At 62.9% G+C, this 57,145-nt stretch carries 50 protein-coding genes, 5 tRNA genes and 2 pseudogenes (2 of these 57 only partly in view); 20 read left to right on the top strand and 37 right to left on the bottom strand.

Features of this window, described 5'->3' with window-relative positions; all coding sequences use genetic code 11:
* From AAGW05_RS01835 to leuC, 6 genes are all read right to left on the bottom strand, one after another.
* Positions 1-420: the 5' portion of a lysophospholipid acyltransferase family protein gene (locus tag AAGW05_RS01835; RefSeq protein WP_411802851.1), read on the bottom strand. Its footprint begins 414 nt before the window's first position; 420 of the gene's 834 nt are visible here — the first part of the coding sequence; it begins with the start codon at positions 418-420; its stop codon lies beyond the left edge, outside the window.
* A gap of 29 nt (positions 421-449) precedes the next feature.
* On the bottom strand, positions 450-1,787 hold the full coding sequence (gene murA / locus AAGW05_RS01830; RefSeq protein WP_411802748.1) for a UDP-N-acetylglucosamine 1-carboxyvinyltransferase: 1,338 nt from the start codon (positions 1,785-1,787) through the stop codon (positions 450-452).
* A gap of 131 nt (positions 1,788-1,918) precedes the next feature.
* The gene (locus tag AAGW05_RS01825; protein WP_411802747.1) at positions 1,919-5,929 is read right to left on the bottom strand and encodes an ABC transporter ATP-binding protein; all 4,011 of its coding nucleotides are present in this window, start codon (positions 5,927-5,929) and stop codon (positions 1,919-1,921) included.
* Positions 5,926-6,435: a MarR family transcriptional regulator gene (locus AAGW05_RS01820; RefSeq protein ID WP_411802746.1), complete on the bottom strand. Its 510-nt coding sequence runs from the start codon at positions 6,433-6,435 to the stop codon at positions 5,926-5,928. The genes AAGW05_RS01825 and AAGW05_RS01820 overlap by 4 nt, the downstream gene beginning before the upstream one ends.
* A gap of 527 nt (positions 6,436-6,962) precedes the next feature.
* Entirely contained in the window at positions 6,963-7,562 is a 600-nt protein-coding gene (gene leuD, locus AAGW05_RS01815) for a 3-isopropylmalate dehydratase small subunit (RefSeq protein WP_411802745.1), read from the bottom strand.
* Positions 7,563-7,574: 12 nt separating this feature from the next.
* Positions 7,575-9,032 carry a 3-isopropylmalate dehydratase large subunit gene (leuC, locus tag AAGW05_RS01810; protein WP_411802850.1) on the bottom strand — a complete coding sequence of 486 codons (1,458 nt, stop codon included), beginning with the start codon at positions 9,030-9,032 and terminating at the stop codon, positions 7,575-7,577.
* A 233-nt stretch (positions 9,033-9,265) separates the two neighbouring features.
* Here leuC and AAGW05_RS01805 point away from each other — a divergent pair, with 233 nt between their 5' ends.
* Positions 9,266-9,985, top strand: a complete 720-nt coding sequence (locus AAGW05_RS01805; RefSeq protein ID WP_103464446.1) for an IclR family transcriptional regulator — start codon at positions 9,266-9,268, stop codon at positions 9,983-9,985.
* 68 nt (positions 9,986-10,053) lie between these two features.
* Positions 10,054-10,584: a DUF1697 domain-containing protein gene (locus AAGW05_RS01800; protein WP_411802744.1), complete on the top strand. Its 531-nt coding sequence runs from the start codon at positions 10,054-10,056 to the stop codon at positions 10,582-10,584.
* Positions 10,585-10,681: 97 nt separating this feature from the next.
* On the opposite strand, the gene AAGW05_RS01795 is transcribed toward AAGW05_RS01800, so the two are convergent.
* From AAGW05_RS01795 to gltX, 6 genes are all read right to left on the bottom strand, one after another.
* On the bottom strand, positions 10,682-12,292 hold the full coding sequence (locus AAGW05_RS01795) for a GTPase (protein ID WP_411802743.1): 1,611 nt from the start codon (positions 12,290-12,292) through the stop codon (positions 10,682-10,684).
* The gene (locus tag AAGW05_RS01790; RefSeq protein WP_411802742.1) at positions 12,289-14,118 is read right to left on the bottom strand and encodes a dynamin family protein; all 1,830 of its coding nucleotides are present in this window, start codon (positions 14,116-14,118) and stop codon (positions 12,289-12,291) included. Before AAGW05_RS01790 ends, AAGW05_RS01795 begins: the two co-directional genes overlap by 4 nt.
* 198 nt (positions 14,119-14,316) lie before the next feature.
* Positions 14,317-14,389, bottom strand: a tRNA-Glu gene (locus AAGW05_RS01785).
* 89 nt (positions 14,390-14,478) lie between these two features.
* Positions 14,479-14,550, bottom strand: a tRNA-Gln gene (locus tag AAGW05_RS01780).
* Between the two features lie 129 nt (positions 14,551-14,679).
* The gene (locus tag AAGW05_RS01775; protein ID WP_411802741.1) at positions 14,680-15,477 is read right to left on the bottom strand and encodes an HAD family hydrolase; all 798 of its coding nucleotides are present in this window, start codon (positions 15,475-15,477) and stop codon (positions 14,680-14,682) included.
* 5 nt (positions 15,478-15,482) lie between these two features.
* A complete protein-coding gene (gene gltX / locus AAGW05_RS01770; RefSeq protein ID WP_411802740.1) occupies positions 15,483-16,982 on the bottom strand; it encodes a glutamate--tRNA ligase in 1,500 nt (499 codons plus the stop codon).
* A gap of 154 nt (positions 16,983-17,136) precedes the next feature.
* On the opposite strand from gltX, the gene AAGW05_RS01765 reads away from it, so the two are divergent.
* The 5 genes and pseudogenes from AAGW05_RS01765 (at position 17,137) to AAGW05_RS01745 (ending at position 19,169) form a co-directional block, all read left to right on the top strand.
* A complete protein-coding gene (locus AAGW05_RS01765; RefSeq protein WP_411802739.1) occupies positions 17,137-17,499 on the top strand; it encodes an ArsR/SmtB family transcription factor in 363 nt (120 codons plus the stop codon).
* The gene (locus tag AAGW05_RS01760; protein ID WP_411802738.1) at positions 17,496-17,993 is read left to right on the top strand and encodes an SRPBCC family protein; all 498 of its coding nucleotides are present in this window, start codon (positions 17,496-17,498) and stop codon (positions 17,991-17,993) included. The genes AAGW05_RS01765 and AAGW05_RS01760 overlap by 4 nt, the downstream gene beginning before the upstream one ends.
* Positions 17,994-18,120: 127 nt before the next feature.
* Positions 18,121-18,345, top strand: a pseudogene (locus AAGW05_RS01755) (serine hydrolase); the annotation flags it as partial.
* A gap of 26 nt (positions 18,346-18,371) precedes the next feature.
* Positions 18,372-18,641: a hypothetical protein gene (locus AAGW05_RS01750; RefSeq protein ID WP_411802737.1), complete on the top strand. Its 270-nt coding sequence runs from the start codon at positions 18,372-18,374 to the stop codon at positions 18,639-18,641.
* Between the two features lie 246 nt (positions 18,642-18,887).
* Positions 18,888-19,169, top strand: a complete 282-nt coding sequence (locus AAGW05_RS01745; protein ID WP_411802736.1) for a hypothetical protein — start codon at positions 18,888-18,890, stop codon at positions 19,167-19,169.
* A 100-nt stretch (positions 19,170-19,269) separates the two neighbouring features.
* Here AAGW05_RS01745 and AAGW05_RS01740 read toward each other — a convergent pair whose 3' ends face one another.
* The 3 genes from AAGW05_RS01740 to AAGW05_RS01730 form a co-directional block, all read right to left on the bottom strand.
* Positions 19,270-20,682, bottom strand: coding sequence for an amino acid permease (locus AAGW05_RS01740; protein ID WP_411802849.1), 1,413 nt, complete (start codon positions 20,680-20,682; stop codon positions 19,270-19,272).
* Positions 20,683-20,928: 246 nt separating this feature from the next.
* A complete protein-coding gene (locus AAGW05_RS01735; protein WP_411802735.1) occupies positions 20,929-21,705 on the bottom strand; it encodes a fumarylacetoacetate hydrolase family protein in 777 nt (258 codons plus the stop codon).
* A 22-nt stretch (positions 21,706-21,727) separates the two neighbouring features.
* Positions 21,728-22,576 carry a formate/nitrite transporter family protein gene (locus tag AAGW05_RS01730; protein ID WP_411802734.1) on the bottom strand — a complete coding sequence of 283 codons (849 nt, stop codon included), beginning with the start codon at positions 22,574-22,576 and terminating at the stop codon, positions 21,728-21,730.
* A 230-nt stretch (positions 22,577-22,806) separates the two neighbouring features.
* Here AAGW05_RS01730 and AAGW05_RS01725 point away from each other — a divergent pair, with 230 nt between their 5' ends.
* Positions 22,807-23,907, top strand: coding sequence for a mechanosensitive ion channel family protein (locus AAGW05_RS01725; protein WP_411802733.1), 1,101 nt, complete (start codon positions 22,807-22,809; stop codon positions 23,905-23,907).
* 104 nt (positions 23,908-24,011) lie between these two features.
* Here the strand turns inward: AAGW05_RS01725 and AAGW05_RS01720 are convergent, their stop codons facing one another.
* The 10 genes from AAGW05_RS01720 to AAGW05_RS01675 all read right to left on the bottom strand — a co-directional run bounded on the left by AAGW05_RS01720 (position 24,012) and on the right by AAGW05_RS01675 (position 33,867).
* Positions 24,012-25,124: a branched-chain amino acid aminotransferase gene (locus tag AAGW05_RS01720; RefSeq protein ID WP_411802732.1), complete on the bottom strand. Its 1,113-nt coding sequence runs from the start codon at positions 25,122-25,124 to the stop codon at positions 24,012-24,014.
* Between the two features lie 157 nt (positions 25,125-25,281).
* Positions 25,282-26,334 (bottom strand): 3-isopropylmalate dehydrogenase, encoded by a 1,053-nt coding sequence (locus tag AAGW05_RS01715; RefSeq protein ID WP_411802731.1) that lies wholly within the window; start codon positions 26,332-26,334, stop codon positions 25,282-25,284.
* A 58-nt stretch (positions 26,335-26,392) separates the two neighbouring features.
* Positions 26,393-27,760, bottom strand: coding sequence for a cryptochrome/photolyase family protein (locus AAGW05_RS01710; RefSeq protein ID WP_411802730.1), 1,368 nt, complete (start codon positions 27,758-27,760; stop codon positions 26,393-26,395).
* 50 nt (positions 27,761-27,810) lie between these two features.
* Entirely contained in the window at positions 27,811-28,665 is an 855-nt protein-coding gene (locus AAGW05_RS01705) for a prenyltransferase (protein ID WP_411802729.1), read from the bottom strand.
* Entirely contained in the window at positions 28,662-28,982 is a 321-nt protein-coding gene (locus AAGW05_RS01700) for a lycopene cyclase domain-containing protein (protein ID WP_411802728.1), read from the bottom strand. The genes AAGW05_RS01705 and AAGW05_RS01700 overlap by 4 nt, the downstream gene beginning before the upstream one ends.
* Positions 28,979-29,329: a lycopene cyclase domain-containing protein gene (locus tag AAGW05_RS01695; RefSeq protein ID WP_411802727.1), complete on the bottom strand. Its 351-nt coding sequence runs from the start codon at positions 29,327-29,329 to the stop codon at positions 28,979-28,981. The genes AAGW05_RS01700 and AAGW05_RS01695 overlap by 4 nt, the downstream gene beginning before the upstream one ends.
* Positions 29,326-31,125 carry a phytoene desaturase family protein gene (gene crtI, locus AAGW05_RS01690; RefSeq protein WP_411802726.1) on the bottom strand — a complete coding sequence of 600 codons (1,800 nt, stop codon included), beginning with the start codon at positions 31,123-31,125 and terminating at the stop codon, positions 29,326-29,328. Before crtI ends, AAGW05_RS01695 begins: the two co-directional genes overlap by 4 nt.
* Positions 31,122-32,138: a phytoene/squalene synthase family protein gene (locus tag AAGW05_RS01685; protein ID WP_411802725.1), complete on the bottom strand. Its 1,017-nt coding sequence runs from the start codon at positions 32,136-32,138 to the stop codon at positions 31,122-31,124. Before AAGW05_RS01685 ends, crtI begins: the two co-directional genes overlap by 4 nt.
* Before the next feature lie 2 nt (positions 32,139-32,140).
* Positions 32,141-33,271 carry a polyprenyl synthetase family protein gene (locus tag AAGW05_RS01680; protein ID WP_411802724.1) on the bottom strand — a complete coding sequence of 377 codons (1,131 nt, stop codon included), beginning with the start codon at positions 33,269-33,271 and terminating at the stop codon, positions 32,141-32,143.
* Between the two features lie 32 nt (positions 33,272-33,303).
* Complete coding sequence (locus AAGW05_RS01675) at positions 33,304-33,867, bottom strand: MarR family winged helix-turn-helix transcriptional regulator (RefSeq protein WP_411802723.1); 564 nt, start codon at positions 33,865-33,867, stop codon at positions 33,304-33,306.
* 32 nt (positions 33,868-33,899) lie between these two features.
* Here AAGW05_RS01675 and AAGW05_RS01670 point away from each other — a divergent pair, with 32 nt between their 5' ends.
* Entirely contained in the window at positions 33,900-35,381 is a 1,482-nt protein-coding gene (locus tag AAGW05_RS01670) for an SDR family oxidoreductase (protein ID WP_411802722.1), read from the top strand.
* Between the two features lie 268 nt (positions 35,382-35,649).
* Complete coding sequence (locus AAGW05_RS01665) at positions 35,650-36,327, top strand: response regulator transcription factor (protein WP_411802721.1); 678 nt, start codon at positions 35,650-35,652, stop codon at positions 36,325-36,327.
* Here the strand turns inward: AAGW05_RS01665 and AAGW05_RS01660 are convergent.
* From AAGW05_RS01660 to AAGW05_RS01645, 4 genes are all read right to left on the bottom strand, one after another.
* Positions 36,220-37,056 carry a carbohydrate ABC transporter permease gene (locus AAGW05_RS01660; protein WP_411802720.1) on the bottom strand — a complete coding sequence of 279 codons (837 nt, stop codon included), beginning with the start codon at positions 37,054-37,056 and terminating at the stop codon, positions 36,220-36,222. The two genes, AAGW05_RS01665 and AAGW05_RS01660, sit on opposite strands and share 108 nt — an antisense overlap.
* Positions 37,053-37,895 carry a carbohydrate ABC transporter permease gene (locus tag AAGW05_RS01655; RefSeq protein ID WP_411802719.1) on the bottom strand — a complete coding sequence of 281 codons (843 nt, stop codon included), beginning with the start codon at positions 37,893-37,895 and terminating at the stop codon, positions 37,053-37,055. The genes AAGW05_RS01660 and AAGW05_RS01655 overlap by 4 nt, the downstream gene beginning before the upstream one ends.
* A gap of 135 nt (positions 37,896-38,030) precedes the next feature.
* A complete protein-coding gene (locus tag AAGW05_RS01650; RefSeq protein WP_411802718.1) occupies positions 38,031-39,332 on the bottom strand; it encodes an ABC transporter substrate-binding protein in 1,302 nt (433 codons plus the stop codon).
* 68 nt (positions 39,333-39,400) lie between these two features.
* Positions 39,401-40,615 carry an aminotransferase class V-fold PLP-dependent enzyme gene (locus AAGW05_RS01645; protein WP_411802717.1) on the bottom strand — a complete coding sequence of 405 codons (1,215 nt, stop codon included), beginning with the start codon at positions 40,613-40,615 and terminating at the stop codon, positions 39,401-39,403.
* 226 nt (positions 40,616-40,841) lie between these two features.
* Here AAGW05_RS01645 and AAGW05_RS01640 point away from each other — a divergent pair, with 226 nt between their 5' ends.
* Positions 40,842-41,573: a FadR/GntR family transcriptional regulator gene (locus AAGW05_RS01640; protein ID WP_411802716.1), complete on the top strand. Its 732-nt coding sequence runs from the start codon at positions 40,842-40,844 to the stop codon at positions 41,571-41,573.
* On the opposite strand, the gene AAGW05_RS01635 is transcribed toward AAGW05_RS01640, so the two are convergent.
* Positions 41,570-41,851: a GNAT family N-acetyltransferase gene (locus AAGW05_RS01635; RefSeq protein ID WP_411802715.1), complete on the bottom strand. Its 282-nt coding sequence runs from the start codon at positions 41,849-41,851 to the stop codon at positions 41,570-41,572. The two genes, AAGW05_RS01640 and AAGW05_RS01635, sit on opposite strands and share 4 nt — an antisense overlap.
* A 223-nt stretch (positions 41,852-42,074) precedes the next feature.
* Here AAGW05_RS01635 and AAGW05_RS01630 point away from each other — a divergent pair.
* The 4 genes and pseudogenes from AAGW05_RS01630 to AAGW05_RS01615 all read left to right on the top strand — a co-directional run.
* Positions 42,075-42,287 (top strand): annotated as a pseudogene (locus tag AAGW05_RS01630) (ABC transporter ATP-binding protein); the annotation flags it as partial.
* A 103-nt stretch (positions 42,288-42,390) separates the two neighbouring features.
* Positions 42,391-42,570 carry a hypothetical protein gene (locus AAGW05_RS01625; protein WP_411802714.1) on the top strand — a complete coding sequence of 60 codons (180 nt, stop codon included), beginning with the start codon at positions 42,391-42,393 and terminating at the stop codon, positions 42,568-42,570.
* A complete protein-coding gene (locus AAGW05_RS01620) occupies positions 42,567-42,737 on the top strand; it encodes a hypothetical protein (protein ID WP_411802713.1) in 171 nt (56 codons plus the stop codon). Before AAGW05_RS01625 ends, AAGW05_RS01620 begins: the two co-directional genes overlap by 4 nt.
* Before the next feature lie 179 nt (positions 42,738-42,916).
* Positions 42,917-43,921, top strand: coding sequence for a type IV toxin-antitoxin system AbiEi family antitoxin domain-containing protein (locus AAGW05_RS01615; RefSeq protein ID WP_411802712.1), 1,005 nt, complete (start codon positions 42,917-42,919; stop codon positions 43,919-43,921).
* A 93-nt stretch (positions 43,922-44,014) separates the two neighbouring features.
* Here AAGW05_RS01615 and metG read toward each other — a convergent pair whose 3' ends face one another.
* From metG to ilvD, 6 genes are all read right to left on the bottom strand, one after another.
* On the bottom strand, positions 44,015-45,595 hold the full coding sequence (metG, locus tag AAGW05_RS01610; RefSeq protein ID WP_411802711.1) for a methionine--tRNA ligase: 1,581 nt from the start codon (positions 45,593-45,595) through the stop codon (positions 44,015-44,017).
* Positions 45,596-45,782: 187 nt separating this feature from the next.
* The gene (gene serA / locus AAGW05_RS01605) at positions 45,783-47,378 is read right to left on the bottom strand and encodes a phosphoglycerate dehydrogenase (RefSeq protein ID WP_411802710.1); all 1,596 of its coding nucleotides are present in this window, start codon (positions 47,376-47,378) and stop codon (positions 45,783-45,785) included.
* Between the two features lie 303 nt (positions 47,379-47,681).
* A complete protein-coding gene (gene ilvC / locus AAGW05_RS01600) occupies positions 47,682-48,707 on the bottom strand; it encodes a ketol-acid reductoisomerase (protein ID WP_411802709.1) in 1,026 nt (341 codons plus the stop codon).
* 87 nt (positions 48,708-48,794) lie between these two features.
* Positions 48,795-49,307, bottom strand: a complete 513-nt coding sequence (gene ilvN, locus AAGW05_RS01595; protein WP_411802708.1) for an acetolactate synthase small subunit — start codon at positions 49,305-49,307, stop codon at positions 48,795-48,797.
* A gap of 2 nt (positions 49,308-49,309) precedes the next feature.
* A complete protein-coding gene (locus tag AAGW05_RS01590; protein ID WP_411802707.1) occupies positions 49,310-51,199 on the bottom strand; it encodes an acetolactate synthase large subunit in 1,890 nt (629 codons plus the stop codon).
* 400 nt (positions 51,200-51,599) lie between these two features.
* Complete coding sequence (gene ilvD, locus AAGW05_RS01585; RefSeq protein ID WP_411802706.1) at positions 51,600-53,348, bottom strand: dihydroxy-acid dehydratase; 1,749 nt, start codon at positions 53,346-53,348, stop codon at positions 51,600-51,602.
* Positions 53,349-53,622: 274 nt separating this feature from the next.
* On the opposite strand from ilvD, the gene AAGW05_RS01580 reads away from it, so the two are divergent.
* The 3 genes from AAGW05_RS01580 to bcp all read left to right on the top strand — a co-directional run bounded on the left by AAGW05_RS01580 (position 53,623) and on the right by bcp (position 54,474).
* A tRNA-Lys gene (locus tag AAGW05_RS01580) sits at positions 53,623-53,695 on the top strand.
* A gap of 70 nt (positions 53,696-53,765) precedes the next feature.
* Positions 53,766-53,838: transfer RNA gene (locus AAGW05_RS01575), tRNA-Lys, on the top strand.
* A gap of 150 nt (positions 53,839-53,988) precedes the next feature.
* Positions 53,989-54,474: a thioredoxin-dependent thiol peroxidase gene (gene bcp / locus AAGW05_RS01570; protein WP_411802705.1), complete on the top strand. Its 486-nt coding sequence runs from the start codon at positions 53,989-53,991 to the stop codon at positions 54,472-54,474.
* 64 nt (positions 54,475-54,538) lie between these two features.
* On the opposite strand, the gene AAGW05_RS01565 is transcribed toward bcp, so the two are convergent.
* A tRNA-Leu gene (locus AAGW05_RS01565) sits at positions 54,539-54,620 on the bottom strand.
* Positions 54,621-54,761: 141 nt separating this feature from the next.
* Here AAGW05_RS01565 and AAGW05_RS01560 point away from each other — a divergent pair.
* Together AAGW05_RS01560 and AAGW05_RS01555 are read left to right on the top strand one after the other, a co-directional pair.
* Entirely contained in the window at positions 54,762-56,483 is a 1,722-nt protein-coding gene (locus AAGW05_RS01560; RefSeq protein ID WP_411802704.1) for an ABC transporter substrate-binding protein, read from the top strand.
* 138 nt (positions 56,484-56,621) lie between these two features.
* Positions 56,622-57,145, top strand: partial view of a malate:quinone oxidoreductase gene (locus AAGW05_RS01555; RefSeq protein WP_411802703.1) — the beginning only. It continues 976 nt past the right edge of the window; the window shows 524 of its 1,500 coding nt (coding positions 1-524); the start codon lies at positions 56,622-56,624; the stop codon falls past the right edge of the window.

Here is a 57,145-nt window from a genome sequence, read left to right as displayed (position 1 = left end):
GGCAGCACCTGTACGGCCCTTCATTGGCCAGAGGTCGGGGTCGCGGGTGAGCGTTCCCTCCGGGTAAACCACCACGGCGCCGCCCAGATCAAGGACCTTCTTGGCGCCGTCAAGTGACTTGCCGGCGCCGGCGCCGCTGCGCTCAACCGGGATCTGGTTGGCGCCGCGCAGGGCAGCCCCGAGCACGGGTGTCTTGAACAGCCCGTCCTTGGCCAGGAAGTGGGGCATGATGTTTTGGTTGTACAGCATGTGCCCGACGACGATCGGATCAATTTCGGTGCAGTGGTTGGGGACGACGATGAAGCCTTCGCCCTTGGGCAGCTTGTCGGTGCCCTCCCACTTCTTGGCCGTGAGCACGTTCATGATGGGGCGGGCGACCCCCGCCAGGAGCGCGAAAAACGCCCGGGTGCGCCGGGACATGGTCCGCAGTCCGATGGTGGCAGCCACGTCTAGACCAGCACCTTCTTGGAGTCCCGGATGTCGAAGTCCGCACCGAGGTTGTTGAGCTTGTCGGTGAAGTGTTCATAGCCGCGGCTGATGACGTCGATGCCCGTCACGGTGGACGTGCCCTCGGCAGCCAGTGCCGCGATCATGTGGCTGAAACCGCCGCGCAGGTCGGGGACATGGATGTTGGCGCCCTTGAGCGGGGTCGAACCGGAAATGACTGCCGAGTGGATGAAGTTGCGCTGGCCAAAGCGGCACGGGATGCTGCCGAGGCATTCGCGGTGAAGCTGGATGTTGGCGCCCATGCGGGTCAACGCCTCGGTGAAGCCGAAGCGGTTTTCATACACTGTCTCGTGGACGATCGAGACTCCCTCGGCCTGGGTCAGGGCAACCACCAGGGGCTGCTGCCAGTCGGTCATGAAGCCGGGGTGCACGTCCGTTTCAAGGACGAGCGGCTTCAGGCTTCCGCCGGGATGGAAGAAGCGGATGCCGTCGTCGTGGATGTCCATGCCGCCGCCGATCTTGCGGAAGGTGTTCACGAACGTCATCATGTCCCGCTGACTGGCGCCTTCAACGTAAATGTCGCCGCCTGTCACCAGCGCCGCGGAGGCCCAGGACGCTGATTCGTTGCGGTCCGGCAGTGCCGTGTGGACGTACCCGGTGAGTTCCTGCACGCCTTCAATGCGGATGGTGCGGTCGGTCTGCACGGAGATGATGGCACCCATCTTTTGCAAGATGGCGATCAGGTCGACGATTTCGGGCTCGGTGGCCGCGCCCGTCAGTTCCGTGATGCCCTCGGCGCGTGTTGCCGACAGCAGGACCTGCTCTGTGGCCCCGACGCTGGGGTAGGGCAGGGAGATCTTGGTGCCCTTCAGGCCCAGGGGCGCGGTGATGGAAATTCCGTCGCCGGTCTTTTCCACCACGGCGCCGAACTGGCGCAGCACCTCAAGGTGGTAGTCGATGGGGCGGTCACCGATCTTGCAGCCGCCGAGATCGGGGATGAAGGCGTGCCCGATGGAATGGATCAGGGGCCCGCACAGCAGGATCGGGATCCGGGAGTCACCGGCATGGGTGTTGATCTCCGCGGTGTTGGCCTTCTTGGCGTTGGCGGGGTCAAGGGTGAGGTCGCCCGTGACAGGGTCCTTCACCACAGTGACGCCGTGCAACTGCAACAGAGACGTCACCACTTCAACGTCCTTGATTTCAGGGACGTTGCGCAAAATTGAGGGCGTATTGCCCAACAGTGCCGCAACCATGGCCTTGGGCACAAGGTTCTTGGCGCCGCGCACCTGAACACGTCCCTTAAGCGGAACACCACCACGGACCGTTAGAATCCTGCTCATCTTCATCCAATCCTCAGTTCCACCACCGGCAGCCAAACAGCCCGGCGGCCTCAGACCAGCATAGTTTCTCGGTCCAAAATGCCGAAATAACGGTGTTTTCTGGTTCCCGGACAGCGGGTTTGGCCCAGGCCCTACTTCGGTGTTCCGGCGGCACGTGACTCGTGCGATTCCCACATGGCCGCGTACTCTCCGTCCAGCTGGAGCAGGTCCTCATGCGAGCCGACTTCCACGATCCGCCCGTGCGCAAGGACCACAATTCGATCCGCCGTCCTTGCCGTTTGGAGCCTGTGCGCGATCAGCACGGTGGAGCGGCCCTTGGCCAGCCTGTGCATGGCCGCGCTGACCTTTGACTCGGTGGCGAGGTCAAGGTTTGAGGTGGCCTCGTCAAGCATCAAGATGGCAGGATCCACCAACTCCGCCCGGGCCAAGGCGATGAGCTGGCGCTGGCCCGCCGAGAGCGAGCGCCCGCGCTCTGCAAGCTCATGCCGGTAGCCGCCGTCGAGCATGGCAATGAAGTCATGGGCACCCACGGCACGGGCCGCGGCCTCCACCGTGGCGTCGTCGGCATCGGGGCGGCCATAGGCGATGTTCTCGCGGACGGATCCCGTGAACAGGAACGCCTCCTGCGGCACATAGCCCAGCCGGCGCCGGTACCCTGGCAGGTCCACTGCGCGCAGGTCCTTCCCGTCAACCCTGACGCTGCCGGCGTCGGGGTCATAGAAGCGGATCAGCAGCTTCATCACGGTCGACTTTCCCGCCCCCGTCTCGCCCACCAGGGCCACTGTCTCCCCGGCAGCGATCCGCAGCTGCACGCCGCGGATCGCCTCTGGCGGCCTGGTCATGCCGGCATAGGCGGGACCGATCTGCCGGGCATCGGCGGGGCTGCGACGGCCACTGCGGTGGATTGGCTCCGACGGGTAGCCGAAGTGGACCCCGTCAAGCTCAAGTTCGCCCTCGACCAGGCCCGGGTCCGCCGCATCCGGGGCATTGGGTGTGAGCGTTTCCATCTTCATCAGGTCCGCTATGCGCAGCACCGACACCCGTGTCTGCTGCCAGGCGTCAAACACCTGGGAGAGCTGTTGGATGGGCGAGAAGAACATGTCGATGTACAGCAGGAATGCAATCAGGGCGCCCGTGGTCAGTGCGCCACCTGTGACCATGCCGGCGCCAACGCCCAGGACAATGGCATCGGCCCCATCGGAGAGGAAGGCGACAAAGGGAAAGTACGTTGCAACCAGCCGTTGGGCGGCCATCCGGGACTCCAGATAGCGGCGCCCGAATTCGTTGAACCGCTCAATCGTGGCGGCCTCGTGCACGAACGCCTGCGACTCGCGCACCCCCGCCAGGCTTTCCTGAAAGTCGGCGTTGACGACGGCGATGCGGTCCCGCGACTGGTCGTAGAGCCTCGCGGCCCGATTCCTGAACATCACGGTGGCAATGGCGAGGGGAATGACGACGGCGAACACGCACAGGGCGAGCTCTGCGTTGAAGATGACGAGGGCCGTTCCGACGCCGGCAAAGGTGACGAAGGCGACCAGGGCCGAGAGCAGCCCGTTCTCAATCAGCGACTGGAACTGGTCCACGTCGGTTGTCATGCGGGTCATGATGCGCCCGGTCATTTCGCGCTCGTAGTAGTCAAGGGACAGGCGCTGAAGCTGGGCCCAGATCCGGATCCGCAGCGACAGCATGATGCGCTGAGCTGTCCGGCCCGTCACAAACGTTTCGCCCACCTCGATGATGAGGTCAGCCAGCGTGGCGACCAGGTAGATGCCCGACGCGGCGAACAGCACCGATTCAAGCCCCTGGCTGACTCCCTGGTCGATGCCTGTCCGGACAAGGATGGGCCCAATCAGGGACGCGCCGGCGTCGAGCACCACGAGCAGCAGTCCGAGGAGCAGTGGGCGGCGGAACTCGCGCAGCAGGCCCCACAGGCCGAAGGTCCTGTCCGGCCGCGTCTCGCTGGCAAGGTCGACGGCGGCCTCGTCCCGTACCGGGCGCAGGGCGGCCACGCGGGCGAGCAGTTCAGGGGTTGGTGCCAGGTTGCGCCGCCAGCCGCCTCCCCCGCCGCGACCCAGTCCGGCCCCAAGGATCGGGCCGCCCATACCGGTTGTTCCCATTCCGTTGGCGGCTCGCGCGCCTCTCCTGCTGCCGGCTGTTGTGGTGCCATCGCCGTGCGGTTCCCCCCACGCGGAGGCAGTGGTTCCGGGGGTGGGGCCTGTTCCCCGGCCCGACTCCTCGGCGGCCCTGGCCTTCTTCCGTGCGGTGTAGGCTGCGAGCGCCTCAATGCCTGCCCCCGCCGGAGGAGGGGTGTCATCGTCCTCGACGAACCCTGTCAGTAGTGAGCGGTAGATTGCACTTGTGGCCAGCAGGTGCTCGTGGGTGCCGCCGGCGACGACCCGGCCGGCGTCAAACACCAGGATCCGGTCGGCGAGGGGAAGGGAGGAGAGCCGATGGGCAACCATGAGCGTGGTCCGCCCCCGCATGACCCCGCGCAGGCCCTCATGGATGGCCTCCTCCGTCCTGGCGTCGACGGCACTCGTGGCATCGTCAAGGATCAGGATGCGCGGGTCGGCCACGATGGCCCGGGCCAGGGCGATCCGCTGGCGTTGGCCGCCCGAGAGGATCAGCCCGCGCTCCCCCACCATGGTGTCGTACCCCGCCGGCAGCGCCTGAATGAAGCCGTGCGCCTGGCAGATCCGTGCGGCGGCCTCGATCTGCTCGTCGGTGGCATCGGGCCTGCCATAGGCAATGTTGGCCCTGACAGTGTCGGAGAACAGGAAGCTCTCCTCAAACACGGAGCCGATCCGCCGGCGCAGCGACTTCAGCGTGACGTCGCGGACGTCACGCCCATCAACCAGCACGGCACCGGATTGGGGGTCGTAAAAGCGGGAGACCAGAACTGTCGCCGTTGACTTGCCGCTGCCGCTGGGGCCGACAAGGGCCACCCGTTCTCCCTGGCCAATGCGGAAGCTGACGCCGTCGAGCTCTGTGTTGGCGAGCCCTGTGCCGGCACCGCCTGACGTCGCGCCGCCGTCGGACATCCCCGTGTAGCTGAGGGTGACGTCGCGGAACTCAATGTCCCCGGCGATATCGGGCAGTTCAATGGCGCCCGGGGCGTCGGCAATGGCCGGCTTGAGGTCAAGGAGCTGGAAGATGCGCTCAAGGCCCGCGCGTGCCTGCTGGCCGATGGTGAGCAGACCTGCCAGCTGCCGGGCAGGGGCCATGAGCTGGCCGACGTAGGTGGAGAATGCGAGGAATGTGCCGAGCGTGATTTCCTGGTGCAGCACGAGGTAGCCGCCGACGGCCAGCACTGCCACCTGTCCCAGCGACGGGATGGCCTGCAGCAGCGGCTGGTAGCGGGCCTGCAGCCTCGTGGCGCGCATCTGCGAGCCGTACAGTTTGCCCGCGGCTTCGGCGACCCGCCCGATCTCGTGCTGCTCCTGCCCAAAGGCCTTCACCACCCTGACGCCGTTGACGGTCTCGTCAACGATTTGAATGACGTCGCCCTCGCGCTGCTGGGCGTCCCAGGTGGCAGGAAAGATCCGCCAGCGCATGCGGTAGGAAACCAGCAGCAGGGCCGGTGCCATGATGAGGCTGATGACAGCCAACAGGGGCGAAAGGTAGAGCATGACGCCAATGGACAGGAGCATCATGAGAACGTTCCCGCTCATGATGGGCAGGAAGGAGAGCAGGCCCTGGACCAGTGCGGAATCAGAGTTGGCGCGTGCCACGAGCTGGCCCGTGGGCATCCTGTCGAGGTTGCCTGCATCCATGGTTTGCAGGTGCTCCTGCATGTCGTTGCGCAGATCGTATTGCACCGACAGGGCCACCCGGCCTCCGTGGTACCGGCGAAGGTAGGAGAAGGCGAACGTCGCAGCGCCAAGACCTATCAGCAGCGCCAGCCAAGGCCACAACGGCGAGGTCGGGATGAGGATGACGTTGTCAACGATCTGCCGTGTGACCAGCGGAACCACGGTCTGGGCCGTGCTGCCAAGCATCGCCGCACCCAGGGAAATCACCATGTCGGCCTTGTGCCGCATGAGGTACCCGCCGAGCCTGCGCACCCAGCCCCGGCCGGTTTCCCGCCCGGGTTCCACCTTGAGCGTGCCGGTTTCGGGGGCGCGGGCCCGGACCTGGGTCACGGCGCCGCCGGCCCACCACTGGTGGATGACGCTGCGGGCACAGTACCAAGTCCGACGCCGGTGCGCCCGGCCCTGCGTTCGGCGTACGTTGCGCTGACGGCCTCGTTGAGCCAGCCCAGCATGTCGAGCAGGCCCTCGGGGTCGGCCGTCCTTGCGGCAAGGACCCGCAGTTCCCCCGACATGGCCGCGTCGGCGCGGGCCAGCGCCTCCCAGCCGGCATCTGTCAGGCGCAGTGCTGCCGCCCGCTGGTCCCCGGCAACATCGGCACGGACCAACAGTCCGCGTTCGGCAAGGGACGCGACGGCGGCACTGACCGCCGGGCGGCCGAGTGCCAGGCGGGCGGCAACCCTCGAGGCAAGTTCCTCGCCCGCTGAAACGGCCGCCAGCACCCTGTAGTGCGGAAGGCTCAGTTCCTCCAGCGACCGCTCGAGCAAACGTGACACGCGCACCACAGCCCTGACTGCCGCGGCTGTATCCGGTTCACCTCTAAACTCCCGCTGTTCCATGGTTAGAGCGTAGGCACTTTGTTCGGGCATCGAACCATTTGTCCGCTGTGAATTTGCCGGGAAGCGAAGTTCCGCCACGCACGAGTGATTGCTGTGCCGGATTCTACGCAGCTCCCTGAAATTGCCCCCTTGCTTCCAGGCCGGAAGAGATCTAGCGTCGAAAGGGCAGCCTTACTCCACAGCGGGAGCCACATCAATCCAAGGACAGCACCCATGACCATCGAACAGCCTTCCATCCCGGGCCAGCCACAGGTCCCGCCCGATCCCACACAGCCGCCATCACCTGACCCGTTTCCGCCGGGCCCCACGCCGGTCCAGCCACCGGACCCATCGGAGCCGCTCCCCTATCCCCCGGATCCCTATATGCCCCCGGTGCCGCCGGTTCATTGAGCAGCTCATCGGCCGGAACATTTCCCCCGACGTGGTGGCCCGGTCACCCCGGCCGTGGCCGAAGGCCACCGGAACATAAAAAACCGGCCCACCCCACAGAGGGATGGGCCGGTTCCTGAATACACGCGGTGCAGGGGTTAGAACTTCGCCGGCAGGGTCAACGGCTTGTACGACGGGCGGGTGGCCTCGAACGCCGTGATGTCCGGCTCGTTGCGCAGCGTCAGGCCGATGTCATCGAGGCCTTCGAGCAGGCGCCAGCGGGTGTAGTCGTCGATCTGGAACGGGGCGACAACCGTGCCGGCGGTGACCATCTTGGCTACCAGGTCCACGGTGATCGCAGTGCCGGGGGCTTCTTCGAGCACCTTCCAGATCAGCTCGATGTCATCCTGGGCTACCTCTGCGGCGACCAGGCCCTGCTTGCCCGAGTTGCCGCGGAAAATGTCGGCGAAGCGGGAGGACAGAACGGCCTTGAACCCGTAATCCTTCAGCGCCCAGACGGCGTGCTCGCGTGAGGAACCGGTGCCGAAGTCGGCGCCGGCAACCAGCACGGAACCTGCCTTGTACGGCTCCTGGTTCAGGATGAATTCCGGGTTCTTGCGCCAGCTCGAGAACAGCGCGTCCTCAAAGCCCGTGCGGGTGATCCGCTTGAGGTAGACGGCCGGAATGATCTGGTCGGTGTCAACATTGCTCTGGCGCAGCGGGACACCAATGCCGGTGTGGGTGGAGAACTTTTCCATGGTGTTAGCTCCTTACGCTACTGAGTTGGCGGGTTCGAGGTCCGACGGCGAACTGAGGGTTCCGCGGATGGCGGTGGCGGCTGCCACCAAGGGAGAGACGAGGTGCGTGCGCCCGCCCTTGCCCTGGCGGCCCTCAAAGTTACGGTTGGACGTGGACGCGCAGCGCTCGCCCGGTTCCAGCTGGTCGGGGTTCATGCCCAGGCACATGGAGCAGCCGGCGAACCGCCATTCGGCGCCGAATTCCAGGAAGACCTTGTCCAGGCCCTCGGCTTCTGCTTCCAAGCGGACGCGGGCGGATCCGGGGACAACCAGCATGCGGATGTTCGGGTCCTTTTCGCGGCCGCGGATGATGTCGGCTGCGGCGCGCAGGTCCTCGATGCGGGAGTTGGTGCAAGAGCCCAGGAACACCGTGTCAACACGGATGTCCTTCATGGGGGTGCCGGCTTCCAGATCCATGTAGGTCAATGCGCGCTCGGCGGCGGCCTTGGCGTTCTCATCACCAAAGTCCGACGGGAACGGCACGGTCTCGCTCAGGGACACGCCCTGGCCAGGGTTGGTCCCCCAGGTGACGAAGGGTTCCAGCGTATCGGCGTCGAGGAAGACCTCGGCGTCGAATTCGGCGTCGTCCTCGGTTGTCAGGGATTTCCAGTACTGGAGGGCTGCGTCCCAGTCCTCACCCACCGGTGCGTGGGCGCGGCCCTTGAGGTATTCAAAGGTGATCTCGTCCGGGGCGATCATGCCTGCACGGGCGCCGGCCTCGATCGACATATTGCAGATGGTCATGCGGGCGTCCATGGACAGGGCGCGGATGGCCGAGCCGCGGTATTCCAGGACGTAGCCCTGACCACCGCCGGTGCCGATCTTGGCGATGATGGCCAAGATGATGTCCTTGGAGGTCACGCCCGGGCGCAGGGTGCCTTCGACGTTGATGGCCATGGTCTTGAACGGCTTTAGCGGCAATGTCTGGGTGGCCATGACGTGCTCCACTTCGGAGGTGCCGATGCCAAACGCCAGGGCACCGACGGCACCGTGGGTTGAGGTGTGCGAGTCGCCGCAGACAACTGTCATGCCCGGCTGGGTCAGGCCCAGCTGCGGGCCCACCACGTGCACGATCCCCTGTTCGGCGTCGCCCAATGAATGCAAACGCACGCCGAACTCGGCACAGTTATTGCGCAGGGTCTGGATCTGGGTGCGGCTCGTGAGATCAGCAATGGGACGGTCAATGGCCAGCGTGGGCGTGTTGTGGTCCTCCGTGGCGATGGTCAAATCCGGGCGGCGCAACGGCCGCCCAGCCAAGCGGAGGCCCTCGAAGGCCTGCGGTGAGGTGACCTCGTGGATCAGGTGAAGGTCGATGTAGAGAAGGTCGGGCTGGGCGGCGTCGCCCTCGCCTTCGCCCTGGCGGACGACGTGGTCGCGCCATACCTTTTCAGCCAGCGTCTTTGCAGCGCGGCGCGGCGTGGACGTTTCCACTGCGGCCGGTACTTCCACTGCTGCATCCTCCACTGCGTGGGGGGTGGTTGACTCGCTCACAGCAGCTCCCTTCACTTGTTGAACGCCTGCCTGCCGCAACCCCATTCGCGTAGAATGTGAGCAATGCCGCAGAGTCGTTCGATGGCTTGTATGTCTCCACTGTTCCAGCCCCATCAGGGCGGAAGCCAATCCTTCGATTGGCATCTCACATAATGAGACGGTAATATCATTACATGGACAATTCTAGTGGCGTTGGCGTCATCGACAAAGCGGCTCTTGTGCTTGATGCATTGGAAGCCGGCCCTACCACCTTGGCTCAGCTTGTTGCGGCAACCGGCCTGGCCCGGCCCACCGTGCACAGGCTGGCACTTGCCTTGGTGCACCACAGGCTCGTCAGCCGAGACATGCAGGGCCGCTTTGTGCTCGGCAGCCGCCTGGTGGAGCTGGCGTCGGCCGCTGGTGAGGACCGCTTGATCGCCGCAGCTGGCCCCGTACTGCTGCAATTGCGCGACTCCACAGGTGAGAGCGCCCAGATCTTCCGCCGCCAGGGCGATTCCCGTGTCTGCGTGGCCTCGGCCGAGCGCCCCATCGGCTTGCGTGACACCATCCCGGTCGGCACCCAGCTGACCATGAAAGCCGGATCCGCAGCCCAGGTGCTGCTGGCGTGGGAGGACCATGAGCGCCTGCTCGAGGGCCTGCACAACGCGCGCTTTACGCCCACCGTTTTGGCTGGCGTCCGACGTCGTGGGTGGGGTCAGTCCCTGGGCGAGCGTGAGCCCGGGGTCGCCTCGGTCTCCGCACCCGTGCGTGGCCCCTCCGGCCGCGTCATTGCCGCGGTCTCCATCTCGGGCCCCATCGAGCGCCTGACCCGCCAGCCCGGCCGCCTGCACGCCGAGATTGTATGCAACGCCTCCCGCATCCTGACCGAGGCACTGCGCAAGAGCGCCTCTTAACACCCGGAGCGCGGGCGCTCTGGCGCCACAATCGGTGGCACATTCTGCCCCTCGGGTAGTGTTTGCGCATGACTAAATTCGCTGTGTTCCTTCGCGGGATCAACGTCGGCGGCATCAACTTGAAGATGGCCGACCTTCGCACAGCACTCGCCACGCTGCCCCTGACCAAGGTGAAAACGCTGCTGGCTTCGGGCAACGTGGTGTGCACAGCCGAGGCCTCCGCCGGGGAACTGAAGTCCATGGTGGAGGCCTTGCTGCGTGAGAGGTTCGGCTACGACGCATGGGTCGTCATCCTTGACGATGCGCAGCTAAACGCGATCATCGACGCCTGCCCCTACCCGGCCGACGACGCCTCCACCCACAGCTACGTGACGCTCTCCTCGGATCCGGCCGTCCTTGACGAGCTGGCGCGGCACGGCGGCGAGATTCCCGGCGTCGAACTTGTCAGGCTCAGCCCCGAGGCCATCGGCTGGCCCGCCGCAAGTGGGGGAACCCTCGACAGCCCGTTCAGCAAGCTCTCGGCCCGTCCCCGGTACAAAAGTACGACGACGACCCGCAACCTGCGCACGCTGCTGAAATGCCGCGACGCCCTGGCTTAGCGAAAGCCCCGTCCCCGCCCCGCCGAACGTACAGTTAATGCCAATGTTTCCGCCCAACATTGCCATTAACTGTACGTTCGAGTGCCGTTGGGCAGGTTCAGCGCGCCGCGGCCAACGCCTCCTGGAACGCCCGGAACTGCGCAATTTCCGCCTCGGTGGGGGCAACAACCAGCTCCTCGGCAACCCCGGCGACACTTTCACGCAACCGGCGTCGTGCCTGGGACGCCCTGCCTGCGGCCCCCGCTGCGGCCAGGAACTTCGAGGTGATGGCCAGAAAGATGCCAAGCACCACACCGGCGAGCACCATCAGCGTGGGCAGCGGCCAGCCCTCGACCCTGGGCACCTCCGGCACCGGCATTTGGAAGTATCCCAGCGCCGCAAGCACACCGAGCCACACCAAGCCGCCCACTGCAACAAGCAGCGCCAACCACTGGATGACTGAGAACACCGGCCACCACCAGGCGCGGGTGTTGGCCTTCAGGTCTGTGCCGGCCACGGCCTGGTCCAAGGCGTCGGGCAGGTGGCCACGATTGCTGCGCGCAGCGGCCCTGATGGAGGCCCGCCACGGACCCGGCGCCCCTGCACTTGCCGCATCGGCAAAGTCACGGACCGAGGAATCCAGTTGCGCCACCTCTGCTGCACCGGCCGGGGGCAGCGATGTCATGTTGACCTCCGGGGACCCCTCACGCCGCAAGCTCAACCTGCGCAGCGGGTCCTTCCTGAACCGGGCAAGCCACCGCGTCACCGGCCAGCCGGTCCGCTTGGTCGCATCGAGACGGTACGAGGTCCGCACGGCGGACACCACAGTCTCAACATGAACGGCGACGGCCAGACCCGCGGCCAGGGCCTTCCTATCCTGCTGGTGCACGCCGGCAGCATCGCCCACGCCCGAAACTGCCGCAAGGCGCACTGCAGCAACACCCACATCAGCGGCCAACCGGGCGGACTTTGCGGCCTTTGCCTTGACCACGGCGGCAATGTGCCGGCGAAGATCGGACACCCCCGCACCCGTCACGGCCGACACCGCCGCCACCTGCACCTTGCCCAAACCGTCGCGGTCCAAAATGCCGACCAGGGATTCAAGCACCGGGCCAACCTCGTCCGGGGCGAGCCTGTCCACCTGGTTCAGCACCACAAGGGTCACATCGGCATGGGAGGAAAACGGCCTGATGAAATCGTTGTGGATGGCAGCATCGGCGTACTTTTGCGGATCCAGCACCCACACCAGGACATCAACCTGACCGGCAAGCCGCTCAACAATGTGGCGGTTGCCCACCTGAACCGAATCGAAATCGGGCAGGTCAAGCAGGACCAGCCCTCCGCCGTCGTCTGTCAGCCCGGAAACCTGGACACCCTCGCGGCGGTCTGCAATTTCGAGCCAGTCGAGCAGCGGCGCGCTGCCCTCCATGCCCCAGACCATGGCGAGCGGCTCGTTGGTGGTGGGCCGGCGTACGGCGACCCGCGCGGCGTCTGTGCCCGCCACGGCATTGAACAGCGAGGACTTCCCGCTCCCGGTGGCGCCGAAAAATCCCACAACCGTGTGGTCCCCGCTGAGCGTTCGCCTGGATGTGGCGCGCTCGAGGACGTCGTAAACCTCCGACAGCGCTGCGTCCTCGAGCCTGCCCTCGCCTAGCTCCCGGGCCTCATTGAGCGCCGCGAGCTGCCTGTCCAGCGTGGATTCGGCGCGTGACTGCCTGTGCCGGCTCATGCGCGCTCCCCCCGTCCTGATTTATCGTGTCCGGCGCCGCTTTCGCCGCCCAGGTCGGCCAGCTGACCGGCGAGCCCGCCAAGGCGCCGCACCTGCGTGCCGGCCAACTGCTCCACGGGCCCCAGCCTGTCGAGGAAGACCTGCTGCTGTCGCTCAAGCAGGCCGGCGCAGCGCGCGTCGAGCGAACGTTTGGCCTCCTTGGCCAGTCGGCGGACGGCGTCTTCGCCGAAGACGGCTTCCAAAAGCTTCTGACCCACGACGGCGGTGCCTCCCGCGATTCCCACCTCCGCTCCCGTCAGTCCCCCCGTAACGGAGAAGACGACGACCATCAGGATCACGCCCAGCCCGTTGACACCGAAGGAAAGCCACCTGGCCTGGGAGCGTTTGGCGGCACCTTCGGCCTTAATCAGCGCCATGACCTCGCCCTGCCATGCCCGGATTTCCGCGGCGACGTCTGCGGGGAATTCGGCACTGACGCCCGAGAGGTCCTCCGTTCCCAACAGCTGCCTGCCGGCCGGATCCGCGCGCCACCGCTGGTCGGCGTCCTCGGCGGCCCGCGTGCACTGGTCAACGATGACCGCCTGCAGGCCTGTTTCAATCGCAGTTTCGACCTTGACCGCAGGAGGTGGCTGGCCCTTGAAGAACGCCCCAATCCTGTCGCGGACCCTGCCGATGCCGCTTTCAAGGGCCCTGAAGAATTCGCCCGTGCCGACGAAGTCCTGCCAGCGGGCAAGGACCTCCCCGCGTAGGAGCGAGCCGTCGCCTGTGGCCTTGCCGATCCGCGTTTCGGCATCCATGAAGGCGGCCCGGACGTCGTCACCCAGCTGGCTGCCGGCGTCGCGCTGGGCCTGTACGGCCGAGGCGAGCACCTCAAGGCGGCCGGATAATGAGCGGACCGTGCCGTTGAGCGTGCGGCGCACAATCTCAGCCCGGCCGGCAGCGTCCTGGCTGATATTCCCCAGCCAGTTGTTGATGGGAGCCACCGCAGTGGGCGGCAGCATGCCCAGTTCGTCGAGGACTGTTTCGGGAACCACAAACAACTGCGCGCCGGCCAGTCCCTCGCGGACAAGCATCTCCTGCAGATCCCGTTCAATTTCCTGCTCTGCACCCGCCGGAACGCGGTCAAGGATGACAGCCACGGTGATGTCCCGGGATGCCGCGTCCAGAAGAAGTTTCCACGGCACGGCGTCGGCGTACCTGTTGGCCGTTGTGACAAAAAGCCACAGATCGGCCGCCGCCAACAGCTGGCCCGCGAGTTGGCGGTTCTCATCTGAAATCGAGTCGACGTCGGGGGTATCCAGCAGCGCGACCCCCGCAGGAACGGCGGGATCGGCCACGAGCATCAGGGACGTCATGGCTGACGCGTCCGGAGCCACACCTGCCCGGGAGGCCGGCGTATTCTCCTTGATCAGTTCGCCGTGGACCCTATGGAGGGTGGGCAGCACCCTGGCGGAGGCAAACCATTGGGCGTCGCCGGGGTTGTGCAGCAGTATGGGCTGACGCGTGGTGGGCCTGATGGCCCCGGACCTGGCCACGGGATGGCCCACCAGGGCGTTCACGAGCGTTGACTTCCCGGCGCCGGTTGAACCTCCCACCACTGCCAGCAGCGGAGCGTCGAGGCTTCGCCACCGGGGCAGGATGTAGTCATCGAGCTGGCCAAGGGCTGCGCCGGCCGTCGCGCGGGCGTTTTCCACCCCCGGCAGTTCCAGCGGAAGGTCGACGGCCGCCAGTTCCGAGCGGACAGTTTCCAGCAGCTCAATGGCGGCCTCTTGTACCAAGGCAGCGGCGCCGTTGTCGCTTGAATAACTCGATTCGGTGGAGTTCACAGCTTCATCATGCCAGTTCCTGTGGCAATACAACCGGAAAAGTCCATGAGTCTCAGGCCCCGCCGCACCAAACAAGCAACAATGATCCCGTTCGCGGGTTTCGATACCCGTCTACGGGTGTCGAAACCCGCGAACGGGATCGAAAGTCAAAAAGGGCAAAACAAAACCCCCGGAACAGTGAAGTTCCGGGGGTAGTTGTGACCCCAGCGGGATTCGAACCCGCGTTACCGCCGTGAGAGGGCAGCGTACTAGGCCGCTATACGATGGGGCCCTAATACATTCATTTTCAGCAAAGTGAACTTCAAGAACAATACTTGATGTTCGCTTCACCCGCCAAATGAAAGGCGGCTTTTGCAAGCGCTGGGATACCAGGACTCGAACCTAGAATGTCGGTACCAGAAACCGATGTGTTGCCAATTACACCATATCCCAATGGCCACGTTCTGCCGTGAATCGCTCAAGTTTCCTTGGCCCTTCAGCGGCCCTCGCGCCGGGATAAAACTATACCTGAGAGTGTCGGGAACAGCAAAACGAAAAAGGCGTTTCTAGCTGAGTCCTGCATCACACCACCTTGGAAGGGCTCAAAATCCGCATCAGGACGAGGATTTCTGCCAGTGAAGCAATCACGGGAACCGCTGCAGCCGCCTCAGCGTCCGCACCAAAGACTTCAGGGGCCGCCTTGCCTGACCTGTTCAACCACACACCGTGCAGTCCGGCATTGACCGAGGCAACGCCGTCGAGCATGTAGTTGTCCCCCACGTACAGCGTCTCCCCCGGCGCTGTGCCCAGCTGGCGGCAGCCTTCAAGGAAGATCGCAGGGTCAGGCTTCGCCACGGAAACGGTGTCGATACCCACGAGCACCTCAATGCGCGCCAGCCCCGCCTGGTCCAGCTTGGCCCGCTGGTAGTCGTGGACGTTGTTGCTGACGGCACCGTAGGGGATCCCTGCGGCGTCCATCGCAGCAAGGACAGGCACGACGTCGTCGAAGGCCCGGATGGAGCGGGGCTGGGCCAGCTCGAAGTCGGCAATCCACTGCTGCTCGGCGGCATCGTCAAAGCCGGTCACGCCCAAATGGTCAAAGACAACCCGGGCCCGCAGGCCGCGCTGCTCGTGGAAGGTGAACTCTCCTGCAATGTAGCGGTCGTAGTAGTCGTGCGGATCGGCCATATACATGGCGGCAAACCGGGACCAGTCTGCCGCACCAAAGTCCGGCAGCAGGGCTGTGGATGCGTGGATCATGGCATCGGCCATGGCCTGATGGAGGTCAACAAGTGTGTCATCGATGTCAAACAAAACACCGTTGATCCGCCCGGCGAACGGGGCGGAAGCAGCGGTGTCTTGTGAAGCGTTGAGCGTCAAGGTGATTAGCCCCTGAACGCGCGCAGGCGGGCCAGGGAGGAATCCTTGCCCAGGATGACCATTGATTCAAAGAGCGGCGGGGAGACCTTGCGGCCCGACAGTGCCGTGCGCACGGGACCGAAGGCGAAGCGGGGCTTGATGCCCATGCCCTCAACCAGGGCAGACTTCAACGCAGCCTGGATCGACTCGGCGCTCCAGTCCTCGAGTGGCTCCAGGGCGGCCAGGGTTGCATCCAAAACCTCGGACAGGTTCTCGGGCATGCCCTTAAGCGCATCCTCGGCGACGTCAACGGCGTCGTCCTTCTTGAAAAGGAACGAGATCATTTCCGGAGCCTCGCCCAGCAAGGTGATGCGCTCTTGGACCAGCGGGGCGGCCTCATCAAGAATGAAGTTCTCGCGGTCGGTCAGCGTCTCCCCCACGAGGCCGGCGGCCTGCAGGTACGGGACGAGGCGGTTGCGGAAGTCGGTTGCCTCTAAAAGACGCACGTGGGTGCCGTTGATGGCCTCGGCCTTCTTGATGTCGAAACGGGCCGGGTTGCTCAGGACGTCGTGGATGTCGAAGTTTTCCACGAGCTGGTCAACGGTGAAGATGTCCTCGTCGGCGGAGAGCGACCAGCCCAGCAGGGACAGGTAGTTCAGCAGGCCCTCTGGAATGAAGCCGCGGTCGCGGTGCAGGAACAGGCTCGACTCGGGGTCGCGCTTGGAGAGCTTCTTGTTGCCGGCCCCCATGACATAGGGCAGGTGGCCGAACAGCGGCATGTATTGCGCGACGCCCACCGCATACAGGGCCTGGTAGAGGGCAACCTGGCGGGGCGTGGAGGACAGCAGGTCCTCGCCGCGCAGCACGTGGGTGATGCCCATGAGGGCGTCGTCCACGGGGTTCACCAGCGTGTACAGCGGTGCGCCGTTGGGCCGGACGATTGCGTAGTCCGGGACTGATCCTGCCTTGAAGGTGATCTCGCCCCGGACCAAATCGGTGAACGTGATGTCGGCATCGGGCATGCGAAGACGCAGCGCCGGCGCACGACCCTCGGCCTTGAAAGCAGCAATCTGCTCGGGCGTGAGGTCACGGTCAAAGTTGTCGTATCCGAGCTTAATGTCCCGGCCGGCGGCCTTGTGACGATCCTCGACTTCCTCGGGTGTGGAAAATGACTCATACGCGAATCCACCCTCGACCAGCTTGGCGATGACGCCCTGGTAGATGTCCCCGCGCTGCGACTGGCGGTACGGCTCGTGCGGGCCGCCCACCTCAACACCCTCATCCCAGGTGATCCCGAGCCACTTCAAAGCGTCAAGGAGCTGCCGGTAGCTTTCCTCGCTGTCGCGCTTGGCGTCGGTGTCCTCGATGCGGAAGATCATCTTTCCGCCGGTGTGCCGGGCGTAGGCCCAGTTGAACAGGGCGGTGCGGATCAGCCCGACGTGGGGCGTGCCTGTGGGCGACGGGCAGAACCGTACCCTGACAGGAGTTTCGGCTGTGACAGTGGGGATGGGGGCAGCAATAGTCATGATGGTCCCAGTTTAGTCGCCATGGGGCCGGTTTCGAACTGAACCCCAATTCCACGCACGACGGCGGAACGCGGGCGCCGCTGTCGTCCCGCCTTCCGCCCCTCCCGGCACACCCCTTGACGCGGCATTCCGTTCCGGCGTAACATACAACCAAATGGTTGTAGATGAGCTGAAAGACATTGAACTGGACCGCCTGTTCCAGGCGTTTGCCGATTCGACCCGCCGCGACATTGTCCGGCGGGTCAGCCTGGACGGACTGTCGGTCTCCGGGCTGGCGCAGTACTACGACATGAGTTTCGCAGCGGTCCAGAAACATGTGGCCGTGTTGGAACGCGCCTCCCTTGTGACCAAGGAAAAGCGCGGAAGGGAGCAGCTGGTGCGTGCACACCACGAGGGCCTGGACAAGGCCCGCCGGCTGCTCGATGAGTATGAGGCGATCTGGCGGGCGCGAGTCGGGCGGATCGCGGACATTCTGGCACAAGGACCGCCCGAAGGGCTGGGAAGGGAAACACCATGACAGTCATCAGTTCCACCAAAACACCCGAGGCACTGACCCTGACCATCGCGGCGGAGTTTGCGGCCGACGTCGAACGCGTCTGGCAAATCTGGGAGGACCCGCGCCAGCTGGAGCGCTGGTGGGGCCCGCCCACCTGGCCGGCAACGTTTGAGCGGTACGAATTCCAGCCCGGCGGCAAGGCCGACTACTTCATGACAGGCCCCGACGGCAGCAAGGCCCGGGGCTGGTGGAAGTTCACGGCCGTGGCCGCGCCGAGCAGCCTGGAGCTCGACGACGGATTCGCCGACGCCAACGGCGCCCCCGTCACCGATATGGGCTCCGCGCACATGGCGGTCGCCATCGAAAACGCCGGTGGCAGCACCCGCATGAGCGTCACCACGACGTTCGAAAGCGCCGAGCAGATGGACAAGATGCTGGCGATGGGCATGGAGGAAGGCATGGGGCTGGCCATGGGCCAGATCGACGCCATCCTCGCCGAACAGCAAGTCGCCTAAAGGACCCCGATGCTGCTTGTGGACTCCTCGATCCGGTGTCGACGAGCGGGATCGGCGTCTTTTTTTGAAGACCTGAGTCTAGGGAACCAGTCCGACTCCCGGGCAAAACTGGGCAGGGACCGCAGCATCCGGGGTAATCGTTGGCGTGCAGGGGCTGGACGGCCCCTGGTCCGAGTCCTACGGCGTTGCCAATCCGGCAATTAAGGCGCCCACGGAGGTTGACCTGCACCAGCGCATCGGATCCGTCACGAAGACCTTCACCGGAACCCTTGTCCTGCAGTTCGCCACGGAAGGGAAACTGAAGCTCGACGACACCATTTCAGGCTACGTACCCGGGAACCCAACGGCGTAAACATCACCCTGGGCATGTTGCTGGACATGACAAGCGGCACCTCCAGCTGCACCCTTGATGTGAACTTCACCCACGAGCTGTTCGCCGATCCCACCAGGATTCGGACGCCGGGCCAACGCCTGGGCAACGTCATTGAAAAGGTCACGGGTTCCACCTTCCCCGATGTCCTGCAGCAGCAGATCCTTGGCCCGCTGAAACTCGGGTCGGCCTGGATGCCCGGGGCAAACGACCCCTGCCAACGCCACAGGCTGGAATCCCACCTGGCCGCGCACTGGCGGCGGGGCGACGCCTGCTGAAAACCGCAGCCCAGGTCCAACGGCTCAGTTCCATGGCGCCGTCGAGCATTCATCGGGGAAGACACAGAAGGCGTCAGTCGATCCGGCACAGGCGGGGAAATCCGCGACATCGTGGCCGGGCCATGAACGAACAATATTTGAAGCCGCTCATTGTGCCGGTGACCGTCAGCCGGAAGGAGGTCATCACGGAGGCCTTGGGCGCATCGATGCCCGGTGTTCCCGCGACCGCCGATATGCGCTTCCTATATGGCGACCGCATTGCTCCAACTCGTTGGTGCGGAGATGGTGGCCCTGGATGACAAGCCCTCACGGTGGTCTCCCGAGGTACCCAACAGCGCCAGGGTGACCATGGGACAGCTGACATCGGGGTATGCCGACTACCTCCACGAGCAAGCCTTCATCGATGCAAGCTACAGGGATCCCTTCCGGTCCTGGTCGCCTGCGGGGACGCCGTTCCGGGAGTCCGTCGTGGACCCTGGCGCCGGGCGCCATCGAAACAGCCACCGGCTTGCCTCGAAGGAAAAATGATCCCGTTTGCGGGTTTCGACACCGGTATACGGGTGTCGAAACCCGCAAACGGGATCATCCACGGACGGCGGGGAACAAGGACCGGCGTTTCACGCGCCCATCAGGTGAACAGTGCGTTCTTTGGTTCGTTTTTCTTCACGAACTGCCAGCCGAACCAGAGCACCAGCGCGAACACGGGGACGGTGCACAGGGTCCACAGGCCCAGCAGGTACTGGCTTCCGTCGGGATTTGTCATGGTGTCGAAACCGATGAGCACCGTGATGGCCATGAGCGCAATCAGGCCGATCCAGCTTGTCCACGGCGCACCCGGCATGGGCAGCGATGAGACCTTGCCCTTCTTGCGGCGCAGCAGGATCTGGCAGGCGAAGATGGATGCCCACGTGAAAATCACACCAATGGATGCGGTGTTCAGGGCCAGGTCGAAGGCGTGGGATCCGCCGAGCCAGATGTTCGCCAGCACGCCAACCAGGTAGACGCCCGCGATGCTCAGAATGGCCGCGTACGGAACATGGCGCGAGGACATCTTCGTCAGCCAGGCCGGCGCGTGCCCGTTGTTGGCCATGGTGCGGAAGATCCGGCCAATGGAATAGAGCCCCGAATTGCAGGACGACAGCGCCGCGGTGATGACAACGAAGTTCATGACCGAGCCAACCCAGTCAAGGCCCATCGTGGCAAAAACCGTCACGAACGGGCTCTCCCCCGACTTGTACTGGTCCGACGGCATAAGCATGGCCAGCAGGGACACCGAGCCGACATAGAAAACCACAATGCGAAGCACGACGGCGCGAATCGCCTTGGGCACTTCCCGTTCCGGATTCTTCATCTCACCGGCCGTGATGCCCACCAGTTCGATGGCGTTGTAGGCAAAGATCACCGCATTCAGGGCCAGAATCATCACCAGGCCGCCCTTGGGGAACATGCCGCCTTCGCCGTGGAAGAGGTTGTTGACGGTTGCGTGTGATGCACCCACCTGGGCGTTCATCACCACCATGATGGTGCCGACCACCAGGAAGGTCACAATGGCACCCACCTTCAGGCAGGCAGCCCAGAATTCAAATTCCCCGAACGCCTTCACGCTGAGCAGGTTCACGGCCACGAGCAGCACCAGGGCGCAGACGGCACTGATCTCCACCGGCACTCCCGGGAAGAAGTAGGTGAAGTACAAGCCGATGGCAATGAGTTCGGCGATGCCCGTCATGGCCCAGTTGATGAAGTACATCCAGCCCGAAAGGTACGCGCCCTTCTTGCCGAAGAGCTCGCCGGCATAGGACACGAAGGATCCCGAGGTCTGCCGGTACATGATGAGCTCACCCAGCGCCCGCATGAGCAGGTAAGCGATGACGCCGGCGATGGCGTAGGAAAACACCAGTGCCGGGCCAGTGCTGGCCAAGCGGCCACCGGCGCCCATGAAGAGTCCGACGCCGATCGCCCCGCCCATGGCGATCATTGTTACGTGCCGGCGTGAGAGTGTCTGGGAATATCCCTCGGCCGAAACCTGGTTGGTTCCGTGCATAGTTGGTGCTGTGTCTGTGACGTCTTGTGACACGCAAAATCCTTAGGTTGGTGAACGTCCTGGCTCGCCTGGTCCCCGTGATTTAGCCGGTTTTCACGGAAAGGTACAACCCTGGGGGCGAAAGACTAAAGAAGTCTACTACGCAAACCTTGGGACGTGACGACGGGCACAGCGCAGCCAGGCCCGATAACAAAAGCCAGGTGCCGCCGTCGTAAGGCGGCACCTGGCTTTATAAAAAGTTGAACTCTAGCGGCGGACCACCGGGTTGGAGAGGCGGCCGATGCCCTCGATTTCGACGTCGTAGCGGTCACCTGCCTGCAGGAGGTCGACGCCTGCCGGGGTGCCCGTCATGATCACGTCGCCCGGGAGCAGGGTGAACGCGTGGGAGACAATCGAAACGAGTTCGCGGACGCTGCGCACCATCTGGTTGCTGCTGCCGTCCTGGCGGAGTTCGCCGTTGAGCCAGCCCTTGATATAGACATCGTCGGGGTCAAGTTCGGTTTCGATCCACGGGCCCAGGGGCGCGGACGTGTCGAAGCCTTTGGCGCGGGCCCACTGGCCGTCGCCAGCCTGGACGTCGCGGGCGGTGAGGTCGTTGCCGCAGGTGTAGCCGAAGATGACCTCGTCAACACGCGACTCCGGCACATCCTTGCAGATGCGGCCGATGACAACGCACAGCTCGGCCTCGTAGGAGATCTCTTCGGAAAACTCGGGCAGCACGATCGGTTCGTTGGGGCCAATCACAGACGTGTTGGGCTTTAGGAACAGCAGCGGGTTATCGGGGACTTCGTTGCCCAGTTCACGGGCGTGCTCGGCAAAGTTGCGGCCGACGCCGATGACCTTGCTGCGCGGGATGATCGGGGCCACGAGGCGCACATCGACCAGGGGGTAGGTGATGGTGGTTTTTTCCACGCCGTTGAAGAACGGGTCGCCCTTGATGACTGTGACTGTTTCACTGCCTGACGCCCCTTCCACGATGCCGTACATGGGGTCATTGTCTACTACAAAACGGGCTATACGCATGTGGTTTAGTGTAACGGGAAACTCACTTCGGGCGGCCTCTATCCGACCCGTTGCCTGCGGCACCGCCATCAATGCGTCTCTCTGCCAACAGCTCCTTGGTGCGCACCAGGCGCAGGACGCTGACCAGCAGCACCCCGCCGGCAACATTGAACAGCACCGTGTACCAGAACCAGTTCAACCATTCGAGGTAGCCAAACGGTGCACCGGCATGGATGGCTCCGAAGATCAGCAGGGAGTCGAGCACCGAGTGAAAAAGCGGCAGGCCGGCTAACAAGAACGCTCCGCCCACGGCTGCAACGATCTTTGCCGGCATGGAGTCCGTGCCGTGCTGCATCCGTGTCATCAGGGTGATGGTGCTCCCGCCCAGGACCGCCAATGCCGCGGTCTGCACGCTCAGCGGGGCCAAGGCATAGTGGGCGGCAGCCTCCACGATGGTTTCGCGCCACTGCGGAAATGCCTGCATCACGAGCCACATGATGATCCAGCCGCCCACAAGGTTGGCCACCAGCGTCCCGCTCCAGAGTTTGAGCAACTGGCTCACGCGCGCTTCCTTCGCGGCCACAGCGGCCAGCGGGATTAGGAACCCTTCCGTGAACAGTTCGCTCTTGGCCAGAAGCAGCGCAATGAATCCAACACCAAAGGCCAGTCCGGCCATCAGGCTGCTGCCGGTGGCATCCTTGACAGCGAGATACGCCATCACGCCCAGCCCCACCTCAAATCCACCGAAGATGCCGGTAACAAGCACGGAGGTCCAGCTGCGGTGCAAACGCTGGGCGCCTTCCTCCACAATGCGATCAAAGACCTCCTCTAGTTCCTCCTCAACCGGTGCATCGTTCGATCCGAGCTCACGCCGGCGCTGCTCATCATCCATGTCTGCCCTTCAGTAGACCTGACCCGGTCCGCCACCACGTGGCGCCACAGCCGCTGCTTTCTATGGATGATATGCCTGAAGCGCATCAGACTGCACGATCCCCGCAAGATTTCTTTCCACAGCTACCCATGTGAGCCACCTGCGGGCTCCATGTGTACAGCATGTGACCTCTGTCCGATCCGTGCGCGCCAGCTGGACATCCCCCCGGGGGGCTCTGGCACCATCGAAAGATGGACTCATTTGAAACGAGCATCTTACCCATCTTGGCGATCCTGGCTGCCCTGACCGGCGCAGCATTGCTAACCCTTGCCGTCCGGCTCGCCGCCAACTACGCCTTTCGGAAGGTTCCGGGTTTCGCCCGCCGATCTGCGAAGGCCAAGCTGCCGGTTTTCGGGGTTTTCTCCTTGGTGGGTGTCCGTATTGGCCTCTCTCTCACAGCATCCGGCCGGGGCTGGTTCCCGGCCGTCGAATTCGCCACCATGACAGCCATCATTGTGGCGCTGTGCTGGCTGACCATTGTCACCCTAGGGATCGGGGAACGGCTTTTGCTGCGCCACTTCACCGCCCAGAGTGTGGACAACCGCAAGCTGCGCCGGCTCACCACGCAGATAACTCTGGGCCGGCGCATCGTCACGGCGCTGCTGATCACCCTCGCCGTGGCGGGCCTCCTGCTCACCATTCCCGAGGTCAGGGCGCTGGGGACAGGGCTTCTGGCCTCTGCCGGACTGATCTCCATTGTGGCCGGTCTTGCTGTGCAGAGTTCACTATCGAACGTGTTTGCCGGCGTCCAGCTGGCTTTTACCGACGCGATCCGCATTGATGATGTGGTTGTGGTGGAAGGTCTGTGGGGCCGCATTGAGGAAATCACCCTGACCTATGTTGTGGTGCGGGTGTGGGATGAGCGGATGCTGATCCTGCCTTCCACTTATTTCACCGGCACACCGTTTGAGAATTGGACCAGGAACAGTCCCAAGATCATGGGCAGCGTGGAGTTCGACGTCGACTGGCTGGCACCTGTGGACGAGCTCCGACGGCACTTGGATGAGACCTTGGCAGGCTCACCACTGTGGGACGGCCGCACCGGCAAGATGGAAGTGACCGACGCGATTGACGGCAAGGTGCGGCTGCGGATCGTGGTCAGCGCCAAGGACAGCGGCGATCTGTGGGACCTGCGCTGCCTGGTGCGCGAGTCCCTGCTCACCCATGTCCAGAGCCTGCACAGAGCATCGATCCCCCGTCAGCGGTGGGAGCACAGCCCCCGGGACGGATATTCGCCCGCGGATGCGCCCCGGCCCGGGATTGAATTGGTCTCCGCCGCCAATCCACGGTGAGCCTCGGCTCCGCGCCTTAAGCAGAAGCGCGCCCGCCTCCCACTTCCGCGCCCGGTAGAACGGGCGCGGAAGTGGGAAGCGGGCGCGGAAACCGAAGGCGGTTCTTAATCCAGCCGGGTCAACCAGCCGTGCAGGTCCTGGACGGCTCCGGTCTGGATCCCCAAAAGCTGCTCGCGGATCGCGGCCGTGACCGGCCCGATGCCCTGTGCGGGTGAGGCGATGGTGTCCTCGGCCGTCTTCAGTTCGCCGATCGGGGTGATGACAGCAGCGGTGCCGCACGCAAAGACTTCGGTGATCTCGCCGTTGGCAACCCCTGATCGCCATTCATCGATCGTGATCTTACGTTCTTGCACTTTCAAGCCCCGGTCCGCTGCCAGTTGCATGACGGAGGATCGGGTGATCCCGTGCAGGATGTGCCCGTTGAGCTCGGGGGTGACGAGTGTACCGTCCTTGAACACGAAGAAGATGTTCATGCCGCCGAGCTCCTCGACGGCATTGTCGTTGAACTTGTCAAGGAAGAGAACCTGCTTGCAGCCGTTTGCTTCCGCCTCCATCTGCGCGGCCAGCGAGGCTGCGTAGTTGCCGCCACACTTGGCCTCGCCCGTGCCACCTTCGCCGGCGCGGGCATAGGTGGTGGTGAGCCAGATCGACACGGGCTTGAGCTCGCCGCCAAAGTAGTTTCCAGCCGGTGAGGCAATCACACGGTAGGAAACCTCGCGGGCCGGGCGGACACCAAGAAATGCCTCGGTGGCGATCATAAACGGGCGCAGATACAACGCGTCGCCGTCCCCTGAAGGAACCCAGTCTTGATCCACCGAAACCAACTGGCGCAGCGACTCCAGGAACGTTGAGGTAGGCAGTTCCGGCAGCGCCAGACGCCGGGCGGAGGCATTGAGCCGGGCGGCATTGGCCTCGGCACGGAACGTCCAGATGGAGCCGTCGGCGTGCCGGTAGGCCTTCATGCCCTCAAAAATTTCCTGGCCGTAGTGCAGTACCGCGGCCGCAGGGTCCATGGCGATGGGCCCATACGGTTCAATACGTGCATTGGACCAGCCACCCACGCCGTGCGCGTCAACTTTGAAATCAACCACGGCCGTGTGGTCGGTGAAGTAATCCCCGAATCCAGGGTTTGCCAAAATCTCGTCCCGGGCCGCGGTGCTCTTCGGGTTCTCGTTCAGCTGCAGGGAAAAGTTCAGCTCATTGGCGCTCTGGGTCATGCTTCCTCCACAAGGTATCCCTCCCGTGCCTTCGTCGCAGGGTGGGGGTTTGGTGCCTGTTTAGTTCGTCGCACAGGCTGGAGCGCCGCAATCGTTCAGTTACGGCGCGTTCACCCTGTGTGTCCTAGCCTACTCTGCCCAACAACGTACGACGGCGCTAAAGAGCAGCCGCTATTGCGTCGCCAATGGTGCTGGTTGAGCGAGGGGACGCCGGGTTGCGGGTGGCGACATCGGCAGCCACCGCAGCCTCGATCCGGCCCGCAGCGCCGTGGTGTCCCAGGTGGTGCAGCAACAGGGCCGCGGACAGAATCGCCGCCGTCGGATCTGCTTTCTGCTGACCGGCAATATCGGGGGCCGAACCATGGACGGGTTCAAACATGGACGGTGCACTGCGGTCCATGTTGATGTTGCCCGAGGCTGCCAGGCCGATGCCACCGGTGACGGCCGCGGCCAAGTCGGTGACGATGTCGCCAAAGAGGTTGTCGGTGACGATGACATCGAAGCGGGCGGGGTCCGTGACAAGGAAAATCATGGCGGCATCAACGTGCAGGTAGTCAACGCTGACCTCGGGGAAATCCTTCGCCACGGCCTCAACCGTGCGCTTCCACAAGTGGCCCGCGTAGACCAGCACATTGTGCTTGTGCACGTACGTCAGCTTCTTGCGGGGGCGTTCGCTGGCGCGGCGGAAACCGTCACGGACAAGGCGTTCAACACCAAACGCGGTGTTGACTGAAACTTCCGTGGCCACCTCGTGCGGGGTGCCCTTGCGCAGCACGCCGCCGTTGCCAACATAGGGACCTTCGGTACCTTCTCGGACCACCACGAAATCAATGCTGCCGGGGTTCGCCAAAGGTGAGGCCACGCCGTCGTACAGGAACGAGGGGCGCAGGTTGACGAAGTGGTCAAGGGCGAAGCGGAGCTTGAGCAACATCTCGCGTTCGATCAACCCTGACGGGATGGAGGTGTCGCCGGGGGCCGCACCGACGGCACCAAAGAGAATGGCGTCATGGCCACGCAGGGCCTCGATGGTGGAATCGGATAGGGTCTCCCCCGTGGCCAGCCAATGCTCGGCACCGAGCTTGTAGTCTGTCAACGTCAATTCCACGCCTTCGGCGGCGGTAACCCTTGCCAGCACCTTCACAGCCTCGGCTGTTACTTCGGGACCAATGCCGTCGCCGGCAATTACTGCAATATCAATCGATGCGCTCATGGATTCAGCCTACGAAAACATCCACATAATGGGCAAGTGATCTTACATTTTGAGATGGCTATTTAATTGAGTCGTACCCGTCCAAAGCTGCCCGGCGGGTTTCTTGCAGGTCAACGATCGGTTCCGGATACTCCGGCGTCAGGATCTCCGGCACCCACCGTCCCACGTAGCGTCCGTGCGGATCGAACTTCTTGGCCTGCGTCACGGGATTGAAAATCCGGAAAAAAGGTGACGCGTCGGCCCCTGACCCTGCAACCCATTGCCAGTTGGCCGGGTTCGCTGCAGCGTCGGCATCCACCAAGGTGTCCCAAAACCATTGCTCGCCCGCACGCCAGTCAATGCCAAGGTTTTTAACCAGAAAACTGGCTGCCACCATTCGCACCCGATTGTGCATGACACCGGTGTGCCACAATTCGCGTTGACCCGCGTCGACCAAGGGAATTCCTGTGGTGCCGGTGCACCACGCCAGCCAGTGACGTTCGCCTACGGGCCCGTCTCCGCCGGGGGTGCGCCAGGGAAAGGCATCAAATTTCCGACGCAGGTTGGTGGTGGCCAAATCCGGGTGGTGGTAGAGCTGGTGCCAGCAAAATTCGCGCCACCCGAGTTCGGAGGCGAATACCGATGCGTCCGGGCCGGCCTCGCTGCGGCGTTCTGCGAGCGCGTTCCACACCTGGAACGGGCTGAGCTGACCCCACCGCAGGTACGGTGAAATCCGGCTGGTGCCCACTTGATCAGGCCGGTCCCTGGCGCTTGCATAGTTCCTCACCGGCTCCTGCAGGAAGCGTGCCAAGGCGGCGTGGCCCGCTGCTGCCGTGGGCTGCCAGCTCTCGCGAAGCCCCGATGCCCAGTCCGGACTGGTGGGCAGCAGAGCCCATGATTCCAGCGCGTCCGCCTCCGGCAACTGACCCTGGTGGCCTCGGCCGGCGTCGGGCGCTTCCATGGGGTTCCGGAAGTCCCGTTCCGAGAGCGCCCGCCAGAACGGGGTAAAGACCTGGTAGGGGTTTCCGGCGCCTGTTGTGAGTGTCCACGGTTCATGCAGGAGGGAGGCATGGAAACTCTCCGTGTGGATCCCCTGCCCGCTGGCCCACTGCTTCAGCTGGGCATCCACGGCGCGCTCGGGGCCGCCATAGCGCCTGTTCCAAAACAATGAGGTGGCGCCCAGTTCGTTGCAGATTTCCGGGAGGAGGTCCGTTGCGCCGCCTTGGCGCAGTATCAGCGGGATGCCCAGTGACGCCAGTTCCTCCCGGAGATCCACCAGCGCGTGGTGCAGCCACCATTTCGCGGCCCCACCGAGCGGGCGGATGCCAGGGGAGCGCTCATCGAGCACGTAGAGCGCCACCACATCCCCCTCAGCAGTTGCTGCGAGGAGGGCGGGGTTGTCGGCAACACGGAGATCGTCGCGGAACCAGACAAGGGAGATACCCATAGTGGGCCTTTCGGTGAAGTGGGTGTTGGTGGCAGCAGGTCTTCTGAGGCTCAGCCGCCGTGCCCGGTGGCCAACCAGATAAGCGCAAGGGTGGCCAGGAAGCCGCTGAGGTAGTTCAACCACAGGAAGCGCTTCCATGCCACATTGGCCTGTTCGGAGTTCGCATCACTGAGACGCAGGTACGGGACGGTGTTTACCAGGTAGGGAACGGCCAGTACCGCAGCTAGCGGAACGGCAGTGAAGAGCATAAGCACTCCGGCCCCGGCATAACAGAATACGGCGAAGCCCACCGTGGCTCGCGCCCCCAACACCGTACCAATGGAGGCCAACCCACCCTCGCGGTCAGGAATAATATCCTGCACCGCACCAAAGGCGTGGCTGCCCATGCCCCAGAGGAAGAAGGCCGCCAAAAAGGCCCAAATCCCGGGGGTGAACGGCGCGTTCACCAGCACCAGCGCATACACGGCAGGTGAGACAAAGTGAGTGCTGGAGGTGATCGAATCCAGGAAGGGACGTTCCTTGAATCGCAGTCCCGGCGCGCTGTAGGCGAGAACCGCGAACAGTGAGATGCCCAGCACCACATTCGCCAGCACCCCACCTTGAGTGAGCAGCACCACTACAAACGGGACCACTGACACCACTGCCGATACCAAGATGAAACGGTGGTGGCTACGGTCCAGCACCGCACCCTCGATGCCCCCTTTACGGGCATTGAGCAGATCGGACTCGTAATCAAAAACATCGTTGATGCCGTACATGGCCAGGTTGTAAGGAATCAGGAAGAACAGTGTTCCCACAGCAAAGACCCAGTCGATCCTACCGGTGGCCAGAAAATAGGCCGCGGCGAACGGGTAGGCCGTATTGACCCAGGAAACCGGGCGTGAGGAAACAAAAAGTGTCTTCATGTCTTCCTTCCCCGGGTGAACAGCAACCACAAGCCAGGCAGCAGCAGCGCGCCCGCCACTGGATAGGCAAAGTCCTCAATGGGCGCCAGACCCACACGGGCGCCGTTGAGCGTGTGCCCGGCATAGTCAAAGAGTCCGGAGCTAATCATGATGTTGTCAAAGACCGCTGTCAGCGCCACCATCACCACAGCAGTAGCAACCAGCGGAACCACCACCCGTCCCATGCCGCCGGCCACGGAGCCGCGCCATGGCAGAGTCGGCAGGAGGACCACCACGGCAACAGCCACAAAGATCACATTGAGCTCAATGAAACTCATTTCTTCTCCCCCGTCACGGACATTGCCATGCGCTGGCGCTTGCGCTTGTACAAAACCCTTTGGGCTGCGGTAAACAGGATCATGGTTTGGTAACACAGGAATAACAGGAAGAACACTTCCTCCAAAGGCAGTTGTTCCCCCACCATGATTCCGGTCATCAAAGCCGATTCCCGGTGCAGGAAGATGCCTGCCGCAATGGCCGCCACATCCCAGGTGAGAAAGAAGGCCGTTCCCAGCACCAACACGGAGAGCGCTGCAACGGGACGGGCAAAAACAAACAGCTTCCACCGGGCATCCAACGCAACCATGCAGGCGATGACAAACAGCAGGACGAGCAGATAAATCATGCGCCGCCCACCCCTTTCGGCAGGGCGGCGTCGGCATCAACGGCTTCAGCATGGGCAACGTCATGATCTCCAACGTCAACAGCTGGGGGTTGCACATCTGCGGCTCGTGTAGTGGGGGCAGGTGGCTCGGGCAGCGGCCCGGACGATGTGTCTTCGCGGACCGACTTGAGCACCAGCTCGGCACTGATCATGCACAAAGGCACACCAATACCGGGGCGGACCGAGCTCCCTGCGTAATACAGGCCCGCCACCTTGTGGTTGACATTGCCCGGACGCAGGAAGGCGCTCTGGCGCAGCGTGTGGGCAAGGCCCAGTGCGCTGCCCTGCCAGGCGTTGACGTTGTCCTGGAAATCCGCCGGACCATAGCTGCGCCGAACAACAATCCGCTCGGCCAAGTCCGGGGTGCCACTCCACAGCGCCAGTTGCGCAATGGCAGCGTCGGCTACCTGTTCAACCTGAGCCGAGCCCGTTCCGTCAATCCCTCCCCTGCCCCACCGGGGAAGCGCCGGCGCTGGCACAAGCACAAAAAGGTTTTCGCAGCCCTCCGGCGCCACGGAGGAATCGGTGGCGCTGGGACGACTGACATACAGCGAGGTGGTGTCAGCCAGTGTGCGTCCTTGGATGATTCGCGCGAAGTTGTCCTGCCAGTCCTCGGTGAAGAGCAGGTTGTGGTGGGACAACGCAGGTAGCCTGCCTTGGACGCCCAGGCACACCAAGACGGCGCTGATGCCAGGATCTGCCTTGCTCCACTTTTTTGCCGAAATGGTGCGCTGACGTTCCGGCAGCAGCCTGGTTTCAATGTGGTGCAGATCAGCGGCCCCCACCACCAAGGTGGCAGGTGTGCTGTGCTCAGCTCCCTCCCCATCGCGCCAGGAAACCGCCTCACAGCGGATCGGTGTGGTGGCGGAGGCGGTGAGGATCGCCGTGGCCGTGGCCCGGGTGGAAATCGTTACCCCGGCCTTGCGTACCACCCGTTCCATGGCATCCACCACGGCCATGAATCCACCTTGTGGATACAGGACCCCGTCCTGCAGGTCCAGATGGCTCATGAGGTGGTAAATCGAGGGGGCCTTGTTCGGGCTGGTGCCCAGAAAGACTGCCGGGTATCCAAGGATCTTTTGTTGCAGAGGGTCTGAAAAGCGGCGTGCGGCATAGCTGTCCAGTGTCTGGGTGAGCAGCTGAAGAAGTTTGGGCCCATGGCGGAGAACGGCCGGGTTCAGCAGTCCGCGCAGCGTGCCAAAGGGGTCGTAGAGGAAATGCCGCTTGGCCAGGGTGTAAGCCAGTTCAGCGGAGTCCAGGTATTTGGCCAGCGCCGCACCGGAGCCTGGATGCTGGGATTCGAACAGGGCAATGGATTCTGCACGCCCCGTGCGCACATCGACGGTTACCTCCCCCGGACCGCTAAAGAGCCGGTAGGCCGGGTCAAGACGCGTCAATTCCAGCTCGTCGGCGGCGCTGGTGCCCATCATCTTGAACCAGTGATCGATCACCTCCGGCATCAGGTACCAGCTAGGACCGGTGTCGAAAACGAAGCCATCCTTCTCCCAGCGCCCTGCCCGTCCGCCAAGGTCCTGCTGTTTCTCCAGCACTGTCACCCGGTGCCCGTCCCGGGCCAGCAAGCCGGCGGTGGCCAGCCCGGAGATGCCGCCGCCAATCACCACGGCTTGTTCCGGCGCCGCCACCTGTTCCGCCGTCTTGGCGGGAAGCACGGTTGCCCGGTCCCCTGTTCCAGCCGTGGAGTCCTTGAAGAACGATACGGCTCGGCGGATGAATGCTGGCTGTCGCGGCCCGTTCATGATGCTCCCTGCTGTGCGGATTCGTGTAACTCGTCCGTGGTGGGCCCCGGGGTTGGCAGGGGCGCAATCTCCTGCGCAACATCGGTGGTCAGTACGTGGGCTGGGGGTGCGCCGGCGGCGCGCAGGCCGCTGTCGTTCCCGACGTTTTTCGGGTACCGGGCAGTCAACACCCGAGCGGCAAGGCAGGCCTTTTGATATCCCGGCACGCGGACACGCCTGCTTGCCAAGGTGGCGGCCGGGGTGTGTTCAAGCCTTTCCACGAGCGCCAAAAAAAGCGCGTGGGCCAGTGCCACCGCACGTCTAGCGGCGGGTGCAAGAAAGACCATCCCGTCCTTGGCAGCTGCCAGGTCCGCGCGGATCTCATCCAGCAGCGCCTGCTTGTGCAGTTCACTCAGCGCGGCCGGGTCCACCCCGGGGAAGTAGTGCCGACCCAAATCCGAGGTGTCAGCCCCCAAATCTCGTAGGAAGTTTACTTTTTGGAAGGCGGCACCCAGGCTCCGGGCCGCGTGGACAAGCATCTGCGCATCCGCCGGCGGCGCATCCTCCATGGCCTGAAAAACCTTCAGGCACATCAGACCGACCACTTCCGCGGAGCCGTAGATGTAGTCCGCCAAGGTGTCCTTGGAATGATCCGCCGTGGTCAAGTCAGCGCGCATCGAGGAAAAGAACGGCCGGGTGAGGCTGGGCTCGATCCCGGTGCGCCGCGCCGTGGCAGCGAAAGCATGGACCACCATGTTGGTGCTGTAGCCCAAGGTCATGGCCCGTTCGGTTTCCAGCTCCAGCGTATCGAGTTGTTCCTGCACCTGCGCCGGGCTCAGGCCCGCTGCCGCGGCTGCACCGTCAACCACTTCATCGGCGATGCGCACCAGCGCGTAAATGTTCTCAATGTCCCGGCGTTCGCCGGCACCCAGAAGCCGGCAAGCCATCCCGAAGGAGGTCGAATAGCGCCGAATCACCACCGCGGCGCTATCCGCGGCGGTTTGCGAGTACTGGTGGAAAGGGTCGTTGTCCATGGCTAGTTCCTCCTGGCCAGTACGTAGTCACAGATTTCAGAGAGTTCCAGATACAGGAATTCGGGCACACCCAGCTCCTGAGCCTTGTCCAGCGCATCATTGACCAGCGACTGGGCCAAGTTGAGCGCATATTCCTGGGCGCCCAGGCCCTGCAATACCTGACGCACGTCCTGGACGTCCGCATGCCCGTCACGGAAGGCTGCCAAGGTGTCGGTGAACTCGCCAGATTCCTGGGCAAAAGTTGTCAAGATGGTGCGCTTTCCCTCGCGCAGGTCAGACTCCACGGACTTTCCTGTCACAGATTCTTGGCCGAAGGTGCCCAAAACGTCATCCACCACTTGGTATGCCACACCAATGTCGCGTCCCACCGCGGCCAGTGCGTCAGCTGTTGCTATCCCGACCCCTGCCAGCAGGGCACCGGCACGCAGCGGCATCTCAAAGGAGTAGACGGCAGTTTTCAATCGCTCCATGTTTAACACCTCGCTCAAGCCGGGAGAATCTTGCCCCAGCGAGAACAGCAGATCATCCAGTTCACCGGCGGCCGAGGCAAAAATCGCCTCATGGACAGTTTCCAAAATGGCTCCTGCCTGCTCATGCCCAACGGTGGCAGAGCCAGCCAGTCGCAGGGCGCCTGTCAGCAACAGGTCACCGGCAATGATGGCGGCAGAATAGCCGGCATGCTCTGCTATGTCAGGGTCGTGGCCTTGGGAGGTGGCGCCGTCACGGTAAACGGCGCCCAAGGTTGCAGCACCCCGACGAACAAAGTCCCTGTCAATGACATCATCGTGGACCACCAGTGCAGCGTGGAGCATCTCATAGGCAGCCGCAAGGTCGCTGCATGCCTTCGAGTCCATTCCACCAAAGGCCTGGTAGCTCAGGTGCACCAGTTTCGGCCGCATCCACTTCCCACCCTCCGTGCTGGCGGCCAAGTGCTCCCAGAGTTCCACGAAGGCCGGCGAATACTTCCCTGCCCGCGCTTTCTGGGCAGAGAAGTACCCTGCCAGGGATTCCCTGACCTGTTCCTTGAAAGCTGCCCAGTCCATCAATGCCGCAGCACCAGTACCTTCGCTGGCAGGCAATGCTGCCATGGCGCGGGCGCCACTGTCATCGAGCAGGAATCCGGGTTGGATCATACTTTTCCATTCATGGTCCAGGGACATGGTTTCTACCCCTCCATCTTCTCTGGCGTTCTCGTGGTGGTGCCGGTTGAAGGACTGCCCAATGCGGCTGAGCTTTCAATCATTGAGCCTGCCACGCTTGTGAGGAAGTCCACAATGGCCTCTTGTTCTTGAGGTGTGTAAGTCCGAACCTTGGCATCCACGCCAAGAATCATCGGCATCAGGCGCGCCATGGTTTCCTTAACGGACTTCGGGCTGGGGCTGATCAACTGCCGGCGTCTGTCCGTGGGGTGTGGGGTGCGTGAAATATGTCCCTTAGATTCGAGCCTGTCGATTACGGTGGTGGTGGCCGCAGGTGTTAGGTGCAGCAATTGCGCTAGTTCCCCAGGCGACATGGTCCTGTGCTTGATCAGATGCTGCATGGCCTGAAAATCCGTTTCCTTCAGGGCTAGTTCGCGCCGCATGGCGAACTCCATGACTTCGTTCAGTTCTAATATCTGACGAAGGACCACCGTTGCCGGATGCATCCGGGGCCGTCCATCTTGGGGGTTGACATGCATTTTTTCACTCATCCATTGATAATTAGAAAATCTAAATAAATAATGGTTCATGCAAGAGCTTTTGTCTACAGGGAGGTTTAATTGTGAATCAAATAGCAGTCGCAGGTGCCACCGGTTACATTGGCGGACGCTTGATCCCGTTGTTGCTGGAGGCCGGGCATGATGTGACGGTCCTGAGCCGCAATAGTGACAAGCTGCGGGATGTGCCGTGGCGCAAGCAAGTGCGCGTCCTGGAAGGTGATCTGGCGGATGAGGCTGCGGCCGCCGAGTTGTGCAACGGAGCCGATACCGTTTATTACCTGGTGCACTCGATGTCCTCAAACACCAGTGGCTCGGAAGACTTTGGCCGGATGGAACGCCTGTGTGCTCGCAATCTCAGCCAAGCCGCCCGTGAGGGAGGTGTCAAACGCCTGGTGTACCTTTCTGGCCTGCATCCCCAGGGCGAATTGAGCCGCCATCTGTCCTCACGCAAGGAAGTCGGGGAAATCCTGATGGCCTCAGGCACACCCACGGTGGTGCTTCAGGCGGGACTTGTCATCGGTTCCGGGTCGGCCAGTTTTGAAATGGTACGCCACCTCACCGATGTGCTGCCGGTGATGCCGGCCCCTAAATGGGTGCTGAACAAAATCCAGCCCATAGCCGTCACGGATGCCCTGCACTACTTGGTGGGTGCTGCAGATCTGCCCCCTGAGATCAACAGGACTTTCGACATTGGCGGTCCCGAGGTCCTCACCTACGCGGAAATGATGAAGGTCTATGCCGATGCGGGCGGGTTCCGGCGTCCCGTGGTGCTTCCGCTTCCCGTGCTCACCCCCTGGCTTGCTGCCCAGTGGGTGAACCTGGTGACGCCCGTTCCGCGCAGCCTGGCCATTCCGCTGGTGGAATCCTTGCAACACGACTGTGTGGCACGGGAAAAGGACATTGACGCCTACATTCCCGAGCCGGAGGGAGGCTTGACACCCTACCGGCGGGCAGTGGAGCTGGCGTTGCACAAGATCGAGGCCGACACAGTGGAAACCACCTGGGCCACGGCACACGCCCTGAGTGCCCCGGCGGAACCGTTGCCCAGCGACCCCGAGTGGGCCGGCCTGACCGTCTTCACCGACGAACGCACCCAGGAAACCAAGGCCCGGCCCGAGGATGTCTGGAAAGTGGTTGAGGGCATCGGCGGGGAAAACGGCTACTATTCCCTGCCCTTCGCCTGGACCGTGCGTGGCTGGATGGACAAGGTAGCAGGTGGCGCGGGACTTGTGCGGGGAAGACGGAGCCCCAATCATCTCCAGCTCAACGACACGGTGGACTGGTGGCGGGTGGAAACCCTGGAACGGGGGCGGCTGCTGCGCCTCCGAGCGGAAATGTTGGTGCCCGGCAGGGCCTGGCTGGAGTTTGAAGTGACTCCGTCAACGCAAGAAGGCAACAAGTCCGGAAGCACATACCGCCAACGGGCCATCTTTTTCCCACGCGGCTTATCCGGTCGGCTGTACTGGCTGGGGGTGTTGCCCTTCCACGGCATCATCTTCAAAAGCATGGCCAACAGGATCACAGCCGCCGCCCAGCAGGGCTGAGGGACCCAGCCCGTCTCCACCCTTGGCCTGACGCGGCACCGCCCTCGTGGTCCCCTTGGCGTGGCGCGGCACCCGGACGGTGACGGCCGGAAGCATCATCGCCGGGGTCGCCATCCTGCACTGTGCACTGCACGTCCAACCTATGCCGGCCAACATCGCAGTGCCAATCGCTTTACGCACTTGCCGTCCTGTCCAGTTGGACGGAGGGAGATTTGACCCGCACCAAGCGGCTTCACGAACGCGCCCACTGCCGGGGTGGCCGACTTCGATGAACTCCTCCTTGGCGTCCGGGCCGCCGGGCTGCCTGCCGACTACTCCGTTGCGGGCGAGGGACGGCGCCAGCTGCCCCGGTGCGGGGCGGCGGGAGGGGGCATCGGCGTCGTTCGCTGACACCGCACCGATCCCCAAGCACGACGACGGCACCTCCACGGGCGCCCCGCTCCGGGCTGCGGCAACGGAATTCAAGCCATGGGGGCGGCTCTCTGCCACGGCGGCCCACGTCGTCCTGATGGATGTGAGCATGCCCAGTATGGATGGCATGGAAACAACGCGCAGGCTGATGGCGCGGACCAAGGTGGCGCCCATGCCGTCCGAACCAAGCCCTGCCAATGACGCAAATGCCTCCGCGGTCGCATCCGTGACGGCCCGCGAACACGAGTTTTTTGTGCTGATCTGCAACGGGCTCTCAAACCCTGCGATCGCCATGGAACTTTTCGTCTCCGAGGCGACGGTGAAAACCCATGTGGGGCACATCCTGGCCAAACTCCACGCCCGCGACAGGGTCCAGGTGGACCTCATCGCGTTTGAGGCAGGCATCGTCTCCTCCTCAACGAAGGGGTTAACCCTTGACCGCTCCCGCGGTGAGGCCTTGGACGATGAACTTGCTGGCGAAGGCGAAGATCACCAGCGTCGGGACAACCGTCAGCACGGCTGCGGCGGACATTGAGCCCCAGTCGATGTTGAAGCTGGAGATGAAACCGGCCAGCGCCGTCGGGATGGTCTTGTTTTCGTCGGAGTTCATCAGGGTCACGGACAGGAACAACTCGTTCCAGCAGTTGACGAAGTTGAAGATGAAGCTGGCGGCGATGCCGGGCATCATGACGGGGACAAGGACCCTGAACAGTGCGCTGAGGCGGGAGCAGCCGTCAATCATGGCCGCCTCCTCCAACGCATCGGGCACGTTTTCGAAGAAGCCGCGCAGCATGATGGTACAGAACGGTATGCAAATGGCGATGTACACCAGGATCAAGCCGGTCTTTGAATCGACAAGGTCGAATTTTGTCATCATCATGTACAGCGGGCCAAGGGCGATGAATCCGGGGATCATCTGGGTCAGCAGGAACGCGGCCATGACGGCGCCCCTGCCGGCGAACTGAAAGCGGGCCAGGACGTAGGCGGAGAGCAGCGAGATCAGCGTCGCCACGGTAGACGCCACGGTCGCCACGACGAGGCTGTTGATCATGTACCGGCCGAAGTCGCTCTTGGTGAACAAGCCGATGTAGTTCTCGAACGAGAGTTCCTTGGGCCAGTAATCCAAGGGTAGCGAATAGATGGTACCCGGGGCCTTGAGTGAGGTGACGACGATCCAGTACAGCGGGAATATCGTGACGATCAGGCAGATGCCAAGGAAGACAAATTTGCTGACCCGGCCAAAGGCGGTTTGTTTGTCAATCATCGGTTTACCTTTCGGGGGCGCATGGCCATCAGGTAGAAGACGGCGAACAGCATCAAGGTGCAGACCACGATGAGTCCCAGTGCCGAGGCCTGGCCGTAATCGCCTTCCTGCGTAATTTTGATCATGTACGTGGTGATGATGTGCGTCTGGTCCGCCGGACCGCCGCCCGTCATGGCCCAGATGATGTCAGGGAAGTTGAAGATCCAGATGATGCGCAGCAGGATCGTCAAGCCAAGCGTCACGGCAATGGCCGGCAGCGTGATGCTGAACAGCGTGCGAATCTTGCCGGCGCCGTCGATCGCCGCGGCCTCATACATTTCATCCGATACCGATTGCAGGGCCGCCAGGATCAGGATCGCGAAGAACGTCACGCCGTACCAAATGTTGGCAATGATGATTGCCGTCATGGCAAAGCCGGGCTCCGCCAGCCACGGGATGGGCGTTTGGATGATGCCCGCCTTCATCAGCAGGTCGTTGACCACGCCGAACTCGGCATTGAACATCCAGCGGAAAAGCATGCCGATGAGGAAACCTGACACGGCCCAGGGAAAGAAGATCAACGCCTGGTAGCCGCTGCGGAATCTGAACTTGCGCTTCAGGAACAGGGCCAGGGCGAACCCGATGACAACCTGTGGCACGAGTGAGCCAACAACCCACACCACGGTGTTGCGGACGATCGTGCCAAATTCCGGATTCTCAAACAACGTGATGAAGTTGCCCCAGCCCACCCAGGACGTGTCGGAGAGGTCATTGAGGTTCCAGTGTCTGAACGCCATCTGACTTCCGGAAATCATGGGGTAATAGGTGAAGATCGCAACGAAAATGGCTGCTGGGGCCATAAAGGCTGCCATGGTCCAGGCGGTTCGGGAGTTGAACCGCCGCTTTCTCCGGTACTCCGGGGACGGCCCGGGTGGTGCGCTGGCCGTTTCCGGTCCGCGCACCACCGTCCGCTGTGCATTGAAAGCCACGGTGAATTATCTCGCCATCTTTTCGGTCCAGTATGAATCCCAGCTGGCCAGCAGTTCCTTGGTGGACATCTTGCCCGTGAGGACCCGCTGCAGTTCGCCGTCGGACTTCTTGATCCATTCGGTCCACCAGGCAACACCGCGCGGCTGGACGGCCGATATGTAGGTGTCGGGGTTTTCTGTCATTGTCACGTAGGCGGCCCACGGGCCCTTGCTGTAGAACGGGTCCTTGGCGGCCGACTTCAGGATCGGGACAAGGCTGTTGTCCTTGCTGAAGGTGGTCGCCGGTTCGCCCTGCGCCAGGTACTTGATCAGCTTGACGGCCTCGGGCTTGTGGGCGCTGCTTTCGGCAATGCCCCAACCCGCGGACGCCACCGGCTGGATGGCCTTACCCGTGGGGCCGACCAGCAGCGGTGCAACATTCCACTGGTCTTTCTTGACGGAGGTGGATTCCTTGATTGTTGCAATCACTTCGGGGTCCTGTAGCAGGAACGCTGTGGAACCGTTGCTGAAGCCCTGCACCATTTCCGGGTAGCCCCAGGCAACTGACGACGGCGGCGAGCCCTTCTTGAACAGTTCCATGTAGTCGTCCATGGCCGTCTGCGCCTCAGGGGCGGAGAAGATGGTCTTGCCGTTGTTCAGCAGGAACGCGTTTTTCTTGTTGACCTGGTCCGCTGTGTAGGCCTCGATGACTGCCACGGCGTTTGAATTGGCGTTGGGGCCTCCGCGGAATGCGTAACCGAACTTGTTGGCGGAGGGGTCGTTGAGCTTCTCGGCCTGGTTGATCAGCTCCTTCCAGCTCGACGGCGGGCCGCTGAACCCTGCGTCCTTGACCAGGTCCGTCCGGTAGAACAGGGACAGGCCGTAGAAGCCGTAGGGGATGTAGTAGGTCTTGCCGTCCTGCTTTGAGTAGTTCACGGCGTTGTCGGTTAGGTCGGCCCAGCCACCCCAACCCTTCAGGTCTGCGCTCATGTCGTAGAGCCACTTGTTGGCGCCGAAGGAACCGACGGTGATGTCGCGGGCCTCCACGACGTCTATGCCCTTGCCCGACTGCAGCATCTGCTGGATCTTCTGGTCCGCGGAGTCGGTGGGAGGCGAAATCAGGTCAACCTTGATGTTGGGGTTGTCCTTTTCGAAGCCCGCGAGAAGCTTCTTGATGGTGTCGGTGCGTGTGGGGTTTGTCAGACTTTCAACCATTTTCAGGGTGACTTGGCCATTGGCGGCGTCCTTGCTGCCAGCGCCGCCGCATCCGGAGATTGCCAGGACGGCTGCCACACCCAGTGCGGCTATGGTCGTGAGTTTGGATTTCATGGATGACCTTTCAAAGTGGTGTGAGGCAGAGATTGTTTGTGTTCAGGAAGATTCAGTCAAGTCCCTTGTCAACGGGCCTGGGCGAGCTTGGCAAGGGCGGGGACGGCACGCTCGGCGAATGCTTCGTAGTCGGCCGGGGTGTTGTACAGGTGGGTGGACAGCCGGAGGTAGCCTGCTCCGCCAAAGGTGGTGATGGCCGTTTCAAAGTCAAGCTCATCGGAAATGAGTGCCCGCACCGCGTGTGAGTCCTCATGGGTTTCGGCAAGGCCCCGCGGCAGCCTGATCAGCCGGAGCGGATCAACCGGCATGCCCACGTCCACCGACGCGTCCTCCCCCGTCAGGGCTGAGAAGGCATGCTGCACAATGCGCTGGCCATAGTCGCCGAGGGAGGCGGCGTAGCTGCGGAACCCATCCCATCCGTATCTGGCTTCCACCGTGTCAATCGCCGTCCTTGCCGACATCCATGACGTGATGTCCTGGGTGCCAACGTGGTCGAAGCTCTCGGGGAAGACATGGGGGAAGCCCCACGAATCTATCAAGGGCTCCAGGTAGCGGCGGAACGCCCCGCGCGCCACCAGCGCCGCCGTGCCCCGCGGGGCGCAGGCAAACTTGTGCAGGTTTCCGACCCAGAACCCGTCAAAGTCGGGAACGGGTTCGGCAAGCACACCGGGTGCATGGGCGCCGTCGACAAGCACGGGAACACCAAGCTTCCCCGCTGCCGCGGCAATCTCCACGACGGGGAAGCGGCGCGCGGTGGCGGAAGTTATCTGGTCAATGACAATCAGGGCCGTGCGGTCGTTGACCTGCGCCATCACCAGTTCCAGGACAAGTGCCGCGTCGGCGTCGAGCGGCACCGAGGCCACCTGCACCTTTCCGTTGTGCTTGCGGGCAATGCGCTTTGCGCCTTCAAGAACCGCGCCGTAAGTGTGGTCGGTTGTGACGATTTCGGCGCCGTCGGCAAACGGCAGCGAGTTGTAGACGGCGCTGACGCCGGCACTGGCATTGATGACAAGCGCCATGTCCTCGTGGGGGACGCGCAGGAATTCCGCAATGCCGACGCGGGTGCCGGCCAGGGTGGCAGCCTGTCCCATGAACCAGGTGCAGGGATTTTGGTCCATCTCAACCTTGAGCCGGAGCTGTTGCTGTTGCGCAGCGAGGGGAACTGCCCCGTAGGAGCCGTGGTTCAGGTGGACCTTGCCCGGCGTCATGGACCAATCGGAAATGGCCGGGGCACCCTCGGGGGTGAGCAGGGGGAACGGTGCGGTCAGTGCGGGGATTGGCACGGTGGACTCTCTCTAGGGCGGATCGAAGTACCTGTAAGTTATCTCACAAAAAAGTCAAAGACAAGAGATCACTTCCAATACTCATCAGATGACTTCGTAAAGTTATGAGAATGTAATGCTTCCAGAGCCTCTTTGCGGCGCAAGATGTCCGATGACTTTGAAAACACATATGATGAGTTCAATGGTTGGCGGCGGTTCCCGCCGCCCCGACACGAGGAGCCCTACCGTGAGTGCAGTGGAAACGGCCATGCAGGGGCTGCGGTCCAAGATTGCATCAGGGGAACTGGCCCCCGGCCAAAAGTGTCCGCCGGAAGGTGAACTGTCAGCGCAGCTTGGCGTATCCAGAAGTTCCCTGCGCGAGGCCATCCGGGCCATGTCGGCACTGGGCGTCATGGAGGCGCGGCATGGATCCGGCACCTATGTGTCATCCTTGGAACCAGCCGAAATCCTCAAGGGGTTTGCACTGCTGGTTGACCTCTTCCCCTTCGACAGCGTCCTTGAGCTGTTTGAAATCCGGAGGGCCCTTGAGTCGCACGCCGCGGCCGGCGCGGCGGCAAAATGCACCCCGGAACTCCTGGCTGAACTCGACGACCTCACCGCCAGGATGGAGGCCACGGAGGATTCCGCGGACATTTCAGATTTGGATGCTCGCTTCCACGAAGCCATCTGCACGGCAGGGGGAAATTCGACGTTGACGGGCCTCATGGGCTTGTTCCGTTCCCGCGGACGGCATTTCAACATCTTCGACAGTGTTGAGGGGGCAACCGTGCGCCAGGTCAGCAACAAGGGCCACCGTGACATCCTCGAAGCCATCCGAAACCGAGATCCGGCCTCGGCAGCCACGGCCACCGCCGCACACATCGCCCAGAGCGAGTATTGGCTCAAGAAATTCCGTCCGGCGCCCCAGGTCTTGCCGCAGGTGCACCCTCAAGACCCGCCGCAAATGGACGCAGACTAGGCCTGTGGCTCCGGCCCGACCCGCCCAGCCGCCATCTCGGCGGCCATGGTCTCCACCATGACGCTGGTGGCCGCGGGGTTCAGGAAGGCGCGGTCGATCAGCGCACGGCTCCCCTCCGTGGCCAGTCCTCGCCCCCAGGCGGTGTTGCACAGACGGTAGCCAAGCTCCGGCTCCTCGGCAGGGCGTCCGGGTCTGGACCGCGGGTAGGAAGTCGTTGCCTGTGCGGCCTCGGTGATCTCAGGCAACACCATGCGTTGGGGTTCCAGCAGGATCCTCATGCCCCATTGCGGCCCGCACCCCCAACTGGCGTCCATCCTCGCGGACCGCGCCGTCCACCCCGGGGGGCGGCGGCTCCTCCCCGGCTCCGATCCCCCGGTGCTGCGCCGAAATTGGGCTGGGACCATGACGATCATCACTGAGAATTCCCAGCGCACCCGTTCACTGCCATCAAGGGCGCCGTCGAGGTCCGGAAAGTCAACCCTGATGCATTGCCTCGCCGGGCTGGATTCGGTCACATCCGGCGCCGAGGTCCTTGGCATGCTGCGCCGCTCCTCGCGCGAGATGGGGCAGTCAATCATCATGGTCACCCACGACACCGTGGTTGCCTCGTACGCCGACCGCGTCGTCCTGATGAACGACGGCGAACTGGTGGGCCAGCTGGAGGAGCCCACCACCGAGTCGGTGCTCTCTTCACTGGCGCAGCTGGGGGCGTAACCCATGCTGCAGATTTCACTGAGCCAACTCAAGACCCATTCCAGACGTTTCATGGCCCTCACCCTTGCCGTGCTGTTGGCCGTCGCCTCCCGGGACCGACCCGGTGCGGCAGACAACCGCCGACGCCGTCGTGGCGGAGTCCTATGGCAGCCAGACCATCTACACCAAAACACTCGTTGGGGGCGCCTCCATCGGCGCTACGCTGAGCAACCCTCCACCCTCCGAGCCGCTCAATCCGCAAACCCTGGCCTCCGGCTCATGGCCGCCGAAGGGAGGCAGGTGACGGTTGATCAAACTACAGCCGATCGCAAAAAGCTCTCCATGGGCAGCTCTGCCAGCTTCGTCCCGCAGGGCTGTGGAGACGCCCGCTGCCCCCCGGTCAAGGCCACGATCCCGTGGCTGCAGATCCTTGCAGTGGTGGGCGTCGCCGGTTTCCTCGTGATGGACTGATTGACCGGCACTTTCGACAAATGATCCCGTTCGCGGGTTTCGACACCGCTCTACGGGTATCGAAACCCGCAAACGGGATCATTTGTGCGTGAGGGGCAGTTGCGGTGCACCCATGAAGTTATCCACAGATACCCCGGACCCCCTTTCATCGCCCGGGACGGGGTGAAACGCTGGAGAACATGAGCATGCCACGACTGATTGTGCCGTCCGATCTGGAACAGCTCGGACAAGACCGCCGCAAGCTTGTGGACCTGAGCAACAAGGGCGAACTGATCCGGCTGCGCCGCGGTGTCTACGTCAATACCGCGGAGTGGCTCGAGCTTCGGCCACAGCAACAGTACGGCCTCAAGGCACTGGCATTTCAGCAACAGGCGCAGCGGCAGCCGGTATTCTGTGATGCCACCGCTGCCCTCCTTTGGGGCTTGTGGCTCGTTGGAACACCGCAAAGATTACACGTCGCGACAGAGGTGACAGCCGGTGGCAGAAGCCGCAATGGGGTTCAGCGGCACATCGGTTCAACGACAGAGGGGATCTCGCAGTGCGGCCCCTTCCTCATTACGAACAAGCTCTCAACGACGCTGCGCCTCATCCGCACCCTGGATTTCCCCTACGCGGTGGCAGTTTGCGATTCCGGCATGCGCGCCCCTGATCGCAAGCATTCGTTCAACCGATTCACACCGGTGGGCGCGGACGCCTTTCCGGGCGACCCGCTGTGGCAGAGCGCCTATCCTCAGGGGCCGGGCCTGAGCCGCGAAGAGCTCGTCGCAGCAGCCCAACTATTGCCAAGCAGGGCTGCACAACAACGCGCCCTGGCCGTCATCAATTTCGCCTCCCCCTTGTCGGGATCGGCCGGCGAATCGCTCAGCCGGGCAAAGATCCACCAGTTCGGATTTCCTGCCCCGATGCTGCAAAAGCGCTTCGGGCTCCGCGACGGCAGCGACGCCTATGTTGACTTCTGGTTCAAGGAGCTCCAACTCGCCGGAGAATTCGATGGAAAGGGGAAGTATCTGCGGGCTGATTGGGGCGGCGGACTGTCAATCCAGGATCGGGTGATGAAGGAAAAACAGCGCGAGGACCAGATCAGGGCCCAAGGAGTTGGATTTGTGAGGTGGGACTGGAAGGAAATGATGAACCGCGAGCGGTTCATCTCCTTGTTGCGCGAGGCCGGGCTACGGCAAAAGTAGTCATTGACACAAAAATGATCCCGTTTGCGGGTTTCGACACCGGTAGACCGGTGTCGAAACCCGCAAACGGGATCATTTGTCGAAGAGGGAGGGCTACGCCTCGACGGGGGCCGGCTCCTCGTACTTCGGGAAGATCGGCGCAGGGGCGGGCAGGACCGTTCCGGCCACCAGGGGCGTACCGAAGGCAGCGAACTGACGGACGGCGTCGTCCGCGGCAACACCCTGACCCAAAACGGTCAGGAGCTTCGCTGCGGCATCCGGCATGACCGGCTGAACCAGGAGCGAGACCATGCGAAGCACCTCAAGTGTCACGTACAGCACGGTTTCCATGCGGGGAACGTCGGTCTTGCGCAGCACCCAGGGGGCCTGATCGGCGAAGTACGCGTTGGTGTCGCCCAAAACGTGCCAGATCTTCTCCAGCGAACCGTGGAAATCCTGCACCTGGTACGCGGCGCGGGACTGCTCCAGCAGTGCGGCGGCAGCTGCCAGGATCTCCTGATCAGCAGGCGTGAACGCGCCGGGGGTCGGGACCACACCTTCGCAGTTCTTGGCCACCATGGACAGCGAACGCTGCGCAAGGTTGCCCAAGTTGTTGGCGAGGTCCGAGTTCATGCGCGCGACAACGGCGTCGTGGTTGTAGGAGCCGTCGGCACCGAAGGGAACCTCGCGCAGGAGGAAGAAACGGATCTGGTCCAGTCCGTACTGGGCAACCCAGTCGGCCGGCGAGACAACGTTGCCAAGGGACTTGGACATCTTCACGCCGTTGTTGTGCAGGAAGCCGTGGATCATGACGCGCTTGGGCAGTTCAAGCCCCGCTGACATCAGGAATGCGGGCCAGTAGACGGCGTGGAAGCGGGAGATGTCCTTGCCGATGATGTGGACGTCGGCGGGCCAGTACTTCTTGAAGGCCTCCGACTCCGTGTCGGGGTATCCGACGGCGGTCAGGTAGTTGGTGAGCGCGTCAACCCACACGTACATGACGTGCTTGTCATTGCCGGGAACGGGAACGCCCCAGTCGAAGGTGGTGCGGCTGACGGAAAGGTCCTCGAGGCCGCCCTTGACGAAGCTGATGACCTCGTTGAAACGCGTGCGCGGTGCACCGAATTCGGGCTGGTCAGCGTAAAGTGCCAGCAGCTTGTCCTGGTAGTTCGAGAGGCGGAAGAAGTAGCTTTCCTCCTCGGTCCAGGTCAGCTCCGTGTCTGTGACCTTCGAGTAGCGCTTGCCGTCGTCGCGCAGCTCGGTTTCGTCTTCACCGTAGTAGGCCTCGTCGCGGACGGAGTACCAGCCCTCGTACTTGCCGAGGTAGATGTCGCCGGCGTCTTCCATCTTCTTCCAGATGGCCTGCGAGGCGGCGTAGTGGTCCGCGTCAGTGGTGCGGATGAACCTGTCATAGGTGATGCCGAGGGCCTTGTGCGTGTCCTTGAAGATCGTGACGTTGCGGTCAACGAGTTCCTTAGGCGACATGCCCTCCTTCTCGGCCGTCTGCGCGATCTTCATGCCGTGCTCATCGGTGCCCGTCAGGAACTTCACGTCGAAGCCGTCGAGGCGCTTGAAGCGTGCCATGGCGTCTGTCGCGATGTATTCGTAGGCGTGCCCGATGTGCGGATCGCCGTTGGGGTACGTGATGGCGGTGGTCAGGTAGTAAGGCGTCTTGGCCGTGTCAGATGATGTCACCCTATGAATTTACCGTGAACGGGCACCAAACCTCGATTCGTGACCGCCGCAGCTGGCTTAAAGCACGACGGCGGCCGGGCTCCCTCGCGGGCAGTAAGATTTTCGCGGTCGCTGGGCAACCTTAAAAATCCATCCCCGCTCCGGGAACCCCGCCACCGTCGTCAAAGCGACCGGCGACTACCTGACGCTAGTCCTCCAGGTCGACCTCGCGGGCCATGGTGGCACCGATCTCGGCCTTGATGGAATCCAGCAGGGCCTGCGGCACTGAGCTGTCCACGGTGATGAGGGCCAGGGCCTGGCCGCCCTCGGTGTGGCGGGCAACCTGCATGCCGGCGATGTTGACGTCATTCTCGCCCAGCAGGCGGCCGAGTGAGCCGACGACGCCGGGACGGTCAGCGTAGGAGATCACCAGGAGGTGGTCGCTCATGGGGATTTCAAGGTCGTAGCCGTTGACCGAAACGATCTTCTGGATCTGCTTCGGGCCCGTCAGTGTGCCTGAAACTGAGATCTGCGAATCGTCGGACAGTGCGCCGCGGATGGTCAGCACGTTGCGGTAGTCGGCTGATTCCAGCGTGGTGATCAGGTTGGTCTTGATGCCGCGCTGTTCGGCCAAAACCGGTGCATTGACGTAGGAGACCTGCTCGGAAACGACGTCCTTGAAGACACCCTTCAGTGCCGAAAGTTCCAGTGCCTTGACGTCGAGGGCTGCAATTTCACCGGCAACTTCGACGTCGATCTGGGTCACGGAGGCGTGGGTCAGCGCGGTGAAGATCCGGCCCAGCTTCTCGATCAGGGGGATGCCCGGGCGGACGTCGGCGGCAATGACGCCACCTGCGACGTTCACGGCGTCGGGCACAAGCTCTCCGGCCAGTGCAAGGCGCACGGACCTGGCGACGGATACGCCGGCCTTTTCCTGCGCTTCCTCGGTGGAGGCACCCAGGTGCGGGGTGGCGATGACGTTGTCGAGTTCAAGGAAGGCGACGTCGGTTGCGGGCTCTTTGACGAATACGTCGATGCCGGCGCCGGCGATGTCCCCTTCGCGCAGGGCGATGTTCAGTGCTGCTTCGTCGATGAGGCCACCGCGGGCCACGTTGATGACGTAGGCGGTCTTCTTCATCTTCTTGAACGCTTCGGTGCCAATCATGCCCAGGGTCTCGGGGGTGCGCGGCATGTGGATGGTGATGAAGTCGGACTGTTCCAGCAGTTCATCCAGGGAGAGCAACTGGACGCCGAGGCTGGCCGCACGTGCCGAGGTGACGTAAGGGTCGTACGCGACGATTTCCATGCCGAAGGCCTTGGCGCGCTCTGTGATCAGGGCGCCGATGCGGCCCAGGCCGATGATGCCGAGCTTCTTTTCCAGCAGTTCGGTGCCTGTGTATTTGGAGCGCTTCCACTCGCCGTTCTTCAGGGCGGTGCTGGCGGCCGGGATGTGGCGGGCCAGGGAGAGGATGTGGCCGATGGTCAGTTCCGCTGCTGAAACAATGTTCGACGTCGGGGCGTTGACAACCATGACCCCGGCCTGTGTCGCTGCCTTGATGTCCACGTTGTCCAGCCCCACACCGGCACGTGCAATGACCTTCAGGTTCTTCGCTGCGGCAATGGCCTCGGCATCAACCAGCGTTGCGGAACGAACCAGGATCGCGTCGACGTCAACGATTGCGGAAAGCAGTTCGGAGCGGTTTGCCCCATCGGCCTGACGGATCTCGAAATCGGGACCCAGCGCCTCAATCGTGGCGGGCGAAAGTTCCTCAGCGAGGAGTACTACTGGCTTGGTGGCGCTCACCTGGTGACCTCTTTAGCTCTCATGTATGTGTTCTTGTGGGGATTTTGGTGATTGGTTTTTGTGTTGTAAATCAACAGCAAAAGCCGGACTCCAGTTTATGGGAGCCCGGCTTCGGTGCCGTAATAATCGGCAAAAACACCGACGCAAGCGATGTATCTCACACTTTACGCGTTGGGCCCACACGCCCGAATAACCAGAAGCGTTGGGCCCACACGCCCGACTAACCGAAAGCGTTGGGCCCACACGCCCGAGGGACCCAAAATTTGGTTCGCTTGCGAACCAAATTTTGGGAGGGCGTGGGGACTAGCGGGCTACGGAGCCTTCGGTGTAGTCGTCGCTGTTGCTGATCCAGGAGAACAGCCCACGCAGTTCGCGGCCGGTGGCCTCGATCGGGTGTTCTTCGCCCTTCTTGCGCAGCGCCTTGAATTCAACGCCGCCGTTGTCCTGGTCCTCGATGAAACGCTTGGCGAAGGCGCCGCTCTGGATGTCCGCGAGGACAGCCTTCATGTTTTCCTTGACCTCCGGGGTGATGACGCGGGGGCCGGAGACGTAGTCGCCGTACTCTGCGGTGTCGGAGACACTCCAGCGCTGCTTGGCGATGCCACCTTCCCACATGAGGTCAACGATGAGCTTGAGCTCGTGCAGGACCTCGAAGTAGGCGATTTCCGGCTTGTAGCCGGCTTCGGTCAGTACTTCAAAGCCGTACTGGACCAGCTGTGAGGTGCCGCCGCAGAGAACTGCCTGCTCGCCGAACAGGTCGGTTTCGGTCTCTTCGGTGAACGTGGTTTCGATGACGCCGGCGCGGGTTCCGCCGATGGCCTTCGCGTAGGACAGTGCCAGTGCCTTGGCGCCGCCGGTGAAGTCCTGCTCAACGGCGATCAGGTCGGGGATGCCACGGCCGGCTTCGAATTCGCGGCGAACCGTGTGGCCCGGAGCCTTCGGGGCAACCAGGGCGACGTCGACGTCGGCCGGCGGGGTGATGTAGCCGAAGCGGATGTTGAAGCCGTGGCCGAAGAACAGGGCGTCGCCGGCCTTCAGGTTCGGTGCAATGTCCTCTGCGTACACGAAGCGCTGGACCTGGTCCGGGGTCAGGATCATGATCAGGTCGGCTTCGGCCGTTGCTTCGGCGACGCTGAGGACGCGCAGGCCCTCTGCCTCGGCCTTGGCGATGGACTTGGAGCCTGCCTTGAGGCCAACGCGAACGTCGACGCCGGAATCGCGCAGGCTCAGTGCGTGTGCGTGGCCCTGGCTGCCGTAGCCGATAACGGCGACCTTGCGACCCTGGATGATGGACAGGTCGGCATCGTCGTCGTAGTACATGTCAGTCACTGTGGAACTCCTTGGTAAATGGTGTGTTGCCGTACGTTGAAAAGTATTTCGGGATGGCCCGGGGCCAGTGTCCTGAAGGACCGTGCGCTAGGAAGCGCGAAGGGCCCTGTCGCTCATGGAACGGGATCCCCGCCCAATAGCCAAGGTGCCTGATTGCACGATTTCCCGGATGCCAAATGGTTCCAGGACGTTCAGCAATGCAGCGAGCTTGTCCGCGTAGCCGGTGGCTTCAATGGTCACCGAATCTGTGGATACATCGACCACCGAAGCCCTGAAAAGATCTGCTGCCTGGGTTACCTGCAGTCTTGTGGCGGCGTCCGCGCGCACCTTGACCAGGATGTGGTCGCGTTGCACGGAATTCTCTGAAACAAGTTCAACGATCTTGATGACGTTGACAAGTTTATTCAGCTGTTTGGTGACTTGTTCAATGAGGTCACCGCTGGCGTCAACCACAACGGTCATGCGGGAGATGCCCGCATTCTCCGTGGGGCCAACTGCCAGTGAGTTGATGTTAAACGCACGGCGGGCAAACATGCTCGCTACGCGGGTCAACACACCGGGCTTGTCTTCAACCAGTACGGAAAGAGTATGTCGAGTCATGCTTAGTCCTCCTCGTCCCACACCGGGGTCAGGTTCCGGGCAACTTGAATCTGGTCATTGCTGACACCTGAGGGGACCATCGGCCACACCATGGAGTCGGGGCTGACCACGAAGTCGATGATGACCGGTCGGTCATTGATGGCCAGGGCGGCCTCAATCGTTGCGTCGATGTCCTCGACGCGCTCACAGCGCAGGCCGACGCAGTCATACGCGTCCGCCATTTTCACGAAGTCCGGCACGCGGATGGTGTCGTGTCCGGTATTCAGGTCGGTGTTGGAATACCGGCTGTCGTAGAACAGCGTCTGCCACTGGCGCACCATGCCGAGCGAGGAATTGTTGATGATGGCAACCTTGATCGGAATATTGTTGATCCGGCAAGTCGCCAATTCCTGGTTGGTCATCTGGAAGCAGCCGTCCCCGTCAATGGCCCAGACAACTCGGTCGGGGTTGCCGACCTTAGCGCCCATGGCCGCCGGGACGGAGTAGCCCATGGTGCCGGCACCGCCGGAGTTGAGCCAGGCACGGGGCCGCTCGTACTTGATGAACTGTGCAGCCCACATCTGGTGCTGTCCGACGCCTGCAGCGTAGACAGCCTCGGGGCCCGTCAGCGCGCCGATGCGCGAGATGACGCGCTGCGGGGACATGAGTCCGTCTTCAGGCTCTGTCCAACCCAGCGGGTAGGTGTCGCGCAGGTTGCCCAGGAACGCCCACCAGTCGCCCAGGTTGGGTGCACCCTTGGCCTCAAACTCGACCTTCACCGCGGCCGTCAGGTCCGGGATGATTTCCTTGACCGAACCGACGATCGGGACATCTGCGGTGCGGTTCTTGGAAATTTCCGCCGGATCGATGTCGGCGTGGATGACTTTTGCATAGGGTGCGAAGCTGCTGAGCACACCGGTGACGCGGTCATCAAAGCGCGCGCCCAGCGTGATGAGCAGGTCCGACTGCTGCAGTGCCGTTACGGCGGACACCGTGCCGTGCATACCGGGCATGCCCACGTGCAGGGGGTGCGAATCCGGGAAAACACCACGGGCCATCAAGGTGGTGACAACAGGTGCGCCGGTCAGTTCCGCCAGCACCATGAGTTCGGCGGAAGCGTTGCCCTTGAGTACACCGCCACCCACGTACAGCACGGGTTTCTTGGCTTCGCGGATCAAGCGGGCCGCTTCACGCAACTGCTTGGAATGGCCGCGGGACACCGGGCGGTAGCCGGGCAGGTCGATGACAGGCGGCCAGGAGAAGGTCATCTGCCCGACCTGGGCGTCCTTGGCAACGTCGACCAGCACGGGGCCCGGGCGTCCGGTCGAGGCGAGGTGGAATGCCTCGGCCAGGACACGGGGAAGGTCGTTGGGGTCGGTCACCAGGTACGAGTGCTTCGTGATCGGCATGGTGATGCCGACGATGTCAGCTTCCTGGAAGGCGTCGGTGCCAATCACGGCGCTGGATACTTGGCCGGTGATGGCAACGAGCGGCACGGAGTCCATGTGTGCGTCCATGATGGCCGTCACCAAGTTGGTGGCGCCGGGGCCGGAGGTGGCGATGCACACGCCAACGTTGCCGGTGACCATGGCGTAGCCCTGTGCGGCATGACCTGCGCCCTGCTCGTGGCGCACGAGGATGTGGTTGAGCGAGGAAGCCATGAGGGGGTCGTACGTGGGAAGGATTGCTCCACCGGGCAATCCGAAAATATCCTTGACACCCAGCTCTTCAAGTGAACGAACGAGTGCTTCGGAGCCGGTCATCTGTATGGGTGCCACAACATTGTTGGGGCCCAGGACGTCGGAGACTGGGGCATTGGTGCCCACGGCACCAGATGCGGCGCCGGTTGGGGCTCCTTGTCCGGAGGACTTGGTTGCCATCAGCGCTGGGCTGGCGGACGTTCCTTTACTCATCGGTTCTTCCTTTGGGAAACTCATGCTTTGGGGTGGTTCTTCTTCGGTTGCGCTCATTGCAGGGTGGTTCACGCAGTATTACGAGTTGCCGCTGGGTGGGTGGAAACAAAAAAACCCCTCGGCCCATAAGGCTCTTGGCGAGGGGTATGCACGTGGTGTGACATACTCTCATCCGAGCGTCACTGGTCCGGTGACCATGGGTGTGGTCACGTCGCGTCACGCGCTAGCTAATGACGACTACAAGGTTTCGTTGCATACCTGTAGTCTCCCGTTTTACGCTCGCGAGTGTCAAACAGGCTACGCCGTCGTCTCACTATTTGGACAAGAAGTCCACCCTGTGGTCACTCCCGTACGTTTCGGCAAATATTCCCCGCAGTTACCGGCGTGTCAGCGACGACAATCAGCCGCAATAGGCTCCGGTGGAGGCACTGTTGACGAGCTTGGCGTACTTGGCCAGCACCCCCGATGTGAACTTCGGCGGCAGCGGCGCCCAGCCTTCCCTGCGCGAGCCCAGTTCAGCCTCGTCAACTAAAAGGTCGAAGCTGCGCGCGGCGATGTCAACGCGGATCGTGTCACCGTCGCGCACAAAGGCGATGGGACCGCCGTCGACCGCTTCGGGTGCAACGTGGCCGATGCACAGGCCTGTGGTACCACCCGAGAACCGCCCGTCGGTGAGCAGCAGGACATCCTTGCCCAGGCCCGCACCCTTGATGGCACCGGTGATGGCGAGCATTTCGCGCATGCCCGGGCCACCCTTGGGCCCCTCGTAGCGGATCACGACGACGTCGCCTGCGTGGATTTGGCCCGCATCGAGCGCATCGAGCGCGCCCTGCTCGCGCTCAAAGACGCGTGCCGTACCTTCAAAAACGTCAAGGTCGAAGCCAGCACTTTTGACGACGGCGCCTTCAGGGGCCATGGTGCCATGCAAGATGGTAATACCGCCGGTTTTGTGAAGGGGGTTGTCCATGGCGCGCAGGACCTTGCCGTCGGGGTCCGGCGGGTTGATGTCGGCCAGGTTCTCCGCGACTGTCTTTCCCGTGACGGTGAGGCAGTCCCCGTGGAGTAGTCCGGCGTCCAGCAGTGCCTTCATGATGACGGGTACCCCGCCGATCTTGTCGACGTCGAACATGACGTAGCGCCCGAACGGCTTCAGGTCCCCTAGGTGCGGGACTTTGTCGCCGATTCGATTGAAGTCGGCGAGGGTGAGATCCACCTGGGCCTCGCGGGCGATCGCGAGCAGGTGCAGCACGGCGTTGGTGGAGCCGCCGAAGGCCATGGTGACGGCGATGGCGTTCTCGAAGGCCTTCTTCGTCATAATGTCGCGGGCGCGGATGCCTTCCCTCAGGAGGTTCACCACGGCCTCGCCTGACTTGCGGGCAAACATGTCACGACGCCGGTCGGCACTGGGCGGGGCGGCCGATCCCGGCAGGGACATGCCCAGGGCCTCGCCGATGCAGGCCATGGTGTTGGCCGTATACATGCCTCCGCAGGCCCCCTCCCCCGGGCAGATGGCACGTTCAATCGAGTCAAGGTCCTTCAGGCTCATCTTTCCTGCCGCACAGGCGCCGACCGCCTCGAAGGCATCGATGAGGGTGACTTCCTTTTCGGTTCCGTCTTCCAACTTGGCAAAGCCGGGCATGATGGAGCCGGCATAGAGGAACACGCTGGCAAGGTTTAGGCGGGCCGCAGCCATGAGCATGCCGGGCAGGGACTTGTCGCAACCGGCAAGCAGCACCGAGCCGTCGAGGCGTTCGGCCATCATGACAGTTTCAACGGAGTCGGCGATGACTTCGCGGGAGACCAGCGAGAAGTGCATGCCCTCGTGGCCCATGGATATGCCGTCCGAGACGGAGATGGTGCCAAATTGCATGGGGAACCCGCCTGCGGCGAAGACCCCTTCCTTGGAGCCCTGGGCCAGGCGGTTCAGGGAGAGATTGCAGGGGGTGATCTCGTTCCAGGAGCTGGCGACGCCGATCTGCGGCTTGGCAAAGTCGTCATCACCCATACCCACGGCGCGGAACATGCCACGCGAGGGTGCGGCATGGATGCCGTCGGTGACAACCCTGCTGCGGGGCTTGATGTCAGGTTTGCCATCTGCTGTACGCACGACGGCGTCCGCTTGCTTTTCTACATTGCTCTCGACAGTCATGGTGGCAGTCTAGGGCGAAGGAGGGGCGCCCGTCACTAGGGATCCACCCATCCCCGGCCCTGCGGGGCCGGCGCAAAAATACTTCGGGCTACTTTTATGCGGAGAAACCCGCGGAATTCCGGTCTTTTTCGCACCATCGAATGTGATCCGCGGCTCAAAAATGGCGAAACTGCACTTTTCGATTTCACACCCGCCCAAAAAACCCGTATAGTTTCATGTCGTTGCGGGGAACACGTCGGACACAATCCGAAGCGGTCCTCAAGAACGAATAGATGCACCTCTAGCTCAATTGGCAGAGCAATTGACTCTTAATCAATGGGTTTCCGGTTCAAGTCCGGAGGGGTGCACGGGTAAAAGCGCTCCGACACTGGTAACAACCGGTGTCGGAGCGGCTTTTTACTGCAAAAAGAATAAAATGCACCTCTAGCTCAATTGGCAGAGCAATTGACTCTTAATCAATGGGTTTCCGGTTCAAGTCCGGAGGGGTGCACAGGGTAAGACCGCTCCATTGTTGGTATCAACCGACAGTGGGGCGGTTTTTTTGCGTTGTTGCCGGACGCACTAGGCTTGGGTGAGTGCCCACAACCAATCTGCTGCCCGCGCCCAACGGGGTTGGGGCAGCTTCCATGAGGAGTCTTCCATGACCGAGCGTCTTGTCCCCGGCGATCAGGCCCCCGCCTTCACCCTGCCCAACGCGGAGGGTGGCACCACATCACTGGCCGACTTTGCCGGGCGCAAGGTGGTCGTGTACTTTTACCCGGCAGCGATGACGCCCGGGTGCACCAAGCAGGCCTGCGACTTCCGCGACAACCTGGCATCGCTGGGGTCGGCCGGCTACGCGGTCGTGGGCATTTCACCTGACCCCGTGGCAAAGCTTGAGAAGTTTGCAGCACGGGACGGGCTGAGCTTCCCGCTGCTCAGCGACGGCGACCACGCTGTGGCTGAGGCCTATGCGGCCTGGGGAGAAAAGAAGAATTACGGGAAGACCTACGAGGGTCTGATCCGCTCCACGATTGTTGTGGATGAGGACGGCAAGGTGGCAGTTCCCCAGTACAACGTCAAGGCAACCGGCCACGTGGCCAAGCTGCGCCGCGATCTGGGCCTGGACACTGCCGGGACCAAATAGCCGCAACCGCAGTGCCAACGTCAAAGGCCCCGGACGATTTTCATCTCCCGGGGCCTTTGTTCTGTGCGCAAGAGGGGACTTGAACCCCTACGCCCGAAGGCACAGGTACCTAAAACCTGCGTGTCTACCAATTCCACCACTCGCGCTGGTGCATTGAAGCATGAACAATACTACCGGCATCCCCACGTAGTCTTGACCACTCTTGCGCCTGCCCACGAGGAAACACCAGATTCCGGCACTATGATGAGTGGCTGATGGATAGTCCGCGCTGCGAGGAGATTTAGAACGTGCCCAGACCTGCCGGCGCCCTGCCACCAGCCGGCCATCCGCGCCCTGCCCGCCACCTCATGAAGGTGCTTCGACGCGCGGTGGCGATGTCCGCCGTCGTGCTTGTTGCAGCAACGGCCTGCACTGCCACACCCGCTCCAGGTCCGGGAACCAGCGCCCCGGCCACGACGCAGGCAGCCCCCGTCACGTTCAACTTCGGCACAGGATCGGATCCCGCGGGCTTCGACCCGGCGCTTGTTTCGGACACCGAGTCGTACAGGGTGACCCGTCAGGTGATGGAGGGGCTGCTGACAGTGGATCCCGTGACAGGAGCCCCGGCCCCAAGCCTTGCCACCAGCTGGAAAGAGCTAAACGACGGACTCGAGTACAGCTTCACGCTGCGCCCCAACGTCAAGTTCCAGGACGGCACGGCCTTCGATGCGGCTGCGGTGTGCACCAACTTTGAGCGCTGGTACTCGTTCCCGCCCGCCACCCGCGGCGACGGTTCGGCCACCATGTTCAAGCAGGTTTTCCGCGCCTTCAAGGACGACTCCGCCAACTCGCTCTACGACAATTGCACTGTTGACGGGCCGTTGAAGGTCACGCTCAGCCTGAAAATGCGGCTCACCGGATTCCTGCCGGCGCTGACCCTGCCTGCCTTCGCCATCTCCTCTCCCGCCGCGCTCAAGGCCGGCGCGGCGGACACCCTCGACATGACGTTCGGAGGCAACAAGGTTTCCCGCTATGGACTGCACCCTGTGGGAACCGGGCCCTTCACCTTCACCTCGGCCGCCCAGGGCAGCGTCACCATGACCGCCAACCCGCACTATTGGGGCCAGAAGGGCCAGATCACCACACTGAACTTCAAGACCTACGGGCAGCCAGAGACCCGCCTTGCGGCACTGGAGGACGGCTCACTCGACGGCTTTGACCCCGTGGCACCGGGCAACCTTGACCGTCTCATCAAGACCGGAAAGCAGGTCCTGCAGCGGGATCCCTTCTCCGTCATGTACTTGGGGATGAACCAAAAGATCCCCGTGCTGTCGGATCTGTTGGTGCGCGAAGCCATAGCCGCCTCAATCGACAAGAACACCATTGTCAACAACTACTTCATTGCGGGCACTGCGACCACCGCCCAGTTCATTCCGCCCAAGCTCAGCGGGTTCAACAATGCAGTCCAGGGGATCCCCTTTGACCCGCAAAAGGCCAAGGCCCTGCTGGCTGCCTCCTCATACAAGGGTGAGGAACTGAAGTTCTACTACCCCACCAACGCCGCAAGGACGTACCTGCCCCTGCCGGAAAAGGTGTATGCGGAGATTGCCGTCCGGCTGACGGCGGCCGGATTCAATATCAAACCGGTTCCCGTTCCCTGGAACGAGGGCTACGTTACGGCCGTGACGAACGACGGCGACCACGCCCTAAGCCTGCTGGGCTGGAACGGCAGTTACGCGGACCCGGACAACTTTGCGGGGCCTCTCTTTGGCTCGCCCAATATTGAGCTTGGCATGAACGACCCCCAACTTGTCTCCAAGATCACCCGCGCACGCAGCTTGCCCAACGGCCCCGACCGCATTGCCGCCTACGAGGCAATCAGCAAGAACCTCGCAGCGACCGTTCCTGCAGTGCCGATTGCCTTCCCGATCTCTGCCATCGCGCTGTCGACCAGGGTTCTCAGCTACCCGCTCAGTCCCGTCCTGAACGAGGTCTTCAACCAGGTGACGCTGGCACCGGCAGGCAACTGAACCACGCACACACATCCGGGCACCCGCCATCCGGGCCGCGGGGTGTGACCCAGCACCCGGGAAAGGCCCTGATTTATGCTTCCAGCCCCTGCCGCGATACGCTTCTAGCGCTAGGAAGAGCCTCTACCGGAGTTGACTGTGACCTTCATTTCGAACACCAAAGACGCTGACGTTGTCCTCATCGGAGGCGGCATCATGAGCGCCACGCTGGGCACCATGCTCAAACAACTCGAACCAAACTGGAAGATCGTGCTGTTTGAACAGCTCGACACGCCAGGATTGGAATCCTCCAGCCCGTGGAACAACGCCGGTACCGGCCACTCCGCACTCTGCGAGCTTAACTATTCACCGGCAGCCAAAGACGGCTCCGTCAACCCGGCCAAGGCCATTGACATCAATGAGCAATTCCAGCTCTCGCGCCAGTTCTGGTCGCACCTGGTGGACGAATCCCTGATCGGCTCCCCCAAGGGCTTCATCAACACCGTCCCGCACATGAGCTTTGTCATTGGCGAGGCGCACCGCAAGTTCCTCAAGGCCCGCCACGATGCGCTTTCGCCGAACCCCGTCTTCGCCTCCATGGAATACTCCGAGGACCCGGGGACCATCGCCACGTGGGCTCCGCTGATCATGAAGGGCCGGGACCCGCAGGAGGTCGTGACGGC

It is taken from the genome of Arthrobacter sp. LAPM80 (assembly GCF_046736435.1).
In the GTDB taxonomy this organism is placed as follows: Bacteria; Actinomycetota; Actinomycetes; order Actinomycetales; family Micrococcaceae; genus Specibacter.
The sequence above is the reverse complement of the archived record's forward strand: the minus strand, read 5'-3'. Positions and strand labels throughout refer to the sequence as shown.

Coding starts and splice junctions, on each gene's coding strand:
- murA (WP_411802748.1), bottom strand. CDS start 1,787: ATGAGCAGGATTCTAACGGTCCGTGGTGGTGTTCCGCTTAAGGGACGT.
- AAGW05_RS01820 (WP_411802746.1), bottom strand. CDS start 6,435: ATGGAACAGCGGGAGTTTAGAGGTGAACCGGATACAGCCGCGGCAGTC.
- leuD (WP_411802745.1), bottom strand. CDS start 7,562: ATGGAAAAGTTCTCCACCCACACCGGCATTGGTGTCCCGCTGCGCCAG.
- AAGW05_RS01805 (WP_103464446.1), top strand. CDS start 9,266: ATGGACAATTCTAGTGGCGTTGGCGTCATCGACAAAGCGGCTCTTGTG.
- AAGW05_RS01800 (WP_411802744.1), top strand. CDS start 10,054: ATGACTAAATTCGCTGTGTTCCTTCGCGGGATCAACGTCGGCGGCATC.
- AAGW05_RS01795 (WP_411802743.1), bottom strand. CDS start 12,292: ATGAGCCGGCACAGGCAGTCACGCGCCGAATCCACGCTGGACAGGCAG.
- gltX (WP_411802740.1), bottom strand. CDS start 16,982: ATGACTATTGCTGCCCCCATCCCCACTGTCACAGCCGAAACTCCTGTC.
- AAGW05_RS01765 (WP_411802739.1), top strand. CDS start 17,137: ATGGTTGTAGATGAGCTGAAAGACATTGAACTGGACCGCCTGTTCCAG.
- AAGW05_RS01760 (WP_411802738.1), top strand. CDS start 17,496: ATGACAGTCATCAGTTCCACCAAAACACCCGAGGCACTGACCCTGACC.
- AAGW05_RS01750 (WP_411802737.1), top strand. CDS start 18,372: ATGACAAGCGGCACCTCCAGCTGCACCCTTGATGTGAACTTCACCCAC.
- AAGW05_RS01745 (WP_411802736.1), top strand. CDS start 18,888: ATGGCGACCGCATTGCTCCAACTCGTTGGTGCGGAGATGGTGGCCCTG.
- AAGW05_RS01740 (WP_411802849.1), bottom strand. CDS start 20,682: ATGCACGGAACCAACCAGGTTTCGGCCGAGGGATATTCCCAGACACTC.
- AAGW05_RS01735 (WP_411802735.1), bottom strand. CDS start 21,705: ATGCGTATAGCCCGTTTTGTAGTAGACAATGACCCCATGTACGGCATC.
- AAGW05_RS01730 (WP_411802734.1), bottom strand. CDS start 22,576: ATGGATGATGAGCAGCGCCGGCGTGAGCTCGGATCGAACGATGCACCG.
- AAGW05_RS01725 (WP_411802733.1), top strand. CDS start 22,807: ATGGACTCATTTGAAACGAGCATCTTACCCATCTTGGCGATCCTGGCT.
- AAGW05_RS01720 (WP_411802732.1), bottom strand. CDS start 25,124: ATGACCCAGAGCGCCAATGAGCTGAACTTTTCCCTGCAGCTGAACGAG.
- AAGW05_RS01715 (WP_411802731.1), bottom strand. CDS start 26,334: ATGAGCGCATCGATTGATATTGCAGTAATTGCCGGCGACGGCATTGGT.
- AAGW05_RS01710 (WP_411802730.1), bottom strand. CDS start 27,760: ATGGGTATCTCCCTTGTCTGGTTCCGCGACGATCTCCGTGTTGCCGAC.
- AAGW05_RS01705 (WP_411802729.1), bottom strand. CDS start 28,665: ATGAAGACACTTTTTGTTTCCTCACGCCCGGTTTCCTGGGTCAATACG.
- AAGW05_RS01700 (WP_411802728.1), bottom strand. CDS start 28,982: ATGAGTTTCATTGAGCTCAATGTGATCTTTGTGGCTGTTGCCGTGGTG.
- AAGW05_RS01695 (WP_411802727.1), bottom strand. CDS start 29,329: ATGATTTATCTGCTCGTCCTGCTGTTTGTCATCGCCTGCATGGTTGCG.
- crtI (WP_411802726.1), bottom strand. CDS start 31,125: ATGAACGGGCCGCGACAGCCAGCATTCATCCGCCGAGCCGTATCGTTC.
- AAGW05_RS01685 (WP_411802725.1), bottom strand. CDS start 32,138: ATGGACAACGACCCTTTCCACCAGTACTCGCAAACCGCCGCGGATAGC.
- AAGW05_RS01680 (WP_411802724.1), bottom strand. CDS start 33,271: ATGATCCAACCCGGATTCCTGCTCGATGACAGTGGCGCCCGCGCCATG.
- AAGW05_RS01675 (WP_411802723.1), bottom strand. CDS start 33,867: ATGAACCATTATTTATTTAGATTTTCTAATTATCAATGGATGAGTGAA.
- AAGW05_RS01665 (WP_411802721.1), top strand. CDS start 35,650: ATGAACTCCTCCTTGGCGTCCGGGCCGCCGGGCTGCCTGCCGACTACT.
- AAGW05_RS01660 (WP_411802720.1), bottom strand. CDS start 37,056: ATGATTGACAAACAAACCGCCTTTGGCCGGGTCAGCAAATTTGTCTTC.
- AAGW05_RS01655 (WP_411802719.1), bottom strand. CDS start 37,895: ATGGCCCCAGCAGCCATTTTCGTTGCGATCTTCACCTATTACCCCATG.
- AAGW05_RS01650 (WP_411802718.1), bottom strand. CDS start 39,332: ATGAAATCCAAACTCACGACCATAGCCGCACTGGGTGTGGCAGCCGTC.
- AAGW05_RS01635 (WP_411802715.1), bottom strand. CDS start 41,851: ATGAGGATCCTGCTGGAACCCCAACGCATGGTGTTGCCTGAGATCACC.
- AAGW05_RS01615 (WP_411802712.1), top strand. CDS start 42,917: ATGAGCATGCCACGACTGATTGTGCCGTCCGATCTGGAACAGCTCGGA.
- ilvN (WP_411802708.1), bottom strand. CDS start 49,307: ATGACTCGACATACTCTTTCCGTACTGGTTGAAGACAAGCCCGGTGTG.
- AAGW05_RS01590 (WP_411802707.1), bottom strand. CDS start 51,199: ATGAGTAAAGGAACGTCCGCCAGCCCAGCGCTGATGGCAACCAAGTCC.
- ilvD (WP_411802706.1), bottom strand. CDS start 53,348: ATGACTGTCGAGAGCAATGTAGAAAAGCAAGCGGACGCCGTCGTGCGT.
- bcp (WP_411802705.1), top strand. CDS start 53,989: ATGACCGAGCGTCTTGTCCCCGGCGATCAGGCCCCCGCCTTCACCCTG.